Origin of the sequence: uncultured Methylobacterium sp. (genome assembly GCF_964242245.1) — a bacterium.
GTDB lineage: Bacteria > Pseudomonadota > Alphaproteobacteria > Rhizobiales > Beijerinckiaceae > Methylobacterium.
The window spans coordinates 1-45,413 of sequence record NZ_CAXTBY010000025.1 but is presented as its reverse complement, the minus strand read 5'-3'; the positions used below and the strand labels follow the sequence as shown (position 1 = coordinate 45,413).

The window sequence follows — 45,413 nt, the reverse complement described above, 5'->3', positions numbered from 1 at the left end:
TCGCGGTTTTCCCGCAGTGTGCGTGGGAAGGTCACGGCGAGGCGGTGGTGGTGAAGCGCCTACGCGCTCGTTTGGCGGTTCTGACGTCGACCCGTGCGCTTCGCGACCTTGCTGCATCGCGATGGGTTTCGATCCACGCCCCCGTGAGGGAGCGACGATTTCTGGACGGCGCTCGCTTGGGCGGCCGAGATGTTTCGATCCACGCCCCCGTGAGGGAGCGACCCGGCGCAGCGCGGCCTCGGCGTCCCGCAGGCAGGCGTTTCGATCCACGCCCCCGTGAGGGAGCGACCCGACGTTGCATCTGCTGGAGCGCGTCGCGCAAGCTGTTTCGATCCACGCCCCCGTGAGGGAGCGACGCCGCCGCCATCTCCGTCAACCTCGTCTGGTACGAGGTTTCGATCCACGCCCCCGTGAGGGAGCGACGCCCATAGGTGGCACATCATCATCCGGCCGAACGGGTTTCGATCCACGCCCCCGTGAGGGAGCGACCGTCAGCCTGTTCGAGTGAGGTGCCATGCCCTTGTTTCGATCCACGCCCCCGTGAGGGAGCGACTCGCATGGGCTGACCGCACCGCCACCGGCTACGCGTTTCGATCCACGCCCCCGTGAGGGAGCGACGACACCACGCGCCCGGCACATCTCGCGGATCTTGTTTCGATCCACGCCCCCGTGAGGGAGCGACCGACGGCCTCGGCCGGCCACGCGACCTCCAAGGTGTTTCGATCCACGCCCCCGTGAGGGAGCGACGAGGTCGCGATCTGGAGGGCATCCCGGCAGCTGTAGTTTCGATCCACGCCCCCGTGAGGGAGCGACCTGATTGACGATCGTCGCGATCAGCCCGCAGTGACCGTTTCGATCCACGCCCCCGTGAGGGAGCGACCGCGACCAGCGTCATGAACGGGTCCGCCATCCTGTTTCGATCCACGCCCCCGTGAGGGAGCGACGCGCGGGTCGAAGACGCGCTCGCAGGAGCAGTAGTTTCGATCCACGCCCCCGTGAGGGAGCGACCTCCCAGTCCGCGAGCGAGGTCGTGATCGCTGACGGGTTTCGATCCACGCCCCCGTGAGGGAGCGACGCCCGCTGCCGACCCATGTTTTATGACACGTCACGGTTTCGATCCACGCCCCCGTGAGGGAGCGACCCCGTCAGGCATCTTGACCGGTCCGGTGTAGGCGCGTTTCGATCCACGCCCCCGTGAGGGAGCGACACCCGTACGTTAACATCATGGCAGCACACCGAAAATCGGGACGTTTGCGCGAACCGGCAGACAGCGGGGGAAAGATCGCTTGCAACGATGCGAGGGGGGCCGCCAACGCGTTGCCGGCAAGCGTTTTCTTCCCTGCGCGAACCGTCGGGGAACCGGATGAGGCCTCGCGGTTCGCGCAAGCCGCCGCGCACTCAAAACAGCAGCGGGCCGTCGAGGTCGAGGGTGGGCTTGGCGCCGACATGCTCCACCCGGCGGCGGCCCTCGGCGCCGAGGCGGTAGAAGCGCAGGCTGTCGCGCTGCGGATCGATCTCAGCGATGAGGCGGGCGCGCAGGGCTGTCCATTGCGCGGGCTCGACCTCGCACTCGAACACCGAATTCTGCACCCGCTGGCCGAAATCGAGACAGGCGCGGGCAACCCGGCGCAGGCGTCGGCGGCCGGCCGGAGTCTCGGTGTTCACGTCGTAGGCCACCAGCATCAGCACGGCGCGCTCACTTCCAGACGAAGGCGGGATAGCCGTCGAGGTCGCCGCGCAGGTGCCGGGCCAGCATCTGGGCCTGCGCGTGGGCGACGAGGCCGAAGGGTAGGGTCTCGTCGAGGAACGGGTGGCGGATCTCCTCGCGCTTGCGCTCCTGCCAAGCCACCAGCACGCGCTTGCGGGCGTCGTCGGTGAGGCGCACGCCGCCGGCCTCCTCCACCACGAAGTCGGCGGCGGCGAGCTGGCGGCGGTTGACCAGGCTGAGGGCGAGGCGGTCGGCGAGGACGGGACGCAGTTCCTCCATGAGGTCGAGCGCGAGGCTCGCGCGGCCCGGCCGGTCGGCGTGCAGGAAGCCGACCTGCGGGTCGAGGCCGTGCGCTTCGAGGGCGGACCGGCAATCGTGCCCGAGCAGGGCATAGAGAAACGACAGGAGCGCGTTCATCCGATCCAGCGGCGGCCGGCGCGAGCGGCCCGTGAAGCGGAAGGCGGGGTCCTCGACCCGGATCAGCGTCGTGAACACGGCAAAGTAGATCGCGGCCGCCTCGCCCTCCAGGCCGCGCAGGCCGTCCACGGTCTCGGTCGCGAGGGTGCGGCGGGCGACGTCGGTGAGCCGGCGCTCGGCCGCTTCCAGGGCCGCCGCGCGCTCCGCACCCAGGGCGCCGCCGTGGTCGCGCAACGCCCGGCGGATCACGGTGCGCTGGTTGGCGGCCTTGGCCGCCACGATGCCGCTCACGATCACCACCGCGCGCACGGGATCGTCGGCCACGCGGTACTGGACCCGGCGGAGCAGGACGTTGCCGCTGCGCCGGCCCTCGACGCGGGCGAGGAAGCGGCCGTTCGGATCGAGGTGGGACACGGTGATGCCGGCCTCGGCACAGGCGGCGAGCAGCGCGGGGGACGCGCCCGCCCGGCCGAAGCTGACGAGGCCCTCCAGCATGTGCAGCGGCGCCCGGCCGCGCTCAGCCCCGGCGACCTCGACGACGAGGTTGGCGCCGTCCTTGCGCAGCCACGCATCCTCGCTGGTGACGTAGATGGTGTTGCGCATCCGTCGCATGGCGTGCCCTCACGCGTCGATCTGGCAATCCTCGACTTGGTTCGCGAGCCAGCGCGCGATGCGCGGAGGGGTCTCCAGGCGGTCGGGCCGGCACAGGTCTTCCAGCGAGCAGCGGCGGCAGGTGGGCGTCTTCACCGGCGGCGGCGTGCGGCCGCCCGCGATCATGGCGCGCGCCTCCGCCGCCACGCGAGCCGTGAGCGCCCGCAACGCCGCATCGAACACGACCGGCTGCCGGCGGCGGGTGACGCCGTAGAACAGCGCGCCTCCGGGGATCGTGGTGCCGAACGCCTCTTCGAGGCAGATCGTCTGCGCGCAGAGCTGGACCTCGTCGGCCCGGTGCGATTTGGGCTTGCCGCGCTTGTACTCGACGGGGAAGGGCTTTGGCGGCCGCCCCCGGAACTCGACGGCGTCGGCCTTGCCGGCGACGCCGAGCGTCAGCGAGCGGAGGGCGATGCCGCGGGCGACGCGAATGCCCCGGCCGGCTCTCGCCCGCGCCGCCATCGACCCGCTCGTGCAGGATCTTCCCCTCGGCGGTGGCGGCATCCTCGGCCCACAGCCCTTCCACGTGGATCAGCGCGTTCTAGCGTGGGCAAAACAGATGGTGCTGGAGGGCTGAGATCGGAATGAGGGCGTCTTCGGTGATGGGGGCGGGCCGCAAGTCTTGGAAAAAGGCTAAGCCGCGTGAGGCTCGACGCAGAACGTCTCGTCCACCCCTTGTCTGATGAGACGGATCATCAGGATGGGCCACTGCCAACTCCGTCGTAACCGCGTGAAACCAAACATTTGACCCTCCTCTCGCTATCGTTATGCGAGAGATGACACATCGAATCAGAATCGGCAAGCCCTCAAACCCCATTAGCATTCAGACTTTAGAAGATTGTTGCGGACCTTCTCCAAAATGCCTATTCCCTCTCAGAGCCCGCTCCTGTCGCTTCGTAACGGAAGCGCGGATCGAAACTAAAGTCTGAACGCTACGGGGGTGCATGAAGAGGAGCGGGCTCACCGTCTTCTTCGAGCTCTACCGTTCATTGACCTCCACCCCCTCCGGCAACTCCTCTCGGTCGATCGTCACCGTGTAATCCGCAAAGCCGCGGGCCGGAGGCAACGTGTCGGTAGAGGCAGCTCCGATCTCGACCTTCTCACCCTTGTGGACGCGCCAGACCTTCACCCGGTCGAACAGGCTGTGGGCGGAAGCGTTGCCGAGCGCCGAGGCATGGCGAAAAATCACCAGCTTGCGCGTCGCCATCTCGCCGCGCGCGGCCGAGCGGTCGTGGTCGAACATCTGGGTGAGAGCCTCGAACAGGAAGGAAAGATCCGCGTCGGAGAACCCGGTGCGTTTGGCAAGGTTGGCGGAAACGAATCCGTGCGCCCGGTAGAGGCCGTAGGGCACGATGTGCTTGCGGCCCATGGTCCGGTTCTCGCGGCGCTCGTCGCCCTCCGCCTCGCCGTCGCGCTTGGCCTTCTCGTCGGCCGTCGTGGCGGCCATGCGGGTGATCGAGATCTCCAGCGGCATCACCGGCTCGACGGATTGGGCGAAGGAAAGCTGCACCGGGCCGCGCACCTGCCCGCAATTGATGCCCGTGGACATGACGGCGCCGAAGGTCCGCACGTCGAAGAAGTTGTCGCACATGAAGCGGCGCACGGCGTTCGCCTCGTCGTCGCTCTGCGGGTTGAGCTTCTTCTCCTTGGCGACCTTGTCCTTGTCGGGCCGGATCGCCTTGTAGGCCTCGCGGTGCTTCTCGTTGAGGATCGCCCCTTCGGAGACGTAGATGCCGTAGCCGGGCACACCCTCGCGCGCGATCTCGGCATAGTTGCGGATCTTGCGCTTGAGGCAGACATCCGTGACGAGACCGCGGTTCGTCTCCGGATCGAGCCGAGGCATGTTGCCCGCGTCCGGGTCGCCGTTGGGGTTGCCGTTCGCGACGTCGAACAGGAGGACGAAGTCGTAGCGTTGGGCAAGATCGGTCATTGCGCGGCTTCCTTTGTCCCGGTGGCGAACGATCCGTCCTTGCGCCGGAAGAACTCGTGTTTCTGGTGATAGTAGCCGACCGCGAACAACGATTGCTGCTCCGCCGCCAGGAAGGCCGGGAACGGGTCCTCGTCGGGGTTCAAGTGCTCCATGATGGACATCAGGAGGCGTTCCAGCACCACGGCGTAGCCCTTCTTGTCCTTGGCGAGCTTGGCGAGGTGGTTGGCCGAGCCACGGTCGAGCACCGGGAAGGTCTTGCGCGGCGTGGCCGAGGCCGAGCCGTAGAACTTGTCGCGGATGGTGGCGTTGAGGCCCGGCAACGCCTCCGTCTGAATCCGCTCGTAGGTGGCGAACAGCCGGCCGAGCAGGTAGCCTTGTGCTGTGTTGTCCGGATCGAGGGACACGGGAACTTCCTTCCTGGCATTGCGGATCAGCACCGCCTTGAGCATGGCGACGCGCAAGGCGTTCACGTCGCCGTCGGCGCGAATCCGCATCAGCACGGTTGCGAGCAGCGTGCGCGGATAGGGCCGGCCGGTGAGGATCGCGCGAAGCCATTCGCCGGCGAGGTTGGGCGGGATGTTCTCGCTCTTGCGCAGCACCGCCGTCTCGATCAGGCAGCGCCAGATCGAAGGCGCGCCCTCGCGCGGTGGCGGCGCGATGCGCATGGCCTGGACGTGCCGCGTATAGTGCCGCGCCACCTCCCCGAAATCGTCGTCGAGCCAGAACCGGACGGAGAGCCGCGCCGCGTTGGGCGCGAGGGCAAGGACGTGGAAGCGCACGCCCTTGAAGAGAGCGAGGTCGAAATCAGTCGGCTCGCCGGCCTGGAGCCGTTCGAGGACGGGGCGGATCTTGTTGTCCTGGCCGCCTTCGTCGATGCGCGTGGCGCCCATCATCCGGCCGAACCCGGCCTCGACGACCTGATGCGAGACCTCGGCCCCCGAGGCGTCCGCCCAGAAAACGGTGGAGGCGTCGCCGATCTGGATGCGGTTCGGGCTGTCGCGCTCCAGCATCCGGTTCAGCGCCGAGGTGTAGGCGAAGGCGGCCGCCTCCGAGACGGGGGCGTTGTCGCCTTCTTTGTGTCCGTAGGATTCGAAGGCGGAGGCATTATAGGAAACGAGGTAGGCGCCCGAGGATTGCGCGTCCCAGACGCCCTTGATCGGAAAATGCGAGCGCGCGATGCGGCTGCGCTCTCCGGTGATCAGGCAGACAGCTTCCGAGGCGCCGTCCTTCGTCAGCAGCGTCGGCCAGATGTCCATCGCGGCCGGCCGCTCGTGCAGGAAGTCCTCGCGATAAGTGTCCTCAAGGGCGAAGACGACATTCTCGTCCTTCATCTCCTCCGGCCAGCCCAGTGCGAGGAAATCCGAGGGCTGCCACTTGTCGAGGAACAGGGCGAAGGTCCGCAGACCCCCGTCGTGGCTGGATGCGATCGCCGCGCGGTTGAACGCGACGAAGGCGCGGTGCTCCAGCGCCGTCCGCTTCCCCTCCTGTGCGGTGACGCCGAGCGAATACGCGGTCTTGTCCCACAGGAAGTTCGGGGCGATGCCCGACGTCCGCTGGACCAGAGGCGTCGGAACGTTCAGGCGGGCGCCCACCATCCTCTTGCCCGAGCCGTCGCGAAGATCGACGGGGAGGAAGGCAGGGCGCCCATCCGGGGCCAGCACGACGCAAAAGCCGATTGTCGTGCGCGCGTAGCCGAACGGCGGCACCTCCCTCCGGTCCGCCAAGCGATCGTAGGCGCGGGCGAGCGCAGCCAGGATGGTCAACGGCGGATCTCCACCGAGCCGGGCGGCGGCACCCGCATCACCCCCTCGTCGAGGAGGGCGCGGAAGAACATCGAGGCACGGTCGCCCCCGTGGTCGATGTCCCAGAGCACGAAGCCCAGATCGCGCGAGACCGGGATGGCGGCGGGCAGGGCCGCGTCGGGCTCGATCAGCGAGAAGCGGGCCGGGAACTCGCGCGTGCCGAGGCAGGGCTGATGGAAGCACTGCCCCTTGCGCGCGCGTCGGTTGAAGATGTCGAGGTGCTTGCCCGGATTCTCCGCCGCGTCGGCCTTGTCCGTCAGGTCGAACCGGGCCTCGATCACGTAGGCGACTCCGGCGAGCACGGTGGCTGCCCGCTGCTGACGGACATCCTCCACGCGCAGGCGCAGGTCGCCGAGTGCCCCGGCCTTCATCGCGCTGCGCGCGCTGTTGAACGGCATCTTGCTGCCGACCTCGTTACGGCGGATGGAGTGGAAGCGGATCGGCTGGAGCACGTGGATCGCCTCGATCACCCAGCGGATTGCCGGCTTCCAATGGATGCTCTCCAGTATTCCCCTGGCCGCCGAGGGTGTCATGACGTCGTAGGACACCCGCTCGACCTTCATTTCAGGTCTCGTAAAGCAGGCATAATCACCTTCGACCAGAAGCCTGACGCCTTGAGGCATATCGATCGTTCCAAGATGAAGTCGATGGGGTAAAAATAGATCAAAGAATTGTATCTTCCAAGCTGAGATACGTATCGTCTTCCCAAATCAGACCTTCTTTCTCCCGATAAAGCCCTTCGGCGGCAAGGACGGCGAACTGATCGCCGAACCGGGCGGGATCGACGAAGGCGACATGCCCCGCCGCGACGAGGAGCATCCTCGCCCGTGGCGGCACCAGCACGATGAACGATTGGAGATCGCGGGCGACGGAGCCCGGTGTTACCTTTTGGCCCTTCAGCCTATCGAGGGCACGGCGCGCGGCGTCCTCGGCGGGCACGATCACCGGAACCATGCCGCTCTCGATGAGGCGGAAGGCTTCCCCGACGGTGCGGTAGGAGAAGTCGGTCCCCGACGGGTCCATCAGGAAGTGACTCAGCACGCTTCTTCGGACGGTGCCGTCACGACCCGGGACCCGGATCATGTCGAGGGCCGCGTTGCGGTCCTTGCGCCAGTAGACCTCCTGGAAATAAGCCTCGATGGGGCGCGGCGCGGCGATGTCCGCGTGCTTGTCCCGGATGCGGCCGAGATCGCCGATGAAATCCGCGATCTCGCGCATCGGCGGGTCCTCGGCCGGGTCGAACACCGTCAGGATGCTGTCCTCGACTGGATTCCTTTTCTCCCGGTTCACGCGGCCCGCCGCCTGGACGATGGATTGGAGCCCGCTCAGCGCGCGCCAACCGCAGGGGAAGTCGAGATCCACGCCAGCCTCGATCAGCGAGGTGGCGATCAGCAGGCAAGGACGGGGATTCTTGGGGTCCAGCCGCTCCCGCACGTCGGCCAGGATACGGCGGCGATGCGCGGCGTAATGCCGGGTCGTGAGATGCACGACATCCTTAAGTCTGGTTTCCGTCGCCCGACGGGCGAGGGCGAGGGCGTGCTTGCGCGAATTGACGATCACGAAGGCTTGCGGCGTGTCGCGCAAGGCCGCCACGAGGTCGGCATCGGTGATCTTGCCCGGCCGCCAGCGCACCGTCACCCGCTTGAGATCGTCGTGGAGGCCCTCAGGGTTGGGCGCCAGTTCGCGCTCGGGCGTCAGTTCGAGGCCGCCGGTGAACCGGGGTTCCGCCACCGCCGGCTGGGTCGCGGTGCACAGCACGATGGTGCAGCCGTAATTGCGCCGGAGTTCGTCGAGGGCGGCGAGGCAGGGTCGCAGCAGCGGCAGCGGGATCGCCTGGGCCTCGTCGAGGACGATGATGCTGTTGGCGACGTTGTGCAGCTTGCGGCAGGTTGTCGGGCGGTGGGAGAACAGGCTCTCGAAAAGCTGGACGTTCGTAGTCACGACGAGGGGGGCCGCCCAATCCTCCATCGCCATCCGCATCTTCGCCTCGCTGCCCTTCTCGCTGAACTCCTCTTCCTGTGCGGCGGAGGCGAAGCCCACGGCCGAATGGTGCTCCAGCACCACGTCGTCCCCGAACAGCCTGCGAAAGATCCCGGCCGTCTGGTCGATGATCGAGGTGAACGGGATGGCGTAGATGATCCGGTCGAAATGCCGGCCGTGCCGCTTGGCGTGGTCGAGGGCGAAGGCGATCGAGGCGAGGGTCTTGCCGCCGCCCGTCGGCACCGTCAGCGTGAAGAGGCCCCGCGAAGCCCCCGCCTTGGCCCGCACGCGAGACAGGATGTCGGCCCGCCGGCGGTTCAGATCGGTGGATTTTGCCTGCTTGGCGGCGATCTCCGCCTCCACCGCCGCGATGAGGCGGTCGAGGATACGCGGCAGGGCCGGCCAGACCCTTTGTGCCGTCCTCCTACCCTCGACCCGGTTGGCAAAGGCCTCCGTGCACCGCCGATCGGCGTCGATGAGGCAGGAGAAGATCATACGGCCGAGGAACGCCGCCTGGAACCCTGCCCGATCCGCGCGCCAGTCGAAACCGGTCGGGCCGGTTCCGGGGCTTCCGAGGACGACCTCCCGCTGCCAGACCGGATCGAGGGCCGAAAGGTCGTTGGCCTTCAGCCGCCCCTCAAGCGACCCTGACGACGCGTTCTTGTCCGGCAGCCCTGCGTGATGGCCCGCGATAACATAGGCGATAATCTCAGCCAGGAATCGATCGTGCTCGGATGCCAACCGCACGACCATTTGTGCACCGGCCGTGGAGTGATCGACCCGCTCGCTCGATCCGTTCAGGCGTCGGGCGAAGGCAGTCGTGTATTTCCCGAGGTCGTGCGCCAGCCCGGCGAGGAGGCCGGCCTCCCGAAACCCAAATTTGGCGGCCCGGCGTGCGGTACCCCGCCCGACGCGCTTGAGATGTTTGTACAGTGGCTGCCAATCTGACTGGTCACCCTGTAGACCGGTATGCGCGTAGAAGATCGTCATGCGCTCCTGAGCCTCACGCTACATGCATGAGGGTGGCGGCCCGCTGCTGGCGCTCGTCCTCCACGAACAGCGCCAGCCCCTCGGTCGATCCCGCCCGCATGGCGGAAGCGGCCTTGCCGGCCGACGCAACGGCCCCGACCTCGTTGCGGCGCAGGGATTCGAAGCGGATCGGCTTCAGCACCCGCAGGCGCTCGATGCGCCAGACGATGGCCGGCTTCCAGTGGATCGCCTCGACGATGCCGCGCGCCGCGGACAGCGTGATCACGTCGTAGGAGACGCGCTCGACCCTCATCTCGGAGCGCGAGAACAGGGCGCGCGGACCCCAGACATGCAGGCGAATGCCTTGCGACATCGAACCCGTTTCCCCCACCCGACTCTTCTAGGTCGCCGCTGAGGCTCCGTCGTCTCGGGCTGTGTGACTTGAAGTTGCGTGGCCCAAGCTCGGCTGTCAACGTCAGTTGTCACGGCCTTGGCCGTGGGGCGGCGGCTCATCCACAGGCCGAGACCGATGCGAGGATCACGTGATGATCGTGTCCGCCGCCTCCATGAAGAACCTGTTCCTAATGGAGGAGTTCGCCACGCTGGGCCACATGGACATCATGGAGCGGGCGGCGGCGTATTTCCCGGGGTTCGGGGTGAAGCTGTGGGCGGTGCTGCAGGATACGACGCAGCTGCGCTGCTACTACCAGAACAGCTGGGAGACCTTCCTCGGCAACGCCGGGGTGGTGCAGTGCTTCGCCAACGCCGACCAGACGACCCTGGCGTACCTGTCGCAGCGACTGGAGGGGCTGCTCCACCCCTTCGAGCTGCGCACAGCCTTCGCCCGCAACAGCCAAGCGCAGCTGCTTCTGTTCGAGGGCGGCCCCGCCCTCGGCGGCCCTGCGCCTCGACCACGCGGACGTCGAACGGATTCGGCAGGAGGTGCTCCGCCGCGCCCGGCCCCGGCGTCAGCGGGCGCCGGGCTGAGCCCAGAGCTGCTAACCCACCCTATTCACGAGGGGGTCGGCGCCGCGGCCTTTTTAAGCTGAGGGCGCGGGGGATCGCGCGCGAGTTCTGACGCGTGCGGACCGAGGTCGTTTTGTGGGCGCTGGAGGGGCGGGATCGGGCTCGTCGGGGCGTCACAGCCCCGTCGCTCAGGCCGGTGCTGGACCCAGCGCTCCTGCGAGATGACGCAGCAGGTCGGCCTCGGGGCAGGCGGCGGCGAAGGCGAGCCGGACCCGGCTGACTGTCTCATGGATGCGGGCGCCGAGCTTGAGCAGCCGCAGGCGGATCGTGGCGAACTCGGCCTTGGCGAGGCGGTGATCCACCGGCGCATCGGCACCTACCGCGACCGCATCCCCGCCTATGCCAGTTCGCAGATCCTCGACTCGGCCGCAGCCTACGTCGAGCAGGCGCAGCAGTACCGCGAGGCCGGTTGGAGCGCCTACAAGATCCACCCGCAGCAGGTCTGGCGCGAGGACATCGCGATCTGCGAGGCGGTGCGCGCCGGGATGGGTGACGGCTTCACATTGATGCTCGATGCCTGCTGGGGCTATTCCTATGAGCAAGCGCTCAGAGTCGGCCGTGCGATCGAGAGAGCAAACTACTACTGGTACGAAGATCCGCTCGCCGATTCCGACCTCTACGGCTACGCCAAGCTCAGGGCCAAGCTCGGCATCCCGATCATGGCGACCGAGTACCCACTCGCCGGCTTCGATTCCTACGCGCCCTGGATCCTGCAGCGGGCCACCGACTTTCTGCGCGGTGACGTGGCGGTGAAGGGCGGCATCACCACGCTCATCAAAGCCGCACACCTCGCGGAAGCCTTCGGGATGAACTTCGAGGTCCATCACGGCGGTAACTCGCTCAACAACGTCGCCAACCTCCACGTCATCATGGCGATCCGCAACACCGAGTTCTTCGAGGTGCTGCTGCCGGACGCGGCGCAGAAGTACGGGCTCGCCCAGGACATCGCGGTCGATGCCGCCGGCATGGTCCACGCGCCGACAGGTCCTGGCCTCGGTGCGGAGATCGACTTCGACTTGATCCACAAGAGGACGAAGGCCGTCCTCACATGAGGGGTGCGACATGCCAGTCATGAAGCCGCGCGCGCGGCCTCGCCTGCGTGCGACCGGCGTCCGGCTGCGGGGTCGGCGATGAGCCCGTCGGCATCCGCGAGCCCGGCGATGTAGCGGCCGGCCTCGCGGATATCCTGTCGGATCGCCGCGCACGATGCGTCCGCATCGCTCCGGCTCAGCGCCGCCAGCGCGGCCGTGTGCAGGTCGCTGCCCTTCTGTAGAAGCACGTAGTCGGGGATGACATAGGTCAGGACGGGGCCGCAGCGCAGCCAGATGTTCTCGATCAGCCCCTCCAGGATCGGCATGCGCGCGAGCGCGTACAGGCCGAAGTGGAAGCGGCGGTGCAGGTCGAGATAGGCGTCGAGGCGCTGGCCCCGGATCAGCGCCTTCATCTCGGCGAGCAGGCCGTCGAGGGCGACGATGTCGCCGGGTTGAGCGTGCTCGGCGGCGCGGGCCGCGGCACGGCCTTCGAGGTCGCAGCGGATCGTAAGCAATTCGTCGAAGCGGCCGACGTCGAGGCGTGGGACGACGGCCCCCCCACCCTGGCCGGAACTGCCGCGCTCGAGCACGTGCTCGGCGATCAAGCGGTTGACCGCGTCGCGTACCGGCGTGGGGCTGATGCCGAGTTCGGTCGCAACGTCGCGCAGGAGGATGCGCTCGCCCGGCGCGAACCGTCCGGCGAGCAGCGCCTGTCGCAGTTCCGCGTAGGCTTGGTCCCAGAGCGGCAATCGCTCGACCTGTCTCAACTGCGTCACCCCCAGCCTTCTCGTACATCCTCGTAGCGCTGATCGACGGCGGCCTGCCAGGGCTGTCGCGGAAGGCGCTTGACATCCTAGCCAACTCAATTGTTATAGCAAACAACAATTGGGAGAAACGCCATGCTCACCCGCCGTAGCCTCGTCGGCACTCTGGCCCTGGGCGCGACTGGCGCACGTTCGGCGCTGGCGCAGTCGACGTTCCCGGCGCGCGAGATCACTTTCGTCGTGCCCTGGAACGCGGGTGGGTCGAACGACATCCTCGCGCGCGGCCTCCAGCCCCTGCTGAGGGAACGCGGCGTCACCCTCATCGTGGAGAACCAGCCCGGCGCCACCGGTGCGATCGGGTTGCGCCGGGTCGCAACGGCGAACGCGGACGGCTACACGCTCGGCATGGGGACAAGCTCGACGCTGGCCTACATGGCCGAGGGCAAGACGCCCTTGAAGAATGGACAGTTCACGCACATCGCCCGGGTATCGATCGACCCGCTGATGCTGCTCGTGCCGGGCTCGAGCCCATACAAGACGATCGACGACTTCCTCGCGCACATGAAGAAGAACCCGGGCAGCGTCTCGATCGGCACGCCGGGCAACTACAATCTCAATCACATCTTCGCATCGATGACCGCGCGGGCGGCGGGCGTGGGTTACATCAACGCCCCCTATACGGGGGGCGCCAAGGTCATCACCGACCTCGCGGGTGGGCAAATCCAGGCAGCGGTGCTCAAGCCCTCGGAGTCACTTGGCCAACTTCAGCAAGGTCTTGTTCGCGCGCTCGGCCTGTTTGCCGAGGAGCGCCTGCCGCAGTTCCCCGGCGTGCCGACGTTCAAGGAGCACGGCTACGACGTGTTCCCGTTCGGTCACGTCGTGCAGATGGCCTACGTCGTCGGCCCGGCCAAGCTCCCGCCCGAGGTGCGCACAAAGCTGGTCGACGCCTTCTCGGCGGCGATCCAGGACCAGCGCTTCAAGGATTTCGCCGACCGCAACGCCTTCCTCATCGCCTCGCTGACCGGCGACGCGCTGATGGCTGAAGTCGATCAGATCGAACAGTCGATCAAAGTCGTGGCGGAGAAGGTTTTCAAGTCCTGATCCGACGCGTTGCACCTTAAAAATCCGAGATTTTCAAGAAAGCACCGGGATCGCAACAGTGTCTAAAGTCAAGAAAATCACCTGCCACGTCGTGTCGACGCCGATTCAGCGGCCGTTCACGTCCTCGCGCGGCTGGCTGTACAAGACTCGCGGCACCTGTCTGGTCGAGATCGAGACGAGCGACGGAATCGTCGGCTGGGGCGAGTGCTACGGCCCCTCCGCGGTGGCCAAGGCGTTCATCGACACCCAACTCGCTCCCCGCGTGGTCGGGCAGGATCCGTTCGACGTCGAGGTCGTGTGGGAGGATCTCTACAACCGGATCAAGGATTACGGGCCGAAGGGCATGTCGATCGCTGCGATCAGCGGCATCGACATCGCCCTCTGGGACATCGTCGGCAAGAGCGTCGGCAAGCCGGTGCACAAGCTCATCGGCGGCGCCTTCCGCACCTCAGTCGATGCATACGCAACCGGCCTGTACTTCACCGACATGGACCGCCTCGTCGAGGAGGCGGTCGAGGAGGCGCGCGGCTACGTCGAGGCCGGCTTCGGGGCCGTGAAGATGAAGATCGGTCTCGGCTCGATCGAGCGCGACATCGCCCGCGTCGCCGCCGTGCGCGATGCGGTCGGCCCGGACATCCGCCTGATGGTCGACGCCAACCACTCGCTTTCGGTGCCAACCGCCATCCGCATGGGGCGCAGGCTGGAGGAGCTCGGCATCGAGTGGTTCGAGGAACCGATCTCGCCGGAGGACATCGACGGCTACGTCGAGGTCACCCGCGCCCTCGACATCGCAGTGGCCGGCGGCGAGAACGAGTTCACGCGCTGGGGCTTTCGCGATGCGATCACGCGCAAGGCGATGGACATCGTCCAGCCCGACGTGTGCGCGGCCGGCGGCATCAGCGAGTGCAAGAAGATCGCAGCGATGGCGAGCGCGCACGGCGTCGAGTGCGTGCCTCACGCCTGGGGCTCGGTCGTGGGCCTAGCTGCGACCATCCACTTCCTCGCCTCGATCCCCGACCAGCCGCCCTGCCTGTTCCCGGTCCCGCCGATGCTCGAGTTCGAGCAGGAGGAGAACCCGTTCCGCGACCATCTCGCCCGCGAGCCGATCCGCCAGGTCGGCGGCAAGGTCACGGTCCCGACCGCACCAGGCCTCGGGGTCGAGGTCGACCGCGCGGTGATCGACCGCTATCGCGTCGCCTGAGGTCGGGGCGATGCGCTTCGTCACCTTCACGAAAGACGGCGCGGAGCGGGCGGGCATCCTGCTCGGCGACGCCGCGGGGCCCGACGACGTGGTCGTGGACCTCGCCCATCCGCTGATGCAGCCTGCACTCGCCGGCCGGGCGCCGCGGGTGATGGACCTGATCCACTCCGGCCTCGCCGACGCCGCGGCGCGCCTGCACGACCACGGTACCCCTGAAGCAGCGCGACTGCCGCTGCGGTCAGTGCGCCTGCTCGCGCCGCTGCCGGCGCCGCGCCGGATCTTCGGCATCGCGCACAACTACGTCGACGCGCTGGCCGAGCGCGGGGCACCTCATCCGGCCGAGCCGTTCCTGTTCATGAAGGAGCCGTGGACGGTGATCGGGCCGGGCGAGCCCGTGGTGCTGCCCCCCGGCATCGGCGGCTGCACCTACGAGTCCGAGATCGCCGCGGTGATCGGCCGCCGCGCCGACGCGGTGAGCGCGCAGGACGCCCTCGCGCATGTCTGCGCCTACGGCGTGTTCAACGATGTGAGCGCCAGCGGGCTGATCCGCCGCGAGGGCTTCGGACCGGGCAAGAACGTCGCGACCTTCGGCCCGTTCGGACCCTACATCGCCACCAGCGACGAGGTGTCCGACCCGCAGGCGCTCCGGATCGGCCTGTCGATCGATGGCGTAGTCCTTCAGGACTCCACTACGGCACGAATGCTGTTCACCGTCGCTGACCTCGTCGCCCACCTGTCGCAGCGGACGGCGCTGGAGCCCGGCGACGTGATCGCCACCGGCACGCCGGCCGGGATCGCCGCGCTGCGCGAGCCGCCGGCCTGGATCCGCCCTGGGACGACCATGACGGCCTGGGTCGAGGGCCTCGGTGCCCTGGTCAACCCGGTCGTCGCGGGAGATGCGTCATCAGGAAACGCACGATGACCGACCGTCCTCTCGTCCTCCTGACCAACCCAATCCACCCGGACGCCGAGGCGATGCTTGCGGCATATGTCCAGCCGCTAACCGCACCCGATCCGAGCGCCGTAACCCTAAGGGCGCTCATCGCCGAGGCCGAGGGCCTCGTGGTGCGGGTGAAGTTGCCCGACGACCTCCTCGACCACGCACCGCGCCTGCGCGGCATCGTTCGCCACGGCGTCGGCCTCGACATGATCCCCGTCGCAGCGGCGACGGCACGGGGCATCCCGGTGGCGAACCTGCCCGGAAGCAACACGCAGGCGGTGGCGGAGTACGTCTTCGCAGCCCTGCTGCACCTGCGCCGCAGACTCGGGCGCCTCGACGGGACGCTCCGCACCGACGGCTGGGGTGCCGCGCGGGCGCTCGCCGACGACCTCTCCGAGATCGGCGGGTGCACCCTCGGGGTGTTCGGACTGGGCGAGATCGGCGGACGCGTCGCGCGAATCGCCCACCACGGCTTCGGCATGCGGGTGCTCGGGACCTCCCGCAGCGGCTCGACCCTCGACGGCCTCGTGACGGCGGTCGACGGGGGGACCCTGTTCGCGCAGAGCGACGCGGTGGTGATCGCCTGCCCGCTCACCGACTCGACGCGCGGCCTCATCGACGCGGCGCTTATCGGCCGGATGAGGCCGGGGGCCGTCCTGGTCAACGTCGCCCGCGGCCCCGTGGTCGACACCGCTGCACTCGCCGTTGCCCTGCGCGCAGGCGCCATAGCCGGGGCAGCGCTCGACGTGTTCGACGTGCAGCCGCTGCTGCCCGACGATCCGTTGCGCGCCTGCCCGAACCTGCTGCTCACCCCGCATGTCGCCGGCATCACGCGCACCAGTTTGCGCGCGATGAGCGTCGGCGCGGTCGAGGAGATGCTGCGTATCCTGCGCGGCGAGCGCCCGAAGAACCTCGTCAACCCCGAGATCCTGTCCGCCTGAGGCAACCCATGCGCATCGCCCGCATCCAGTCCGTACCCGTGTCCTTCCGCGTGCCGGAGGGCCAGAACGTCCGTCTCGGCATCGGCCGCGCGGTCAAGCGCGACGCCGTGCTCGTGAAGGTCGAGACGGACGAGGGCCTCGTCGGCTGGGGCGAGGCCCACCATGGCCGCTGTCCCGGCGCCATCGCGAAGCTCATCGACACGACGCTGTCCGAGCTCGTCCTCGGCATGGATCCCCTCGACGTGAACGGCGTCTGGGCACGGGTCTACCGGATGCAGCTCGCCAGCCACGGCATGGGCGCGGGCGCGGCGATGGCCCTGTCGGGCCTCGACATCGCCCTGTGGGACATCCGCGGCAAGGCGAGCGGCTGGCCGATCTACCGGCTGCTCGGCGGCGCCTCCCGCGCGGTGCCCGCTTATGCCGGCGGCATCTCGCTCGGCTGGCAGGACCCGGCCTCACTCGCCGACGAGGCGCTGGCGCACGTCGCCTCCGGCTACCGTGCGGTGAAGCTGCGCGTCGGCGACAGTCCGCGGCGCGACATCGCCCGCGTCGAGGCGGTGCGCGAGGCGTTGGGCGACGAGGTCGAGATCCTGGTCGACGCCAATACCGGGTACAGCGTCGACGACGTGCGCCGGGTGATGCCGGCCTTCGAGGCCGCCGCAGTCGGCTGGCTGGAGGAGCCGTTTCCGCCCCAGGACGCATACAGCTACGGCGAGGCGGCGCGGCTCGGCACCGTGCCGCTCGCGGCCGGCGAGAACCACTTCACCCGCTACGAGTTCGTGCAGGCCCTCCAGGCCGGCCATCTCGGCTTCGTCCAGCCGGACCTGTCGAAGACCGGCGGCATCACCGAGACGATGCGCATCGCGGCGCTCGCTTCCGCCTGGAAGATCGGCGTCAACCCGCACACCTCGGCCACCGGCATCAACATGGTGGCCACCCTCCACCTGCTCGCGGCGGTCGACAACCCCGGCTACTTCGAGGGCGATGTCGCCAAGCACAACCCTTTCCGCGACGACGTAGTGGGGCTGCCCTACCAGCTCGACGGCGAGGGCAAGGTGCGGCCGCCCGACGGCCCCGGCCTCGGCGTCGAGGTCGACGAGCGCTTCCTCGCCGCCCATCCGCTGATCGAAGGCCCCTGCTACATCTGATCGTCTCGGACGCGGCTGATCCCGGCATGATCAAGCCTCACGTTTGTCCGAGAACGAAAACCAAAAAACAGGAGGGACGCGTGCTTCATTCCATCCAGCGCCATCGGGAGCGCTACGCCGGCGGCCTGACCGCGCTGATTGGCCTCGGCGCGATCGCGGAGTCGGCGACCTACGGTCTCGGCACGCTGGCCGCGATCGGGCCGGGCGCCTTCCCGCTCGCGATGGGCGTGATCCTCCTGGCCTGCGGCCTCGGGATCGGGCTGTCCGAAGAAGAATCCTCCGACGCACACGACCACGACCGGGTCGACCTCACACGGCCGGAGTGGCGCGGCTGGGGATGCATCGCCGGCGGGATGCTCGCCTTCCTGCTTCTCGCCCGGACCGCCGGCCTGTTCCCGGGCACCTTCGCATGCGTCTTCATCTCGGCGATGGGCGACCGCACGACGACCCTGCGCGGTGCCTGCATCCTCGCGACCCTGATCGCGGCGTTCGGCTGCGCCCTGTTCTACTACGGCCTGCACATTCAGCTGCCGCCGTTCGTGTGGAGCGTGTCATGATCGGCACGGCGCTATCAGACCTCGCCCACGGCTTCGAGGTCGCGCTCCAGCCCGCCAACTTCCTCGCTTGCTTTGCCGGCGTGCTGCTGGGCAACATCGTCGGCGTCCTGCCCGGGATGGGCGTGATGGCGGCGATCTCGATTCTGCTGCCGCTCACCTTCGCGATGCCACCGGTGGCCGCGATCCTGATGCTGTCGGGCATCTTCTACGGCGCCCAATACGGGGGCGCGATCTGTTCGATCCTGCTCAACCTACCTTGCCACCCGCCGCACGCCGTGACCTGCCTCGACGGCTACCCCCTGACCAAACAGGGCAAGGGCGGCACGGCGCTCGCCATCACGATGATGGGCGGCTTCTTCGGAGCCTCGTTCGGCATCGTGATGATGATCTTCTTCGCACCCCTTCTCGTGAAGGCTGCGCTGAAATTCGGGCCCGCGGACGTGTGCTCGTTGATGCTGCTGGGCCTGCTTGCCGGCTCAACGCTGGCCCGCGGCTCCGCGCTGAAGGGCATCGCCATGACGACGCTCGGACTCCTGCTCGGCATCTTCGGCACCGACGTGACCTCCGGCTACGAGCGCTTCACCTTCGGCCTGCCCGAACTCGCCGATGGTGTCGAGATCGTCGCTCTGGCACTCGGGCTGTTCGGCATCGCCGAGTTCCTGAAGAGCGTGAACAAGGTCGAGCCGCTGAAGGGCGGCGGCACGAGCGTGCGCCTGCGCGACATGCGACCGAGCGGGGAGGATCTGAAGCGCTCCGTCCTGCCGATCCTGCGCGGCACGCTGATCGGCAGTCTGTGCTCGCTCATCCCAGGCACCGGGCCGACGATCGCCTCCTTCGTCGCCTACGCCGCGGAGAAGAAACTCTCACGCACGCCCGAACGCTTCGGTCGCGGCGCGATCGAAGGCGTGGCCGCGCCCGAGACCGCGACCCACTCCTCGGTGCAGGGCGACTTCATCCCGACCATGAGCCTCGGCATCCCGGGCGACGCGGTGATGGCGCTTCTCCTCGCGGCGCTCACCATCCAGGGGATCACGCCGGGGCCGCTCCTGATCTCGCAGCACCCGGACATCTTCTGGGGTCTGATCGCGAGCTTCTGGGTCGGCAACATCCTGCTGATGGTGCTGAACGTTCCTCTGATCGGCCTGTGGGTCCGACTGCTAACGATCCCCTACCGCTACCTCTACCCCAGCGCGATGTTCTTCGTGTGCATCGGCGTTTACTCGACGAGCAGCAGCTTGTTCCAGGTCGGTGAGACGCTGGTGATCGGGCTCTTCGGTTACCTGCTGCTGATCCTTGGCTTCCACCCGGCGCCGATCCTGCTGGGCTTCGTGCTCGGGCCGCGCTTCGAGGAGAACTTCCGGCGCGCCATGCTGCTGTCGCAGGGCGACTTGACGGTGTTCGTCGAGCGACCGATCAGCGCCGCCTTTCTCGCCGTCTGTGCCCTCCTCGTCGTCGGCCAGCTTTACATGCGCTGGCGCCGCCGGGGGGTATTGGTACCCGATGGGCCCATCGTCATGGAAGGCTGAACGACATCGACTCCCGTTCCTGACCTCGAACGACTTTCTTAAAGTTCTCGCCTCCTGCTGCCGAAATGACCTACCGAAGCGACTTCCGCTTTGGAGCAAAAAGCTGCACGCGCCGAACGGCTTAGTTGGGCGCGATCCAAACATCTGCGTGAATAGCAGGCTATGTTAATCTCCAAACACCGTCCTGCCTGTCGACGGCTGATCGTGTCTCAAGGAAGCCAGCGTGCCAGCAGGCTGCAGGCGATTACGAAGCCGCTGAAGGCCAGCAGCAGATAGCCGATCTGCAACGGGATGGGTCGACGTTCGAGCGCCATGTCAGCCTCCAGGTTGGGGGGACGGCATCAGTCGCAGCCGGCGACGCCGCCATCGCCTTGGCCAGGGGCGCCGAGGGCGAGGCACCGAGAACCTTGTGGCGGTCGGATAACCCGAAACGCCGCGCCGCCGAATCGTGACAGCTGCCGCAGCCTGCCGCTCGGCACGCGCGAGGGCGCGGACCGCCGCCAGGGCATGGGCCTGCTCCAACAGCAGCGCCTCACGGGCGGCATGCAACTGCGCCGGCGGCAGGGTGCAGTCGAGCATCGCCAGCCGCAAGGCGAATCGCTGCAGGATCTCGGCCTCGCGGCTTCGGGCGGCAGCCAGCCGGACCGCTCCCGACACCATCAGGCGGCGTGTGGCAGGGCGTGGATAGCGGCGGGATCCGGGCGTGCCCATCGGCGCGGGTCCCTCCTCAGTCCCGGGCCCTGGCCCGGCGCTCGTCCCACCAGTCATCCCGGGCGGTGTCCTCCTGCGCGCGCTCCGCGCTGCGGCGGGCCTCGTCGGCAACACCGGCGAAGGGATTGGGCGCCGAGTCGGGCCGTGAGCCGCGGTCGTTGGCCGGTGTGGGCCGGGTTGGCCCGCCATTGAGAAAACCGTCGAACAGCCGCTCGACCATCCGGTCTCGGGGTGCACGGCATTGAGCATGACATGGACGTGGGCGTGGTCCTTGTCGTCATGGGCGGCCAGCAGGGCCTGATGGCCCTCCCAGCCCATGTGCGCGAGGTAGTGCTAGCCTCCGATATGCCGTGCGATATATAGCGATCCGCATCAGGATCGGCGATCGCCGGCCCCCTCCGGAGACGAGCCCGCATGTTCACCTGCACCGGCTACGCATCATCGAGCCCCGAGGCGCCGCTCGCACCGTTCAGCTTCCAGCGCCGCGATCCCGGCCCGTCCGACATCGAGATCGAGATCGTCTATTGCGGCGTGTGCCACTCGGATCTGCACCAAGCCCGCAACGAGTGGCAGAACACCCTCTATCCCTGCGTCCCCGGCCACGAGATCGTCGGGCGCGTTACCCGCGTCGGGCCTGAGGTCTCGACCTTCAAGCCGGGGGATCTGGCCGGCGTCGGCTGCATGGTCGATTCCTGTCGGGAATGCGCGAGCTGCAAGGAAGGTCTGGAGCAGTACTGCGAGCCGGGCTTCACCGCGACCTACAACGGCCCCGAGGCGCAGACCGGCGGCCACACCTTCGGCGGCTATTCGAGCCACATCGTGGTCGACAGCCACTTCGTCCTGCGCATCCCGGAGAACCTCGACCTCGCCGGCGTCGCCCCGCTGCTGTGTGCCGGCATCACCACCTATTCGCCGCTGCGCCACTGGAAGGTCGGTCCCGGCTCGAAGGTCGGCATCGTGGGCTTGGGCGGTCTCGGGCACATGGGCCTCAAGCTCGCCCACGCCATGGGTGCGAAGGTGACCCTGTTCACCACCTCGCCGGGCAAGGAAGCGGATGCCAAGCGCCTCGGCGCCGATGCCGTGGTGATCTCGAAGGACGCCGACGCCATGGCCGCGCAAGGCGAGAGCTTCGACTTCATCCTCGACACGGTCGCGGCGAGCCACGACATCAACGCCTATCTCGCTCTGCTGAAGCGCGACGGCACGCTGGTGCAGGTCGGCGCCCCGGAGAAGCCCCTCGACGTGCAGGTGTTCAGCGTCATCTGGCGGCGGCGCAACTTCGCGGGCTCGCTGATCGGCGGGATCGCGGAGACGCAGGAGATGCTCGAGTTCTGCGCCGAGCACGGCATCACCTCGGACATCGAGATGATCCCGATCAGCGAGATCGAGACCGCCTATGCCCGGATGCTTAAGAGCGACGTGAAGTACCGCTTCGTCATCGACATGACCTCCCTGCCGAAGGCCGCCTAGGACCGATGGGGCCGATCGCCGACGGCGTGTGAACCAGCGCAGGGACCCGGTACCGATTTCGAGTCGGGGTGATGACGTGCGGATCAGGTCGGCCTCGAGACCGGTGTCCGACGACACGCCCGGCAGCAGGAAGCGTTGGGCCTCCGTCAGGGCAAGCGCGTGCCCGGTCGCCCGTCCGCATGGTGTAAGAGGTTCCCTCGCCTCGATCCCGATCCTGTCGAGGCAATCCTGCGTCGGGCCTCGAATGGCGTTAAGGTCATCGCCGTTCGGGACAACGCACAGGTCGTGAGGAATGCCGATGGCCAACTGGCTCGATACGTCGCAGCGTTACGGCCGCATCAGCCGTGGCTTCCACTGGCTGATGGCCGCGCTCTTCGCTTGGCATTTTGCGGGGGCGCTTCTCTACGTCGGCATCGGTGACACGGCGCTCACGCGCTTCGTCGGCGGGACCCATTTCACCATGGGCTTCACCCTCTTCGTCCTCGTGCTGCTGCGTGGGGCCTGGGGTCTGGCCAATCTGAGACGACGACCGCCGCATCCGGGCCGCCTGGGTCGCGCTGCGGCGACCGGCCATGCCTTGATCTACGTCCTGATGGTCGTCGTGCCGGGCATGGCCCTGATGCGCCAGTACGGATCGGGCAAGGGCTTCTCCCCCTTCGGCATCCCGATCATGCCGGAGCGTGGCAGCAAGATCGCCTGGATGATGGCTCCAGCCGACCTCCTCCACTACGGGATGGGTTTCGTCCTTCTGGCGGTCGTGCTCGGCCACGTCACAATGGCCGTCCTCCACCGCGTGCTGTGGAAGGAGGACGTGCTGGTGCGAATGGCGTGACCCGAACCAGCGCCGGAATGCTCGGCTGAAGCGCGCACGACTGCACCGATCGGCGCAGTCGTGCCGCCATGGCAGTTCGCCGCGCGGCACGCTCCCTCATTCCTCAGACTTATCGGTCGCTGAAAATTAGCGATTGGACCGCCTGCAGCTTGCCTGGAACAAGCACAACCAGCACCAGATCGGCATGCTGGCGGCTTGGGCTCGCTTCTCGCGCGCCCTGCCGATGACGAGGCAGAACAGGTCCCCGAGGACCGGAACGTCCCGCGTCGCCTTACGGGAACGGCAGGAAACGTTACGGGAGGGGACGATGGCCGTTACCGCGCACCATGCGCCGCCCGTGGTCGCCGCTGCGCCGCCCGACCCCGATCACGCGACGATCAAGCTCGTCGGCGTCGGCGCGGCCGTGCTGGTCGCGGCCGCGATCTGGCTGGCGCCGACCCCTGCCGGACTGTCCCTGCCCGGCCATAAGGCGCTGGCGCTCTTCGGCTGCATCTTCATCCTGTACCTGACCGAAGCCATCCCGCTCGCGGTCGCGAGCCTGCTCGTCGTTCCGGCCGCCACGCTGTCCGGGATCACCACGGTCAAGGGCGCTCTCGAAGGGTTCTCCGCCGCTTCCGCCTACCTCATCGTCGGTGCCTTCGTGCTGGCCACCGCCATGGTCAAGACGCGGCTGGCCGAGCGCATCACCTACCGCATCCTCCTGCGCATCGGCTCCGCCCCGACGCGGATCACGCTGGGCGTGACCCTCGTCAACATCGCGCTGGCCTTCCTCGTCCCGTCGTCGACCGCCCGGACCGCGATCCTGCTGCCGGAGTGCCTGAGCATCCTGGCGCTCTACGGGACCGCGGGCCGCTCCCCCTTCGCGATCAACCTGCTCCTGACGCTCACGATGACCAACGCCACGATCGGCGCCGGCATCCTCACCGCCACGGTGCCGAACCCCGTCACCGTCGAGTTCGTCGCCAAGGCCGGCGGCCACACGATCAGCTACGCCGAGTGGCTGCTCTACGGCTTCCCGCCGGCGCTGCTGATGACCTTCGCCACCTGGGGCCTCATCCAGCGGGTCTTCCCGCCCGAGGTCGACGCGCGGCAGGCCGAGACCGACGAGACGATCCGCGCCAACCTGGACGAGCTCGGCGGCATGTCGTCGCCCGAGTGGCGCACGCTCCTGGTGTTCGGGATGGTCACGCTGCTCTGGGCGACGCAGGGCCTGACCGGGTTCGACACCACCGTCGTGTGCCTCGCGGGCGTCGTCCTGCTGTTCCTGCCGAAGTTCGGGGTGATGAGCTGGGCCGACGCCAACAAGGGCGTGTCCTGGCAGGTCCTGCTGGTGGCCGGCGGCGGCATCTCGCTGGGCGACATCCTGCTCAAGACCGGCGCCGCGGGATGGCTGGCCGACGCCATCTTCCACGGCCTCGGGCTCGCCGGTGCCTCGACCCTGGTCGTGGTCGTCGTGGTGATGCTGATCGTGCAGTACCTGCACCTGATCTTCGTCGGCACGACCGCGATGGCGACCGCCCTGCTGCCGATCATCCTGGCGATGGCGGACACGGCCAACATCAGTCCCGTCGCCCTGGCGCTGCCCGCCGGCATGATCATCGGCGGCTATCCGCTGCTGATGTTCTACAACACCCTGCCCAGCATCATCGTCTACGGCACCGGACGCCTGACGGTCGGCGACTTCCCGAAGGTGGGCGTCGCCATCTGCGCCCTGGCCTGCCTCGTCTACGCGCTCTGCGCCGCGACCTACTGGCGGTGGCTCGGCCTCTACTGAGCTGCGCCCGGGTCGACCGTGCGACCCTTCGAACGAGGATCATCCCATGACGCTTCCCCTGCAAGGCATCCGCGTCCTCGACCTGTCGAACGTGCTGGCCGGCCCGTTCTGCGGCTACCACCTCGCGCGCATGGGCGCCGAGGTGATCAAGGTCGAGAACCCGAAGGGCGGCGACCTCGCCCGCCGGCTCGGCGCCGACCCGAAGATGGCCGAGCGCCTGATGGGCCTGTCCTTCGTGGCCGTGAACGCCGGCAAGCAGTCCGTCGCCATCGACCTCAAGGCGGACGAGGGCAAGGAGATCTTCCTGCGGCTCGTCGAGAAGGCCGACGTCGTGCTGGAGAACTTCCGGCCGAAGGTGATGGAGCGCCTCGGCCTCGGCTACGACGTGCTCGCGCGGGCCAACCCGCGCCTCGTCTACTGTGCCATCTCCGGGTTCGGGCAGGACGGGCCCTGGCTCGGCCGCCCGGCCTACGACCAGATCGTCCAGGGCCTGTCCGGCGTCATGAGCGTCACGGGCGACGCCGCCACGGCGCCGCTGCGCACCGGCTTCCCGATCTCCGACACCATCGCCGGGATCACCGCCGCCTTCGCCATCGCCTCGGCGCTCGTCGAGCAGCGCGCCACGGGCCGCGGTCGCCGCATCGACGTGTCCCTGCTGGAGGCGACGCTTGCCGCGATGGGCTGGGTGGTCTCCAACCACCTCAACGGCAACGTCGAGCCCCAGCCGATGGGCAACGAGAACGTCACCGCGGCCCCGAGCGGCACGTTCAAGACCGGCGGCGGCCCGCTCAACATCGCCGCCAACGAGCAGAAGCAGTACGAAACCTTGTGCGGCCTAGTCGGACGCCCCGACCTCAGGACCGACCCGCGCTTCGCCGACCGGCAGTCCCGCAAGGTCCACCGCGCCGCGCTGTCGGCGGCGCTGAACGACGCCCTCCAGGCGCGCACCGCCAGGGAGTGGGAGGCCCTGCTCAACGCCAACGGCGTGCCGGCCGGCAGCGTCCTCACGGTGCCGGAGATCCTCGCGGAGGAGCAGGTGACCGGCCGGCGCTTCGTGGAGACCCTCGACGCGACGGTGACCGGGGATCAGCCGATGCGCGTCACCCGCCCCGGCTTCCTGCTCGACGAGGATTACCCGGCCCCGACGCCCCCGCCGCAGCTCGGCCAGGACACCGACCGCTGGCTTACCGAGCTCGGCTACGGGGCGGAACGGATCGCCGGCCTCAAGGAGCACGGCACCGTCACCGCGACCGACCGGCCGACGGTCGGGCCGTCGCCCGGGCTACCCGAACTGCGGGCGCACGCCGAGAGCTCCAGCAGCTGATCCCCACCCTCGACGACCACACGCAAGGAGCTCCGACCATGAGCGACAAGGACCCTGCCGCCATCCTCGACGCCGCCGAGGCGTGGTGGTCGACGGCCATCATCGACATGAAGCCGGGCGTCATCCGCTTCGCCGGTTACCCGGTCGAGCAGCTGATCGGCGCGGTCAGCTTCCCGCAGATGATCTGGCTGATGCTGCGCGGCGCCATGCCCACGCCTGCCGAGAGCGCGCTCCTGGAGGCGGCGCTGGTCTCGGCCGTCGACCACGGCCCGCAGGCGCCCTCCATCGCGATCAGCCGCATGTCCGTCACCTGCGGCCTGCCGCTGAACGGTGCGATGGCCTCGGCGATCAACGTCCTCGACGACATCCACGGCGGCGCGGGCGAGCAGTGCATGGAGCTCTACGCCGACATCGCCCGGCGCATGGACGCGGGCCAAGTCCTCGACGCCGCGGTCGAGGCCGGGCTCGACGCGTTCATCGCCGCGCGGGGCAGGATCGTCTCCGGGTTCGGGCACCGCTTCCACCCGGTCGACCCGCGCGCGCCGCGGCTGCTCGCCCTCGTCGACGAGGCCCGGCGGACGGGCGTGGTCGGCGGCCGCTTCGCCGACATCGGGCGCGGCGTCGAGGCCTCCTTGAGGCGCCGCAAGGGCCGGGGCATCCCGATGAACATCGACGGGGCGACGGCGGTGATCTACGCCGAACTCGGCTTCGCGGCGCCGCTCGGTCGCGGCCTGTTCATCCTGTCGCGCTCGGTCGGCATCCTGGCCCACGCCTGGGAGCAGACGCAGCAGGGCGGTCGCATCAAGGGGCCGATGCCGCGCGGCATCCCTTACACCTACACCGGACCGGCCCAGCGCGACTACGCGGGCGACGCGACCGCACCGGCAGCAGCGGGCGGGCTTGCGTGACCGGGCACCAAGCGCCGAACTACCTGCCCGTCCGGCCCGATTGGCTCGCCCTACGGCGCGAGGAGCCGCTCAGGCCCGAGTTGCCGATCATCGACGCCCACCACCACCTGTGGGACCGGCCGGGCTGGCGCTACCTGTTCGAGGCGTACCTGGCCGACATCCGCGAGAGCGGCCACGCGGTCCGGGCCAGCGTCTACATGCAGGCGCAGACCATGTACCGCGCCGACGGTCCGCCTTCGCGCAAGGTGGTCGGGGAGACCGAGTTCGCCAACGGCGTCGCGGCGATGGCGGCGAGCGGGCTCTACGGCCCGGCCCGGATCTGCGCCGGCATCGTCGGGTACGCCGACCTGAGACTCGGGGCGGCGGTCGCGGACGTGCTGGAAGATCATGTCCGCGCGGGCGGCGACCGCTTCCGCGGCATCCGCCACCTCACCACCTGGGATGCCGACGCGAGCCTGATGAATCCGCTGAGCGCCGGGCAGCCCGGCCTCCTGGCGGATACGGCGTTCCGGGCCGGCTTCGCGTGCCTCGCCCCGCTCGGCCTGAGCTACGACGCGTGGCTGTTCCACCCGCAGCTTCCCGAGCTGACCGACCTCGCCCGCGCGTTCCCGGCCACCACCATCGTGCTCGACCATTGCGGCGGCGTCCTCGGCGCCGGCGCCTACGCAGGGCGGCGCGACGCGGTCTTCGCGCACTGGTCGCGGGCGATCCGAACGCTGGCGGAATGCGCCAACGTCGTGGTCAAGCTCGGCGGCCTCGGCATGCGGATCAACGGATTCGGGTTCGAGGCCGGCGCGGCACCGCCCTCGTCCGAGGATCTCGCGCGGGCGTGGCGCCCCTACATCGAGACCTGCATCGACGCCTTCGGCCCGGGCCGCTGCATGTTCGAGAGCAACTTCCCGGTCGACAAGGGCTCCACCAGCTACGGCACCCTGTGGAATGCCTTCAAGCGCCTCACGCGGCAGGCCGGCGACGACGAGGTCGCCGCGCTGTTCGGCGGGACCGCGGCGCGCGTCTACGCCGTCCCGACCCAGCCCTGAGCGGCGTGCCCCGCGGTCAGCGCCGCGACGCCGGAGCCGAGGCTACCTTGCGTCAGCAGGAGCGAGCCCTGGTCGCGCAGCAGCGCGACCACCCGCGACGCGGCCGGCGAGAGGTAGCTGTCGCGGCGATGGACGCAGCCGAGCGGTCGCCGCAGCGTCGTCGCGTCGATGTCCAGGCGTTCGACCCAGCTGCCGAGGCGCTCCGGCGGGAGGTTGCGGGTCGAGGTGAAGCTCAGGAGCTCGGTCTCGCCGATCAGCCTCGGCAGCATGGTGATCGAGTTCGTCTCGATCTGGACCTGGGGACCGGCGGTCCCGTGCGCCTGGAACACCGTGTCGAGCCATTGCCGCATCGCGACCGTCCGGGCGGGCAGGACCCACTTCCAGGCGCTCAGATCCCCGATGTCGAGCGGCCGGCCGCAGAGCGGATGGCCCCTGGCGGCGACGACCACGACCTCGTCGGTGCCGAACGCCTCGTGGGCGAACTCGTCGGCGTCGCTCGGCAGGACGGGTCCGATCACGAGATCGAGGCGGCTCTCGCGCAGGGCGGTCCGCAGGACCCCGCTCATGCCGATCTGCAGGTCCACGGTGACGCCCGGGGCTGCGGCGATGAGCTGGCGGCAGACATGGGGCAGGAGGAACTCGGCCATCGTCGCGCCGGTGCCGACCCGCACGTGGCCGGCGGTGCCGGCGGCGAACTCGCCGACCTCGCGGATCGCCTCGTCCATCGCCGTCCGCATCAGCCGCGCCCGCGTCAGCAGCACCTCGCCGACCTGGGTCAGCAGCAGGCCGCGGCCGGAACGGTCGAACAGCTCCGCCCCGATCGACGCTTCCAGGCGCTGGATGCACTTGGTCAGCGCCGGCTGCGTCCGCCCGAGCCGTTCCGCTGCCCGCCCGAGATGCCCGCAACCCGCGATGACTTCGAAGAACGCGAGGTCCCTCAGGTCCATCAATTCCTCCCGGTTATCGTTCGCTGAACATTAGCGATTGGACCCCGTAGCCCCCTCCTGACAGACATTGAACGGTCCCCGCGCCTGCCCGTCCGGCAACCGCGCGGGCGACGAACCAATCGGACCTTGTGTCCGAGAGCAAGACATTAAACGGGGAGGATTCGATGAGTGTCGCTGTCGCGACCGCGCCCGGCGTCGAGCCGGACATCCACCGGAACCTGCTCGAGAGCGCGGTCGCCAAGAACACGCGGCGCTTGGTGCCCATCCTGGGCCTCGCCTACCTGTTCAACTACCTCGACCGCACCAGCGTGGGCTTTGCGGCCCTGCAGATGAATCAGGCCATCGGCCTGACCGCGTCGCAGTTCGGCTGGGGCGCCGGCATCCTGTTCTTCAGCTACTGCCTGCTCGAAGTGCCGAGCAACGTCATGATGTACAAGTTCGGCGCGCGCCGCTGGCTCGCCCGCATCATGATCACGTGGGGCATCGCTGCGGCTGCGACCGCCTTCGCGGTCGGCCCGCTGAGCTTCTACGTCATCCGGTTCCTGCTCGGCGTGTTCGAGGCCGGGTTCTTCCCCGGCGTGATCTGGTACATCTCGATCTGGTTCCCGGCCCGCTACCGCACGCGCGTGCTCGCGCTGTTCATGGCGTCGACCCCGCTGTCGTCGCTGATCGGCAGCCCGATCTCGGCGTCGCTGCTCAGCATGGACGGCTTCCTCGGCCTCGGCGGCTGGCAGTGGATGTTCCTGATGGAAGGGCTGCCGGCCTGCCTCCTCGGCGTGGCGTGCCTCTGGTTCCTGGCCGACACGCCCAAGGACGCGACGTGGCTCGGCGACGACGAGCGCACGGCCCTGATCAACGAACTCGCCTGCGAGACGTACGAGAAGCCCAAGAAGGATCTCTGGGCGGCGATGCGGGACGTGCGCGTGGTCTTGCTGACCACCATCACCTTCGCCTTCACCATCGGCTCCTACGGCATCGGCATCTGGCTGCCGCAGATCCTCAAGGGCCACGGCCTGTCGAACATCGCGGTCGGCTGGGTCGCGGCGGTCCCGTACCTGTTCGCGACGGTCGGCATGATGGCCTGGGCGCAGCACGTCGACCGCACCGGCAGGAAGATCGACAACCTCGTCGCGGCGCTCGTCCTCGGCGCGGCGGGCTTGGCGGCGTCCGTGCTGTTCAGCGCGCTGATCCCGGCCCTGGTGTGCCTGACCCTGGCCCTGGTCGGCACGATCTCGGCGCGCACCGTGTTCTACACGATCCCGCAGAGCTTCCTCACGGGGGCAGCCGCCGCCGGGGGGCTGGCGTTCATCAACGCGGTCGGCGCCTTCGGCGGCTTCGTCGGCCCCTACCTCGTCGGCTACCTCAAGGACGCGACGGGATCCTACGACGCCGGCATGCTCGGCATGGCGGCCATCCTGCTCGTCTCCGTCTTCATCGCCGGCTCCCTCAAGCTCGTCATCAAGAACGCCTGAGCGCGCAAGCATCCGGCGCCCGGCGTCCGGCGAGCCACGCGCGCACTTCGGCGGACGGGCCGGTTGGCCGCCGCGTCTTTCGGATGGATGATAGGGCCTATCACGCCCAAGGATCGGATCTCCAGGATCGGATCTCCTCGTCGCGGGTGTGGTGAACCGCCCACGCCGCCTTCGTGCTCGACGCTCCGGAGCAGGCCCCGCACGCGCGTCGACCCCTCCAGGGCGGCGGCCTCGCGCATCATAGCGGCGGGGGCTCGCGATGCGATGCCGGCATCGCGCCGAACGACGGCGTCAGGCGCCGGCGTGGGACGGGCCGCCCGCCGGCAGGGCGAAATACGGGGACGGCACCGCCCGCGGCCCGGCCGCCCGGCGGTCGATCCGTTGGCAGTCGGCGGCGACGCCGCGCAGGACCCGCCGGAGCCAGGCGTGCGACGGGGACACGTGCTTGCACTCGTGCCAGAGCATGTAGAAGTCCATGCCGCACAGTTCCTCGGGCGCGTCGAGCACCGCGAAGGGGAACATCTGCGCGTAGTGCTCGGCGAAGGGCCGGCCCGTGGTGAACATCAGGTCCGATTCGATGATGATCGGCGGCACCAGGGCGTATTCGGGCGTCGTCGCCGCGATGCGCCGCGAGAGCCCGAGTTCGAGCAGCCGCCCGTCGATCGGGCTCAGGGCGGCCGACTGTGCCGGCGTCGGCGAGATGTGGCGCTGCCGCAGGTAGAGGTCGAGGGACAGGGGCGTGCCGTGCTGCGCCAGGGGGTGGCGGGGGCCGACCATGCAGACGATGTCGGTCGACAGCAGCGGCGCGATCCGCAGGTCGCCCGGCGGGCGCGGCCAGTTCCCGATGACGAGGTCGACCTCGCCGCGGGCCAGCAGCGCCGCGAAATCCTCGATGCGCGGCATCGGGCAGAGGTCGACGGTGGCCGCCGGCGCGTGGCGGCCGATCTCCCGGATGATGCGCGGGATCAGGATCGCCCCGAGGCAGTTCGCCGCCACGATCCGGAAGCAGCGGCTGCTCACGGCGGGGTCGAAGCGCGGGCTCGGCGACAGGGTCGCGTCCATCTCGTCGAGGAGGCGCCGGACGGTCTCCTTGAGGGCGATGCCGCGCTCCGTCGGCACCAGCAGGCTGCCCGTCCGCACCAGCAGCGGATCGTCGATCAGGCTGCGCAGGCGCTTCAGCGTGAGGCTGACCGCGGGCTGGCTCTGGCCGAGGATCTCGGCCGTGCGCGACACGCTGCACTCGGTCAGCAGGATGACGAGGGTGCGCATCAGGCGCACGTCCAGCGCGCCGTTCGTGCCGCCGGACATGCGCGCCGTCCTTCCTCTGGCCGGGCCGGGTCCCGACGCGCCGGGACGGGGCATCTTCCGTGCCAGACGCCGGACGCGGACCGGCGCCCTTAAGGCCGCGCCAATGGCGGCCATAGGGCCGGGCCCATAGGCGCCCGCGCCGAACGGTGCGAGCGTGGGCGCCTGGACGATCTCGATGTTGGGATGACACAGTGACCACTCTGACCCGCAGGCATGTGCTCTCGACGCTGGCCGCGTCGCCGCTGATCCTGGGACGGGCGGGGGCCGCCCGGGCCAAGGTCGCCGACGTGATCTGGGCGACCTGGGAGAGCAACGGCAAGGCCGAGTACACCGGCGCGTTCGAGAGCCGGACGGGCGTGAAGGTGCGCCGCTCGTTCCTGACGAGCGAGGACGCCCAGTTCGCCGCCCTGAAATCCGGCGCGGGCCTCGACTGGGACTTCCTGAACCCCTCGCTCAACGGCGCCTCGCGCTACGTCAGGGGCGGCGTCCTGAAGGCGCTCGACCTCGCGCGGGTGCCCAACGCCGCCCGGATGTACGACGCCTTCCAGGGTCAGGACCGCATCAAGGGGGCCGACGGCCGGACCTACCTGATCCCCTACCTGTGGGGCCTCAACCCGATCGTCTACCGCGCCGACCGCCACGAGAAGGAGCCGGATTACGCCACCCTCTTCGACCCGAAGTACAAGGGCCAGCTCGCCATGCGCGACTACGCGCTGGAGGCGATCGCCATCGCCGGCCTGCACATCGGCATCGACCGCGCCAAGGTGTTCGCGATGTCGGGGCCCGAGCTGGCGGAGGCCAAGAAGGCCCTGGTCGCGCAGAAGCCCCTGCTGCGGACCTACTGGCAGTCGATCGGCGACCTCACCAACCTGTTCGCCACCGGCGAGGTCACCTGCGCGTTCTCGTGGCGCGTGCCCTACGACGTGCTCAAGGACACGATGAAGATGGGCATGGCCAAGCCCGCGGCCGGCATCATGGGCTGGTGCGACTGCTTCGCCATGCCGGCCGGCATCTCCGACGAGCGGGCCGAGATCGGCCTCGCGTTTGCCGACTACCTCCTCGGCCCCGATTACGGGCTGGCTGTGGCCAGGGGCGGGAACTACGCCACGACCACCCCGGTGATCCGCGACCAGCTCACCCCCGCCGAGCAGGCCTCGATCTTCGTGAACGACATGGGGATCATGAAGGACTTCCTCTGGCCCGTCGCCCCGCCGAACTACGCCGACTGGCTCAAGGCGTGGAACGAGGTCAAGGCGAGTTGATCGCCGCCGCGGCGCTCACGCGGGACGACGCCGGGGCGGGGCCGCCGCCGCTGCTCGCGGCGCGCGGATTGGTGAAGCGCTACGGCGCCACCACGGCGGTCGCCGGCTGCGACCTCGACCTGCCCGAGCGCGCCTTCACCACGCTGCTCGGGCCCTCGGGCTGCGGCAAGACCACGATCCTGCGCATGATCGGGGGGTTCGAGGTGCCGGATGCGGGCAGCCTCGTGCTCGGCGGCCGCTCGCTGGCCGGCGTGCCGCCCGAGCGGCGCCCGGTCAACACCGTGTTCCAGAGCTACGCCCTGTTCCCCCACCTGACGGTCGCCGACAACGTCGCGTTCAGCCTGCGCCTGCGCCAGCGCGGCGGCGACGTCGCCCGGCGGGTTGCGCGGACCCTCGTCGACGTGCGGCTCGGCGACCTCGGCCACCGCTACCCGCACGAACTCTCCGGCGGCCAGCAGCAGCGCGTCGCCGTGGCGCGCGCGATCATCGCCGAGCCGCAGCTCCTCCTCCTCGACGAGCCGCTCTCCGCCCTCGACCGGAAGATGCGGCTCCACCTCCAGACCGAGCTGAAGGACCTCCAGCGGCGCCTGCAGATCGCCTTCGTCTACGTGACGCACGACCAGGAGGAGGCGTTTGCGCTCTCGGACCTGATCGTCCTGATGAACGAGGGCCGCATCGTGCAATGCGCTGCGCCGCAGGAGATCTACGCACGCCCGGCCAACGCCTTCGCGGCCGACTTCATCGGCGGGGCGAGCCTGATCCCGGTGCGGGTCCGCGCGGCGTCGGGCGGGCGCGCCGACGTCGACACGCCCTTCGGCCCCGTCACCGCGCCTGCCGCCGCGGGGCTGGCGCCGGGCGCGGACGCGGTCCTCGTGGTCCGTCCCGAGCACCTCGCGCGCGCGCCGGGCGAGCCCGCGGTCCACGCGCGCGTCACCCACGCGGCCTACCGCGGCGATCGCTACGCCGTGGAGGCCACGGCGCAGGGCGTGCCCCTCCGCTTCAGCCTCGCCGAGGCCCCCGCGCCGGGGGACACGGTCGGCCTCGTCCTCGACGAGGCCCGCTCCTTCGTGACGCACGCCGCATGAGCCTGCTCCGGCACCTCGGACGCCGCCACCTCGCGTGGCCGGTCGCCGCGTTCCTCGGCCTCGGCTGCATCCTGCCGGTGCTCCTGCTCGTCGTCTTCAGCGGGTTCGAGGTCGACGAGGACGCGTTTCAGATGGTGCCGGCGCTGTCCGGCCGGGCCTGGGGCGAGTTCCTGCGCAACCCGGCCTACGGCTTCCTGATCGGCAAGGCCGTGACCTACGGGGTGTCGACGGCCGGCCTTTCCGCGCTCCTCGGCTACCCGCTGGCGCTGGCCGTCGCGCGGTTGCCGGCCTCCTGGAAGGGCATCGCCCTGATCGTGCTGCTCACGCCGCTCTACACCGGAGAGATCGTGCGCGTGTACGCGTGGCGGGTGATGCTGGGGACCGAGGGGCTGGTGAACGCCGTGCTCCTCGGCCTGGGCCTCGTCGACCGGCCGGTGCAGGCGCTGCTGTTCACGCCCTTCGCGACGCATCTCGTGCTGCTCTACAACACCCTGCCGTTCATGGTCCTGGCGATCTGGGTGTCGGCGGAGCGGGTCGACCGGCGCCTCATCGAGGCGGCGCGCGACCTCGGCGCCCGCCCGCTCCAGGCCTTCGCGCGGGTGACGCTGCCGCTCACGACGCCGGGCCTGGCGGCCGGCGCCGTCGCCGTGTTCGCCCTGGCCGCCGGCGACCTCACCACCCCGAGCCTGCTCGGCGGGACCTCCGGCGCCACGGCTATGGCGATGATCGACAACCTGTTCGGCACGGCCTTCGATTGGCCGCTCGCCTGCGTCATCGCCATCGCCCTGCTGGCCGCCCTGCTCCTGTCCGCCGCCCTGCTGACGGCGGCCGTCCTGGCGCTCGGGGGCGCCGCTCGCCCGGGCCGACGCGCATGAGCCGCGCGCAGGGCCTCCTCCTCGCCGCCGGATGCGCGTTCCTCTATCTGCCGGTGGCGGTCCTGGCGCTGTTCGCGTTCAACGATTCGGCGCTGATGGTGTTTCCCCTCAAGGGACTCACCCTGCACTGGTTCGGCGTGCTCGGCCGCAACACGCTCTTCCAGGAGGGCTTCGTGACGAGCCTCCTCATCGCGCAGCCCGTGGGCGTCGCGAGCGCCGGCCTCGGCCTCGTCGCGGCGCTGGCGGCGACGGGGCGGGCGTTCCGCGGCCGGCGCCTGTTCATCGCGATGCTGCTCGTCCCCTTCCTCGTGCCCAAGACCGTGCTGTCGGTCGCGCAGGCCATCCTGATGAGCCGCGTCGGGCTGCCGCGCGGCTACCTCGCGCTCGCCGCCGCCGAGACCCTGGTCATCCTGCCCTTCACCACGGCGATGATCGCCGCGGTGCTGATGCGGATCGACCCGCGCCTCGACGAGGCGGCGCGCGACCTCGGCGCGAGCCCCTGGCAGAGCTTCCGCCTCGTGCTGCTGCCGCAGTTGAAGGGCGTCCTCGGCGCGGCCTACTCGGTCGGCGTCGTCCTGTCGCTGGCCGAACTCACCATCACCCAGTTCCTGTCGGGCCGCGTCCAGCCGCTCTCGCTCATCGTCGCCTCGCAGTTCCGCCGCGAACTCACCCCCGACCTCAACGCCGTGCAGGTCGTGGTGCTCGCCCTCACCCTGATGCTCGTGGTCGTCACCGAGACGTGGCGGCGGCGCAACCTGCGGCGGGCGGCCACGCCGGCCGGCCGGACACCGGAGGCGGCATGAGCACCGTCCGGCCCGCCCGCGACCCCCGCCCTTCGATCGCCTCCTCGACCGCCCCTTCGGCCCTCGACCGGCTGACGCAGACCGTGCGCGAGGAGATCGCCCTGCTCGCCTATCCGGACAGGCCGTGGGTGGCGCCCGCCGCGGGTCCCGACGGCGGGACCGCCCTCGACGTGCTCATCGTCGGCGCCGGCCAGTCGGGCCTGCTGACGGCCGCCGCCCTGAAGCGGGAGGGCGTCGTGCGGACCCATCTCGTCGACGCGGCGCCGCCGGGCCTGGAGGGGCCGTGGCTCAGCTTCGCCCGGATGCACGAACTGCGCTCGCCCAAGATCACGGTCGGGTCGGAGTTCGGCCTGCCCAACCTCGGCCTGCGCCGCTGGTTCGAGGCCCGCCACGGCTGCGCGGCCTGGGAGGCGGTCCAGCGGGTGCCGCGCACCGACTGGGCGGCCTACCTCGCCTGGTACCGCGCGGTCTGGGACCTCTCCGTCGAGAACGGGACGCGGGTCGAGGACATCCGGCCGGCCGGCGCGCTCCTGGCCGTGACCTGCCGCTCCGGCGCCGGCCTGCGGACGCGCTACGCCCGCCTCGTCGTGCTGGCCACCGGCAGCGACGGCGCCGGCGGCTGGCGGGTCCCGGACGTCGTCGCCGATGGGCTCCCGGCCTCGCGCTACGACCACGCGAACGGGCCGATCGACCTCGCCCGCCTCGCCGGCCGGCGGGTGGGCATCCTCGGCCACGGGGCGTCCGCCTTCGACGCGGGCGTGGCCGCCCTCGAAGCCGGGGCGGCCTCGGTGGACCTCTGCTTCCGGCGGGCCCGGCTGCCGCGCGTCAACCCGCACCGCGCCATCGAGACGGCCGGGATGATGACCCACTACCCGTCGCTTCCCGACAGCTTGCGCTGGCAGATCGCGCGGCACTTCCGGGCCGTCGACCAGCCGCCCGCCCGGCACAGCTTCGAGCGCGCGACCGCGATGCCGGGCTTCCGCCTGCACGCCGCCGCCCCCTGGCTCGCCGTCGGGATGGAGGGCGACGTGATCCGTGTCGAGATCCCGGACGCGACGCTGCGCTTCGATCACGTCATCGCCGCGACCGGCCAGGCCGTCGACCTGGCGGCGCGTCCCGAACTGCACAGCCTGCACGCGCGCGTCGCCCGCTGGGGGGACCGCTACGCGCCGCCCCCCGGCGAGGCGGATGCGCGGCTGGCGCAGTTGCCCTATCTCGGGCCGGCCTTCGAATTCCTGCCGCGCGATCCCGGCGCCGACGCGTGGGTGGGCCGGGTCCACGCCTTCAGCAGCGCGAGCACGGTCAGCCACGGGCCGCATGCGACGTCGATCGCCGGGCACCGGCACGCGCTGCCGCGCCTCGTGCGCGGCCTGACGCGGACGCTGTTCCTGGCGCAGGCGGACGGCATCCTGCCCGAGCTCCGGGCGTACTGCGAGCCCGACCTGTCGATCCCGGACGATTTCGAGGACACGCACGGCCGCGCGCCGCGCCACTGATCGAGGAGACTTCATCATGACCGAGACCTCTGCCACGACCTCTGCCGCCGGGACGCAGGTCCGCGACCTGCCCATCGAGCCCCTGACAGCGGAGGCCTTCGCGCCCTTCGGCACGGTCATCGCGGCGGGCGAGGACGGTGCGCCCTTCGGCCCCGGGGACGCGCAGCTCGTGCTGAGTCAGGGCACGCCGCGCTTCTACATCATGCGGATTCCCGGCCGCGGCCTGACGATCGGCGGGATCACCCGCCACCGCCTAGTCACGCAGGCGCTGGCCTCCGTCGGCGGCGAGCCGTGGGTGGTGGCGGTAGCGCCGCCCAAGGCCGTGGAGGATGCGGCGGCCGAACCGGCGCTCGCCGACATCCGCGCCTTCCGCATCCCCGGCGACGTCGCCGTGATGCTCCATTGCGGCGCGTGGCATGCCGGGCCGCTCTTTCCCGAGGGCGAGCTGCGCAGCTTCTTCAACCTGGAGCTTGCCGACACGAACGTCGTCGACCATCAGACCTGCCTCCTGACGGACATCTACGGCACGGCCCTGCGTCTCGTGGGATGAGGTGCGGGCAGGAACGGGCGCGGGCGTCGGCGGAAGGTCCGCCTGATCGTCCGCCGTTTGAGCGGACACCTCTGCGACGCTGCCGATGGAGCCGGGACGGTATCGGACGGAAAAGTCGGAATCCTCTGTTCGGGCGGATGTTCTGGCGACCAGATCGACGCGAACAGATGGGGTGATTGGGGTCACACCGCGGACCCGTTGAGGGCGGCTGCTCCTGGCGGGATGTGAGATCGTGATCGACGTCGGATCGCCACAGCATCAGGAAGGAGCAGCCACGACGTACTTTGCCGGACTCGACGTTCCCCTGGAAGAGACCGCGATCTGCGCGATCGACGAGACGGGTCGGATCATCAAACTGTTGACTATCAATGCCCTTGGAGCGTGGCAAACGCTTGGTGCGGACGGCGGGACTCGAACCCGCACGGCCTCGCGGCCGCAAGATTTTAAGTCTCGTGCGTCTACCGGTTCCGCCACGTCCGCGCGGGCCGAAGGGGTAGCGGCGCGGCTGTCTGAGATCAAGCGCCGGGAGCCGGGGTCCAGCCGTAGAGCCACGCGTAGCGCTCACGCATCCCGTCCGGGCCCAGCCGCCGCATCACCGCGTTGCGGCACAAGGCGGTGAGGCCGCCCGCGTGGTAGGTGCGGCCGTTGGCGCGCGCCGCGCGCTGCACGCGGCGGACCCGAGAGGTGCGGAGCTTGGCGTAGGCCGCGAGCGCCGCCGGTACCGATCGCCCGGCAAGACAGCGTGTCAGCACCGCGCAATCCTCGATCGCGAGCGCCGCGCCCTGGGCGAGGAACGGGAGCACCGGGTGGGCGGCGTCGCCGATCAGCGCGATGCGGCCCCGGGCGACGGGACGCGCCGCCGGCCGCTCGGCGAGGGACCAGACCAGCCACGAATCCGGCGCGCCGAGCAGCTCGGCGAGCGTCGGCGCGCAGTCGCGGAAATGGGCGCGGAGCACGGCGGGTTCGCCCAGCCGCCCCCAATCCTCGTCGCCCTGCCGCTCCGGCACGATCGCGACCACGTTGAGGTCGCGCCCCCCATGGAGCGGATAATGCACCACGTGGCGCCCGCGCCCGAGCCAGAGGCCGGTCGCCGCGCCGGCGAGCGCCTTCGGGACCGCGTCGCGAGGAACGATCGCCCGCCACGCCGCCATGCCCGCGGTCGACAGCGGGCGCTCGTCGAGGTGGCCGCGGAGGCGCGAGCGCAGGCCGTCCGCCCCGACGACGAGGCCGGCCGCCAGCGGGTCGCTGCGGGTGCCGTCGCCGCGCTCCAGGGCGAGGGTGACCGCCTCGCTCGTCTCGGTGAGGCCGATGACGGCGCGCCCGACCATCAGGCGGATGCCGGACCGGGCGCGAACCGCGTCGAGCAGCAGCGTCTGGAGGTCGGCGCGGTGGATGACGTAGTAGGGCGCGCCGTAGCGCTCCCTGGCGCGGGCTCCGAGGGCGACCGCGCCGATCTCGCGCCCGGTGTCGAGGGCGCGGACCGTGACGCCGGGCGGCTCGGAGGCGGCGCGCTGCAGGGCCGCCGAGAGGCCGAGGCCGGCCAGCACCCGGCTCGCGTTCGGCGAGAGCTGCAGCCCGGCCCCGACCGCGCTGAACCCGGTGCGCCGCTCGACGATCGTCACGGCGTGGCCGGCCGCGTTGAGCGCCAGCGCCGCCGTCAAGCCGCCGATCCCGGCCCCGACCACGGCGACGTCGAGGGGCGCCTGCGGCCGCACCGCCCTATTCGGCTGCCGCCGCGGCGAGGTCGTGCCAGACGCACGCCGCCGGATCGGCCTGCCCGGGCTTCAGGTCGGGCCGGAAGCGATAGAGCGTCGAACAGTACTGGCAGATGATCTCGTCGTCGGCGCCCATGTCGCGGTAGACGTGCGGATGATCGAAGGGCGGCAGCGCGCCGATGCACATGAACTCCCGCGATCCGACGTGGATGACCGCGACACCGGGATCGTTGTGGAAGTGCGCTACCGCCCTGTCAGACATCCCTCGGCCCCGTGCTGCCGGACCCGCCCGGCGGATCGCTCAAGGTCCGCTTATGCCGCCGGGCCTTTCCCGCGCGCAAGCCGTCTCCCGCGCATGCCTTCTCGCGCGTACGCCCTGCGGCTCCCTCCGCGACGCGCCGGTCGAGGCCGGCGCGTCGCGGAGGGAGCGGGTTGGCGCGCCGACACCCGCACCGTAGATAAGGGCCTCGCGATCAAGATTCTTGCGAACCGACGCCGACCCGCGGACAAGTCCTTCGATGAACCAGCAAGACCAAGCGGGCGCGCAGGCCGCGCGCCGCGCGCCTCAGCCGCCGATCCACGGTCCGGAGGGCTTCGAGGGGATGCGGCGCGCCGGCCGGCTGACGGCGGAAGGCCTCGACCTCCTGATGGAGGCGACCCAGCCCGGCGTGACGACCGAGGCCCTCGACCGGCTCGCCTACGAGTTCGCCATGGACAACGGCGCCTACCCGGCCTCGCTGCTCTACCGCGGCTACCCGAAATCGATCTGCACCTCGATCAACCACGTGGTCTGCCACGGCATTCCCAACGACAAGCCGATGCGCGAGGGCGACATCGTCAACCTCGACATCTGCCTGATCCTCGACGGCTGGCACGGCGATTCGAGCCGCATGGCCTTCGTCGGCGAGGTGCCGCGCCGGGCCGCGCGGCTGTGCGAGATCACCTACGAGGCGCTGATGCGGGGCGTCGCGGCGGTGCGGCCCGGGGGCACGACCAACGACATCGGTCGGGCGATCCAGGACTTCGCCGAGGCCGAGCGCTGCTCGGTGGTGCGCGATTTCTGCGGACACGGGCTCGGGCGCAGCTACCACGACGCGCCGACCATCCTGCACTACGTCGAGGCGAGCTACGACGTGCCCCTCAAGCCGGGTCAGTTCTTCACCATCGAGCCGATGATCAACCTCGGGCGCCCCGCGGTGAAGGTGCTCTCCGACGGCTGGACCGCCGTGACGCGGGACCGCTCGCTCTCGGCGCAGTTCGAGCACACCGTCGCGGTGACCGAGACCGGCGTGGAGATCTTCACGGTCTCGCCCGCGGGGCTGCACCAGCCCGTCAACCCGGGCGGTTGAGGCGGTGGCGTCCGCGTCGGACGACCGTGAGGCGGGCGGCCTGTTCGGCGAACGGGGCGGCACCCCGTCGACCGCCGCACCCGAAGCGCCGCATTATCTCGGCCACCGCGACCGCCTGCGCGAGCGCTTCGCCAAGCACGGCGCCGACGCGCTGCCCGACTACGAACTGCTCGAACTCGCCCTGTTCCGCGCGATTCCGCGCCGGGACGTGAAGCCCTTGGCCAAGGCCCTGATCCGCCGCTTCGGGAGCTTCGCCGAGGTGCTCAGCGCCGAGCCGGCGCGGCTGGCCGAGGTCGAGGGCGTGAGCGCGGGCGTCGTCGCCGACCTGAAGCTGATGGAGGCCGCAGGCCGCCGCTTGGCTCGGGGCGCCATCGCGCAGCGCGAACTGCTCTCGTCCTGGAGCGCCGTGCTCGAATACCTGCGCGCCACCATGGCGTTCTCCGCGCGCGAGGAATTCCGCATCCTGTTCCTGGACAGGCGCAACCACCTCATCGCCGACGAGGTCCAGGGCCGCGGCACCGTCGATCACACGCCGGTCTATCCCCGCGAGGTGGCGCGGCGATCCCTCGAACTGTCGGCGACCGCGATCATCCTGGCCCACAACCACCCGTCCGGCGATCCGGCGCCGTCGGCCGCCGACGTGACGATGACCCGCGCGGTGGTCGCCGTGCTCGATCCGCTGAGGATCGCGGTGCACGATCACGTCATCCTCGGGCGCAACGGCCACGCCAGCCTCAAGGGCCTGAAGCTGATCTGAGGCGCGCGCCGGAACGAGAGGGCGCGAGGGCCGTAATCCCTTTGCGTGGCGCGCCTCTTGCCTCTAGCGTCGCGTACCGGGAGGGCACCGAATGGCAGGCGTGGCGTTCGACGAGATGACCGGAACCGGGGGCGCCACGGCGAGCGCGGCCGACATCCGCGAAGCCTACGGACAGCTCAAGACCTGGCTCGACACCACCCCGACCGACCACTTCAACACCCGCCGCAGCCAAGCCGAGCTGCTGTTCCGGCGCATCGGCATCACCTTCGCGGTCTACGGCGACAACGAGTCCACCGAGCGGCTGATTCCCTTCGACATCATCCCGCGCGTGCTCACCAAGCCGGAGTGGGGCTTCCTGGAGCGGGGCCTGAAGCAGCGCGTCACGGCCATCAACATGTTCCTCAAGGACATCTACGGCGCGCAGGAGTGCATCAAGGCGGGCATCATCCCGGCCGACCTCGTCTACAGGAACGCCCATTACCGCATGGAGATGCGCAGCTTCCGGGTGCCTCACGACCTCTACGTGCACGTTGCCGGGATCGACATCGTCCGCACCGGCGAGAACGACTTCTTCGTGCTGGAGGACAACGCCCGCATCCCGTCCGGCGTCTCCTACATGCTGGAGAACCGGGAGGTGATGCTGCGCCTGTTCCCGGACCTGTTCTCCCGCCATCGGGTCGCGCCGGTGGAGAACTATCCGGACGCGCTGCTGGCGACCCTGCGCAGCCTCGCGCCCACCACAGCCACCCGAGACCCCACGGTCGTGCTCTTGACGCCGGGGCGCTACAACTCGGCCTTCTACGAGCACTCGTTCCTGGCCGACAAGCTCGGGGTCGAGCTGGTCGAGGCCGGGGATCTCTTCACCAAGGACGACGTGGTCTACATGCGGACCACGGAAGGCCCGCGCCGGGTCGACGTGATCTACCGGCGCCTGGACGACGACTTCCTCGACCCGCTGGTCTTCCGGCCCGATTCGATGCTCGGCGTCCCCGGCATCATGAACGCCTACGAGCGCGGGACGGTGACGCTCGCCAACGCCGTCGGCACCGGCATTGCCGACGACAAGGCGGTCTACAGCTACATGCCGGAGATCGTGAAGTTCTTCACCGGCGAGGAGCCCATCCTGCACAACGTGCCGACCTATCGCTGCCGCGAGAAGGAGGCGTTCTCCTACGTGATGGACAACCTCGCGAACCTCGTCGTGAAGGAGGTCAACGGCTCGGGCGGCTACGGCATGCTGGTCGGCCCGCACGCGTCCAAGCGCGAGATCGATGAGTTCGCCAAGCGCCTGCGGCACGCGCCCGACGGATTCATCGCGCAGCCGACGCTGTCGCTCTCCACCTGCCCGACCTTCGTCGCCTCGGGCGTCGCCCCCCGGCACGTGGACCTGCGCCCCTTCGTGCTCTGCGGGGCCGACGAGATCCGGATCGTGCCGGGCGGCCTCACCCGGGTCGCGCTGAAGGAGGGGTCCCTGGTGGTGAACTCCAGCCAGGGCGGCGGCACCAAGGACACCTGGGTGCTCGACGCCTGAGGGCTCAAGGACCCTCTCGACGAGACCCCCGACGCGGCCGCCCCTTCGGGACCAAGCCGAAGAGATTCCAGCGAAGACGCCATGCTCTCCAGGACTGCCGACAACCTCTACTGGCTCTCCCGCTACGTCGAGCGCGCCGAGTTCGTCGCCCGCATCCTCGACGCCGCGCACCGGCTCGCCTCGCTCCCGTCGAGCTACGGCGGCGGCGAGACCAACGAGTGGGCCTCGGCGCTCGCCTCGGCCGGCGACGCGGAGGTGTTCAAGCCGCACTACGACGGCGTCAACGCGGATACCGTGTGCGACTTCCTCGCCTTCAGCCCGCACAATCCGTCCTCGATCCGTAGCTGCATCGAGAGCGCGCGGGAGAACGCCCGCAGCGTCCGCACGGCGCTGACCACGGAGATGTGGGACGCGATCAACGGCGCGTGGCTGGAACTGCGCTCCTACGAGGGGCGCGACCTCGACCGCGACGCGTTCACGCGCTTCCTCGACTGGGTGAAGGGCATCTCGCTGACCTTCGACGGCTCGGCCTACCGGACGATGCTGCGCAACGACGCGTACTGGTTCACGCGGCTCGGCACGGGAATCGAGCGGGCCGACAACACCGCCCGCATCCTCGACGTGAAGTACAAGATCCTGCTGCCGGCCTCGGAGACGGTCGGCGGCAGCCTCGACTACTTCCAGTGGACCACGATCCTGCGCGAGGTCTCGGCCTTCAACGCCTACCACTGGGTCTACCGGGAGGGCGTCAAGCCGCTGCTGGTGGCCGATCTGCTGATCCTCAACCGCCAGATGCCGCGCTCGTTCGCCAACTGCTACGGCGTCCTCGTCGAGCACCTCGACCTGATCGCCGACGCCTACGGGCGGCGCGGGGGGAGCCAGCGGCTCGCCAGCAACCTGCTGGCGCGGCTGGAGAGCGAGGACATCAACCGGGTCTTCACCGCGGGGCTGCACGAGTTCGTGGTCGGCTTCATCGACGAGAACAACAAGGTGGGCGCAGCCATCGCCGAGCAGTACCTGGGTTGAGAGCAGTACCTGGGCTGAGAGCAGTACCTGGGCTGAACCGGGCAGGTCGGCGCGCAGGGGTTGCCAAGGGAGCGCCGGGGGTTGCAAGCGTCGCGCAAGCCGCGCCAAGGAAGCGGAAAACCGGACGGTCGCGGCACGGGCCGGCAAGACGGGCAGAATCGACGCATGCGTATCCGCGTGGTCCACGAGACCCACTACAGCTACGAGCATCCGGCGCGCGGCCTGATCCAGGTGCTGCGCATGACGCCGCGCGACCATGACGGCCAGTACGTCCGGCGCTGGCGCATCGAGCCGTCGATCGACGGCCGCCTGACCGAGCGGGAGGACGGCTTCGGCAACATCGTGCACTGGTTCACCCCGGACCAAGCCGCCGACGCCCTGGTGATCCGGGTGACCGGCGAGGTCGACACGCACGAGACCCACGGCATCGTCCGCGGCACGGTGGAGCGGCTGCCCGATCCGTTCTACCTGCGCGAGAGCGAGCTTGCGGCCGCCAGCCCCGCGATCAAGGCCTTGGCCGACGGCGTGGCCGCGGCCGGCGATGGGGCGCCGCTGCCGTGCCTGCACCGGCTCATGGAGGCCGTCCACACCCACATGACCTACGCACCCGGGCCGGCGAGCGCCGCGGTTCCGGCGCCGAGCGCGTTCGAGGCCGGCCGGGGCGTCTGCCAGGACTTGGCCCACGTCTTCATCGCGGCCGCCCGCCACCTGGAAATTCCGGCGCGCTACGTCTCCGGGTACTTCCGCCCCGAGGGCGACGACGCGGAGCGGGAGACGCCGCACGGCTGGGCCGAGGCCCTGGTGCCCGATCTCGGCTGGGTCGGGTTCGACCCCGCCACCGGCGAGGCCACCACGCAGGCCTACATCCGCATCGCCGCCGGGCTCGACTACCTCGGCGCCGCCCCGATCCGCGGCAGCCGCACCGGCGGCGGCACCGAGACGCTGGACGTGAGGCTGCGCGTGGAGCAAGCCCAGGCCGCACCGCAATCTTGAAAACCCCATCTGCCCGGCCCCGGACGACGGGTCCGCGGGCACAGCGCCGCGAAAGCCTCGCCCCATGACCTACTGCGTCGGCGTCCTCGTCGAGGAGGGCCTTGTGATGATCGCCGACACCCGCACCAATGCGGGGCTCGACGACATCTCCACCTACCGCAAGCTGCACCACTTCAACGTGCCGGGAGAACGGGTGATGATGCTGGCGTCCGCCGGCAACCTCTCGGTGACGCAGTCGGTGCTGAGCCTGCTCTCCGAGGGCGTACCGGGCGACGACGGCGAGCCGAAGCTGAAGCTCGTGGAGACGACCACGATGTTCGAGGCGGCCCAGCTCGTCGGCCGCGCGATCCGGCGGGTGCGGGCGATCGAGAAGGCCGGGTTCGAGGCGGCGGGCCTCCGCTTCTCGGTCTCGCTGCTGTTCGGAGGGCAGATCGGACCCGAGCCGATGCGGCTGTTCCTGATCTACTCGGCCGGCAACTTCATCGAGTGCAGC

General features: G+C 69.7%; 41 protein-coding genes, 1 tRNA gene, 3 pseudogenes and 1 CRISPR repeat array. Of the genes and pseudogenes, 28 read left to right on the top strand and 17 right to left on the bottom strand.

Annotation, left to right across the window (positions count from 1 at the left end; genetic code table 11):
• Positions 1–125: 125 nt before the first annotated feature.
• Positions 126–1,207: direct repeats of the CRISPR family, unit length 31 nt; unit sequence GTTTCGATCCACGCCCCCGTGAGGGAGCGAC.
• 191 nt (positions 1,208–1,398) lie between these two features.
• From cas2 to cas5c (ACFE8Y_RS08395), 8 genes are all read right to left on the bottom strand, one after another.
• Positions 1,399–1,689 carry a CRISPR-associated endonuclease Cas2 gene (cas2, locus tag ACFE8Y_RS08430; RefSeq protein ID WP_375463944.1) on the bottom strand — a complete coding sequence of 97 codons (291 nt, stop codon included), beginning with the start codon at positions 1,687–1,689 and terminating at the stop codon, positions 1,399–1,401.
• A 7-nt stretch (positions 1,690–1,696) separates the two neighbouring features.
• The gene (gene cas1c / locus ACFE8Y_RS08425) at positions 1,697–2,737 is read right to left on the bottom strand and encodes a type I-C CRISPR-associated endonuclease Cas1c (protein WP_375463943.1); all 1,041 of its coding nucleotides are present in this window, start codon (positions 2,735–2,737) and stop codon (positions 1,697–1,699) included.
• A gap of 9 nt (positions 2,738–2,746) precedes the next feature.
• On the bottom strand, positions 2,747–3,238 hold the full coding sequence (gene cas4, locus ACFE8Y_RS08420) for a CRISPR-associated protein Cas4 (RefSeq protein WP_375463942.1): 492 nt from the start codon (positions 3,236–3,238) through the stop codon (positions 2,747–2,749).
• 517 nt (positions 3,239–3,755) lie between these two features.
• Positions 3,756–4,706 carry a type I-C CRISPR-associated protein Cas7/Csd2 gene (gene cas7c / locus ACFE8Y_RS08415; RefSeq protein ID WP_375463941.1) on the bottom strand — a complete coding sequence of 317 codons (951 nt, stop codon included), beginning with the start codon at positions 4,704–4,706 and terminating at the stop codon, positions 3,756–3,758.
• On the bottom strand, positions 4,703–6,469 hold the full coding sequence (gene cas8c / locus ACFE8Y_RS08410; protein WP_375463940.1) for a type I-C CRISPR-associated protein Cas8c/Csd1: 1,767 nt from the start codon (positions 6,467–6,469) through the stop codon (positions 4,703–4,705). Before cas8c ends, cas7c begins: the two co-directional genes overlap by 4 nt.
• Positions 6,466–7,131 carry a type I-C CRISPR-associated protein Cas5c gene (cas5c, locus tag ACFE8Y_RS08405; RefSeq protein ID WP_375463939.1) on the bottom strand — a complete coding sequence of 222 codons (666 nt, stop codon included), beginning with the start codon at positions 7,129–7,131 and terminating at the stop codon, positions 6,466–6,468. The genes cas8c and cas5c (ACFE8Y_RS08405) overlap by 4 nt, the downstream gene beginning before the upstream one ends.
• Before the next feature lie 40 nt (positions 7,132–7,171).
• On the bottom strand, positions 7,172–9,478 hold the full coding sequence (gene cas3 / locus ACFE8Y_RS08400) for a CRISPR-associated helicase Cas3' (RefSeq protein WP_375463938.1): 2,307 nt from the start codon (positions 9,476–9,478) through the stop codon (positions 7,172–7,174).
• Between the two features lie 13 nt (positions 9,479–9,491).
• Complete coding sequence (cas5c, locus tag ACFE8Y_RS08395; protein ID WP_375463937.1) at positions 9,492–9,830, bottom strand: type I-C CRISPR-associated protein Cas5c; 339 nt, start codon at positions 9,828–9,830, stop codon at positions 9,492–9,494.
• Between the two features lie 172 nt (positions 9,831–10,002).
• Between cas5c (ACFE8Y_RS08395) and ACFE8Y_RS08390 the strand changes: the two genes are divergently transcribed.
• Positions 10,003–10,506, top strand: a complete 504-nt coding sequence (locus ACFE8Y_RS08390) for a type IV secretory system conjugative DNA transfer family protein (protein ID WP_375463936.1) — start codon at positions 10,003–10,005, stop codon at positions 10,504–10,506.
• Positions 10,507–10,611: 105 nt separating this feature from the next.
• On the opposite strand, the pseudogene ACFE8Y_RS08385 reads toward ACFE8Y_RS08390, so the two are convergent.
• Positions 10,612–10,788 (bottom strand): annotated as a pseudogene (locus tag ACFE8Y_RS08385) (transposase); the annotation flags it as partial.
• Between ACFE8Y_RS08385 and ACFE8Y_RS08380 the strand changes: the two are divergent.
• A complete protein-coding gene (locus tag ACFE8Y_RS08380; protein ID WP_375463935.1) occupies positions 10,711–11,535 on the top strand; it encodes an enolase C-terminal domain-like protein in 825 nt (274 codons plus the stop codon). The pseudogene ACFE8Y_RS08385 and the gene ACFE8Y_RS08380 overlap by 78 nt on opposite strands.
• A 17-nt stretch (positions 11,536–11,552) precedes the next feature.
• Here the strand turns inward: ACFE8Y_RS08380 and ACFE8Y_RS08375 are convergent, their stop codons facing one another.
• Positions 11,553–12,290 (bottom strand): GntR family transcriptional regulator, encoded by a 738-nt coding sequence (locus ACFE8Y_RS08375; protein WP_375463934.1) that lies wholly within the window; start codon positions 12,288–12,290, stop codon positions 11,553–11,555.
• Positions 12,291–12,413: 123 nt separating this feature from the next.
• On the opposite strand from ACFE8Y_RS08375, the gene ACFE8Y_RS08370 reads away from it, so the two are divergent.
• The 7 genes from ACFE8Y_RS08370 (at position 12,414) to ACFE8Y_RS08340 (ending at position 19,692) form a co-directional block, all read left to right on the top strand.
• The gene (locus ACFE8Y_RS08370; RefSeq protein ID WP_375463933.1) at positions 12,414–13,379 is read left to right on the top strand and encodes a Bug family tripartite tricarboxylate transporter substrate binding protein; all 966 of its coding nucleotides are present in this window, start codon (positions 12,414–12,416) and stop codon (positions 13,377–13,379) included.
• Positions 13,380–13,437: 58 nt separating this feature from the next.
• Entirely contained in the window at positions 13,438–14,580 is a 1,143-nt protein-coding gene (locus ACFE8Y_RS08365) for a mandelate racemase/muconate lactonizing enzyme family protein (RefSeq protein WP_375463932.1), read from the top strand.
• A gap of 10 nt (positions 14,581–14,590) precedes the next feature.
• Positions 14,591–15,502 (top strand): fumarylacetoacetate hydrolase family protein, encoded by a 912-nt coding sequence (locus ACFE8Y_RS08360; RefSeq protein WP_375463931.1) that lies wholly within the window; start codon positions 14,591–14,593, stop codon positions 15,500–15,502.
• Entirely contained in the window at positions 15,499–16,461 is a 963-nt protein-coding gene (locus tag ACFE8Y_RS08355) for an NAD(P)-dependent oxidoreductase (protein ID WP_375463930.1), read from the top strand. Before ACFE8Y_RS08360 ends, ACFE8Y_RS08355 begins: the two co-directional genes overlap by 4 nt.
• A gap of 8 nt (positions 16,462–16,469) precedes the next feature.
• On the top strand, positions 16,470–17,609 hold the full coding sequence (locus tag ACFE8Y_RS08350) for a mandelate racemase/muconate lactonizing enzyme family protein (protein WP_375463929.1): 1,140 nt from the start codon (positions 16,470–16,472) through the stop codon (positions 17,607–17,609).
• Positions 17,610–17,689: 80 nt separating this feature from the next.
• Positions 17,690–18,166: a tripartite tricarboxylate transporter TctB family protein gene (locus tag ACFE8Y_RS08345; protein ID WP_375463928.1), complete on the top strand. Its 477-nt coding sequence runs from the start codon at positions 17,690–17,692 to the stop codon at positions 18,164–18,166.
• Positions 18,163–19,692 carry a tripartite tricarboxylate transporter permease gene (locus ACFE8Y_RS08340; protein WP_375463927.1) on the top strand — a complete coding sequence of 510 codons (1,530 nt, stop codon included), beginning with the start codon at positions 18,163–18,165 and terminating at the stop codon, positions 19,690–19,692. The genes ACFE8Y_RS08345 and ACFE8Y_RS08340 overlap by 4 nt, the downstream gene beginning before the upstream one ends.
• 727 nt (positions 19,693–20,419) lie before the next feature.
• On the opposite strand, the gene ACFE8Y_RS08335 is transcribed toward ACFE8Y_RS08340, so the two are convergent.
• Both ACFE8Y_RS08335 and ACFE8Y_RS08330 read right to left on the bottom strand, forming a co-directional pair.
• A complete protein-coding gene (locus ACFE8Y_RS08335; RefSeq protein ID WP_375463945.1) occupies positions 20,420–20,623 on the bottom strand; it encodes a hypothetical protein in 204 nt (67 codons plus the stop codon).
• Between the two features lie 50 nt (positions 20,624–20,673).
• A pseudogene (locus tag ACFE8Y_RS08330) lies at positions 20,674–20,721 on the bottom strand (hypothetical protein); the annotation flags it as partial.
• Positions 20,722–20,817: 96 nt separating this feature from the next.
• Between ACFE8Y_RS08330 and ACFE8Y_RS08325 the strand changes: the two are divergent.
• The 6 genes from ACFE8Y_RS08325 to ACFE8Y_RS08300 all read left to right on the top strand — a co-directional run bounded on the left by ACFE8Y_RS08325 (position 20,818) and on the right by ACFE8Y_RS08300 (position 27,751).
• Complete coding sequence (locus ACFE8Y_RS08325; RefSeq protein ID WP_375463926.1) at positions 20,818–21,873, top strand: NAD(P)-dependent alcohol dehydrogenase; 1,056 nt, start codon at positions 20,818–20,820, stop codon at positions 21,871–21,873.
• 298 nt (positions 21,874–22,171) lie between these two features.
• Positions 22,172–22,705 (top strand): cytochrome b, encoded by a 534-nt coding sequence (locus ACFE8Y_RS08320; RefSeq protein ID WP_375463925.1) that lies wholly within the window; start codon positions 22,172–22,174, stop codon positions 22,703–22,705.
• 307 nt (positions 22,706–23,012) lie between these two features.
• Entirely contained in the window at positions 23,013–24,479 is a 1,467-nt protein-coding gene (locus ACFE8Y_RS08315; RefSeq protein ID WP_375463924.1) for an SLC13 family permease, read from the top strand.
• Between the two features lie 46 nt (positions 24,480–24,525).
• Positions 24,526–25,803: a CaiB/BaiF CoA transferase family protein gene (locus ACFE8Y_RS08310; RefSeq protein WP_375463923.1), complete on the top strand. Its 1,278-nt coding sequence runs from the start codon at positions 24,526–24,528 to the stop codon at positions 25,801–25,803.
• A gap of 38 nt (positions 25,804–25,841) precedes the next feature.
• Positions 25,842–26,711, top strand: coding sequence for a citryl-CoA lyase (locus ACFE8Y_RS08305; RefSeq protein ID WP_375463922.1), 870 nt, complete (start codon positions 25,842–25,844; stop codon positions 26,709–26,711).
• The gene (locus ACFE8Y_RS08300) at positions 26,708–27,751 is read left to right on the top strand and encodes an amidohydrolase family protein (protein WP_375463921.1); all 1,044 of its coding nucleotides are present in this window, start codon (positions 26,708–26,710) and stop codon (positions 27,749–27,751) included. The genes ACFE8Y_RS08305 and ACFE8Y_RS08300 overlap by 4 nt, the downstream gene beginning before the upstream one ends.
• On the opposite strand, the gene ACFE8Y_RS08295 is transcribed toward ACFE8Y_RS08300, so the two are convergent.
• Positions 27,727–28,698 carry a LysR family transcriptional regulator gene (locus ACFE8Y_RS08295; protein WP_375463920.1) on the bottom strand — a complete coding sequence of 324 codons (972 nt, stop codon included), beginning with the start codon at positions 28,696–28,698 and terminating at the stop codon, positions 27,727–27,729. The two genes, ACFE8Y_RS08300 and ACFE8Y_RS08295, sit on opposite strands and share 25 nt — an antisense overlap.
• A 164-nt stretch (positions 28,699–28,862) precedes the next feature.
• Between ACFE8Y_RS08295 and ACFE8Y_RS08290 the strand changes: the two genes are divergently transcribed.
• Positions 28,863–30,170, top strand: coding sequence for an MFS transporter (locus ACFE8Y_RS08290; protein WP_375463919.1), 1,308 nt, complete (start codon positions 28,863–28,865; stop codon positions 30,168–30,170).
• A gap of 291 nt (positions 30,171–30,461) precedes the next feature.
• Here the strand turns inward: ACFE8Y_RS08290 and ACFE8Y_RS08285 are convergent, their stop codons facing one another.
• Positions 30,462–31,478: a LysR family transcriptional regulator gene (locus tag ACFE8Y_RS08285; protein WP_375463918.1), complete on the bottom strand. Its 1,017-nt coding sequence runs from the start codon at positions 31,476–31,478 to the stop codon at positions 30,462–30,464.
• 191 nt (positions 31,479–31,669) lie between these two features.
• Between ACFE8Y_RS08285 and ACFE8Y_RS08280 the strand changes: the two genes are divergently transcribed.
• From ACFE8Y_RS08280 to ACFE8Y_RS08255, 6 genes are read left to right on the top strand one after another with little or no spacing between them, the layout of a single operon-like run.
• Positions 31,670–32,740 (top strand): PotD/PotF family extracellular solute-binding protein, encoded by a 1,071-nt coding sequence (locus ACFE8Y_RS08280; protein WP_375463917.1) that lies wholly within the window; start codon positions 31,670–31,672, stop codon positions 32,738–32,740.
• Positions 32,737–33,825 (top strand): ABC transporter ATP-binding protein, encoded by a 1,089-nt coding sequence (locus ACFE8Y_RS08275; protein WP_375463916.1) that lies wholly within the window; start codon positions 32,737–32,739, stop codon positions 33,823–33,825. The genes ACFE8Y_RS08280 and ACFE8Y_RS08275 overlap by 4 nt, the downstream gene beginning before the upstream one ends.
• Entirely contained in the window at positions 33,822–34,700 is an 879-nt protein-coding gene (locus ACFE8Y_RS08270; RefSeq protein WP_375463915.1) for an ABC transporter permease, read from the top strand. Before ACFE8Y_RS08275 ends, ACFE8Y_RS08270 begins: the two co-directional genes overlap by 4 nt.
• Positions 34,697–35,503 carry an ABC transporter permease gene (locus ACFE8Y_RS08265; protein WP_375463914.1) on the top strand — a complete coding sequence of 269 codons (807 nt, stop codon included), beginning with the start codon at positions 34,697–34,699 and terminating at the stop codon, positions 35,501–35,503. The genes ACFE8Y_RS08270 and ACFE8Y_RS08265 overlap by 4 nt, the downstream gene beginning before the upstream one ends.
• Positions 35,500–36,999: an FAD/NAD(P)-binding protein gene (locus ACFE8Y_RS08260; RefSeq protein ID WP_375463913.1), complete on the top strand. Its 1,500-nt coding sequence runs from the start codon at positions 35,500–35,502 to the stop codon at positions 36,997–36,999. Before ACFE8Y_RS08265 ends, ACFE8Y_RS08260 begins: the two co-directional genes overlap by 4 nt.
• Before the next feature lie 16 nt (positions 37,000–37,015).
• Positions 37,016–37,549 (top strand): ureidoglycolate lyase, encoded by a 534-nt coding sequence (locus ACFE8Y_RS08255; protein ID WP_375463912.1) that lies wholly within the window; start codon positions 37,016–37,018, stop codon positions 37,547–37,549.
• A gap of 393 nt (positions 37,550–37,942) precedes the next feature.
• Here the strand turns inward: ACFE8Y_RS08255 and ACFE8Y_RS08250 are convergent.
• The 3 genes from ACFE8Y_RS08250 to ACFE8Y_RS08240 all read right to left on the bottom strand — a co-directional run bounded on the left by ACFE8Y_RS08250 (position 37,943) and on the right by ACFE8Y_RS08240 (position 39,526).
• Positions 37,943–38,029: transfer RNA gene (locus tag ACFE8Y_RS08250), tRNA-Leu, on the bottom strand.
• Positions 38,030–38,064: 35 nt separating this feature from the next.
• Positions 38,065–39,264 carry an FAD-dependent monooxygenase gene (locus ACFE8Y_RS08245; RefSeq protein ID WP_375463911.1) on the bottom strand — a complete coding sequence of 400 codons (1,200 nt, stop codon included), beginning with the start codon at positions 39,262–39,264 and terminating at the stop codon, positions 38,065–38,067.
• 4 nt (positions 39,265–39,268) lie between these two features.
• Positions 39,269–39,526: a zinc-finger domain-containing protein gene (locus ACFE8Y_RS08240; RefSeq protein WP_375463910.1), complete on the bottom strand. Its 258-nt coding sequence runs from the start codon at positions 39,524–39,526 to the stop codon at positions 39,269–39,271.
• Between the two features lie 256 nt (positions 39,527–39,782).
• Here ACFE8Y_RS08240 and map point away from each other — a divergent pair, with 256 nt between their 5' ends.
• The 6 genes and pseudogenes from map to ACFE8Y_RS08210 all read left to right on the top strand — a co-directional run.
• Positions 39,783–40,613 carry a type I methionyl aminopeptidase gene (map, locus tag ACFE8Y_RS08235; RefSeq protein WP_375463909.1) on the top strand — a complete coding sequence of 277 codons (831 nt, stop codon included), beginning with the start codon at positions 39,783–39,785 and terminating at the stop codon, positions 40,611–40,613.
• Positions 40,614–40,617: 4 nt separating this feature from the next.
• Positions 40,618–41,370, top strand: coding sequence for a DNA repair protein RadC (radC, locus tag ACFE8Y_RS08230; RefSeq protein ID WP_375463908.1), 753 nt, complete (start codon positions 40,618–40,620; stop codon positions 41,368–41,370).
• Between the two features lie 91 nt (positions 41,371–41,461).
• Positions 41,462–42,901, top strand: coding sequence for a circularly permuted type 2 ATP-grasp protein (locus ACFE8Y_RS08225; RefSeq protein WP_375463907.1), 1,440 nt, complete (start codon positions 41,462–41,464; stop codon positions 42,899–42,901).
• Between the two features lie 81 nt (positions 42,902–42,982).
• Entirely contained in the window at positions 42,983–43,927 is a 945-nt protein-coding gene (locus ACFE8Y_RS08220; RefSeq protein WP_375463906.1) for an alpha-E domain-containing protein, read from the top strand.
• A 165-nt stretch (positions 43,928–44,092) separates the two neighbouring features.
• Positions 44,093–44,920 carry a transglutaminase domain-containing protein gene (locus ACFE8Y_RS08215; RefSeq protein WP_375463905.1) on the top strand — a complete coding sequence of 276 codons (828 nt, stop codon included), beginning with the start codon at positions 44,093–44,095 and terminating at the stop codon, positions 44,918–44,920.
• A gap of 64 nt (positions 44,921–44,984) precedes the next feature.
• Positions 44,985–45,413, top strand: a pseudogene (locus ACFE8Y_RS08210) (peptidase); the annotation flags it as partial.

Excerpts from the sequence above, each read along its gene's own strand:
- cas1c (WP_375463943.1), bottom strand. The coding sequence starts at position 2,737 with ATGCGACGGATGCGCAACACCATCTACGTCACCAGCGAGGATGCGTGG.
- cas4 (WP_375463942.1), bottom strand. The coding sequence starts at position 3,238 with ATGGCGGCGCGGGCGAGAGCCGGCCGGGGCATTCGCGTCGCCCGCGGC.
- cas7c (WP_375463941.1), bottom strand. The coding sequence starts at position 4,706 with ATGACCGATCTTGCCCAACGCTACGACTTCGTCCTCCTGTTCGACGTC.
- cas5c (WP_375463939.1), bottom strand. The coding sequence starts at position 7,131 with ATGCCTCAAGGCGTCAGGCTTCTGGTCGAAGGTGATTATGCCTGCTTT.
- cas3 (WP_375463938.1), bottom strand. The coding sequence starts at position 9,478 with ATGACGATCTTCTACGCGCATACCGGTCTACAGGGTGACCAGTCAGAT.
- cas5c (WP_375463937.1), bottom strand. The coding sequence starts at position 9,830 with ATGTCGCAAGGCATTCGCCTGCATGTCTGGGGTCCGCGCGCCCTGTTC.
- ACFE8Y_RS08390 (WP_375463936.1), top strand. The coding sequence starts at position 10,003 with ATGATCGTGTCCGCCGCCTCCATGAAGAACCTGTTCCTAATGGAGGAG.
- ACFE8Y_RS08380 (WP_375463935.1), top strand. The coding sequence starts at position 10,711 with ATGGATGCGGGCGCCGAGCTTGAGCAGCCGCAGGCGGATCGTGGCGAA.
- ACFE8Y_RS08370 (WP_375463933.1), top strand. The coding sequence starts at position 12,414 with ATGCTCACCCGCCGTAGCCTCGTCGGCACTCTGGCCCTGGGCGCGACT.
- ACFE8Y_RS08360 (WP_375463931.1), top strand. The coding sequence starts at position 14,591 with ATGCGCTTCGTCACCTTCACGAAAGACGGCGCGGAGCGGGCGGGCATC.
- ACFE8Y_RS08355 (WP_375463930.1), top strand. The coding sequence starts at position 15,499 with ATGACCGACCGTCCTCTCGTCCTCCTGACCAACCCAATCCACCCGGAC.
- ACFE8Y_RS08350 (WP_375463929.1), top strand. The coding sequence starts at position 16,470 with ATGCGCATCGCCCGCATCCAGTCCGTACCCGTGTCCTTCCGCGTGCCG.
- ACFE8Y_RS08340 (WP_375463927.1), top strand. The coding sequence starts at position 18,163 with ATGATCGGCACGGCGCTATCAGACCTCGCCCACGGCTTCGAGGTCGCG.
- ACFE8Y_RS08335 (WP_375463945.1), bottom strand. The coding sequence starts at position 20,623 with ATGGTCGAGCGGCTGTTCGACGGTTTTCTCAATGGCGGGCCAACCCGG.
- ACFE8Y_RS08325 (WP_375463926.1), top strand. The coding sequence starts at position 20,818 with ATGTTCACCTGCACCGGCTACGCATCATCGAGCCCCGAGGCGCCGCTC.
- ACFE8Y_RS08320 (WP_375463925.1), top strand. The coding sequence starts at position 22,172 with ATGGCCAACTGGCTCGATACGTCGCAGCGTTACGGCCGCATCAGCCGT.
- ACFE8Y_RS08315 (WP_375463924.1), top strand. The coding sequence starts at position 23,013 with ATGGCCGTTACCGCGCACCATGCGCCGCCCGTGGTCGCCGCTGCGCCG.
- ACFE8Y_RS08310 (WP_375463923.1), top strand. The coding sequence starts at position 24,526 with ATGACGCTTCCCCTGCAAGGCATCCGCGTCCTCGACCTGTCGAACGTG.
- ACFE8Y_RS08305 (WP_375463922.1), top strand. The coding sequence starts at position 25,842 with ATGAGCGACAAGGACCCTGCCGCCATCCTCGACGCCGCCGAGGCGTGG.
- ACFE8Y_RS08295 (WP_375463920.1), bottom strand. The coding sequence starts at position 28,698 with ATGGACCTGAGGGACCTCGCGTTCTTCGAAGTCATCGCGGGTTGCGGG.
- ACFE8Y_RS08290 (WP_375463919.1), top strand. The coding sequence starts at position 28,863 with ATGAGTGTCGCTGTCGCGACCGCGCCCGGCGTCGAGCCGGACATCCAC.
- ACFE8Y_RS08285 (WP_375463918.1), bottom strand. The coding sequence starts at position 31,478 with ATGTCCGGCGGCACGAACGGCGCGCTGGACGTGCGCCTGATGCGCACC.
- ACFE8Y_RS08270 (WP_375463915.1), top strand. The coding sequence starts at position 33,822 with ATGAGCCTGCTCCGGCACCTCGGACGCCGCCACCTCGCGTGGCCGGTC.
- ACFE8Y_RS08265 (WP_375463914.1), top strand. The coding sequence starts at position 34,697 with ATGAGCCGCGCGCAGGGCCTCCTCCTCGCCGCCGGATGCGCGTTCCTC.
- ACFE8Y_RS08260 (WP_375463913.1), top strand. The coding sequence starts at position 35,500 with ATGAGCACCGTCCGGCCCGCCCGCGACCCCCGCCCTTCGATCGCCTCC.
- ACFE8Y_RS08255 (WP_375463912.1), top strand. The coding sequence starts at position 37,016 with ATGACCGAGACCTCTGCCACGACCTCTGCCGCCGGGACGCAGGTCCGC.
- ACFE8Y_RS08240 (WP_375463910.1), bottom strand. The coding sequence starts at position 39,526 with ATGTCTGACAGGGCGGTAGCGCACTTCCACAACGATCCCGGTGTCGCG.
- map (WP_375463909.1), top strand. The coding sequence starts at position 39,783 with ATGAACCAGCAAGACCAAGCGGGCGCGCAGGCCGCGCGCCGCGCGCCT.
- ACFE8Y_RS08225 (WP_375463907.1), top strand. The coding sequence starts at position 41,462 with ATGGCAGGCGTGGCGTTCGACGAGATGACCGGAACCGGGGGCGCCACG.
- ACFE8Y_RS08220 (WP_375463906.1), top strand. The coding sequence starts at position 42,983 with ATGCTCTCCAGGACTGCCGACAACCTCTACTGGCTCTCCCGCTACGTC.
- ACFE8Y_RS08215 (WP_375463905.1), top strand. The coding sequence starts at position 44,093 with ATGCGTATCCGCGTGGTCCACGAGACCCACTACAGCTACGAGCATCCG.